Genomic DNA, 57671 nt, shown 5'->3' with positions numbered 1-57671 from the left:
ACGAAGAAGGGAACTGGCATGCTTCGCTGACGGACAAATGGGTCGGCCAGCGCTTCGGCGACGCCGGAGAGAAGCAGCCGCTATCACCGTTCAATCAGCTTGACATGGCGATCACCTACAAAGTCAAGAACTCGCTACCCAACTTGGCGGCAGTGACGGCAAAATTTGGGATCGACAACCTCCTCAACAGTCGCGGAATCGTAGATTTCGCCGGGTATTCCGGCGCGGCAGGGACGCCGCTGTGGTACACGCAAGTCGGCCGAAACATTTATAGCAGTCTGTCCGTCCAGTTCTGATCGCAGACCATCAACGAAGGAATGAACATGACCCTGGATCGTCTCACCGAACTTGCGGCGCAGTCCGACGGCATCCTCTATGTTATGGCCGTACTGCTGTTAATTGGGTTGACCGTCATCATCGATCGCTTCTGGTTTCTTGGCCGGACCATCAGTCGCGGAAAACGCGTCACAGCGACCGTCGCGCAATTCGCGCACCTCGACCGGAAGACGCTTGCAGATCTCGTCGAGAAATCGCCGCGGCTGCCGCATCGCGCTTTGCTGGAGGTGCCGCTGCAGCATCCCGAGCTTAAGGATCCGCATCGATTGTCCGAGCTGTTGGAGGAATCAATCCTGTGGCAAGTCCCCAAGCTGGATAGCCGGTTGTGGCTACTCGACACCATCGTGACGCTGGCGCCGTTGCTCGGCCTTCTCGGCACCATCGCTGGCATGGTCAAGGCGTTCGCGGTCCTTGGCGATGCCGGCAACGCGGCGACACAAATCACCGGCGGCGTCGGCGAGGCTCTGATCGCGACCGCATGCGGTCTGCTCATCGCCATTGTCGGTCTCGTTTGCTTCAACAGTCTGCACAACTGGACGCGGCTTATCGTGCATCAACTCGAGACTTTGAAGATTTCCATGGTCAACCGTCTCGACGCGCCTCGCGCGGTGTCGGGAGAAGCTCGCGTTGCTCCAGGAGATAAACGTCATTATGGGCCTGCAATCCACTCCGTTGCGAATACGGGGACCTGACCCATGCGTTATCTCGAGGTGCGGAAGGGCCGCATAGAAATCATCCCGATGATCGACATCATGCTCTTCTTGCTGGTGTTCTTCATCATGATCACGCTGCGGATGATCCCGGCGACGGGAATCGCGTCGCAACTTCCGCAAAGCAGCACCGCGCAGGATCTGCCTCACCCAAAGGTCGTCGTTACGCTGTTTGCCGATGGCGCCATCGAAACGGATGGTCAAAAGCTATCTATCGATGAGCTGACGGCAAAATTGGCAGGCGAGCCAGACCGCGAGCATGCTGCCGTTACCATTGCCGGAGCCGGCACTACTACGCTGCAGAATCTGCTCGCTGTGATGGATGCATGTCGCAAAGCCGGCATCGTGCAAGTGGGGCTCGCCGCGAAGGACGCCAAGTAGGAGTGCACTCGTTGTGACCATCGCGACCGCCGATCATTTCAGTCCACCACAGGAACGCTCTGCGCTGCCGGCTTCGTTTGCCGCCGCGCTTTTGCTGGAGGGCCTCTGTTTTCTTGCCGTCGTCGGCTGGCTCACACAACGCCCAGCCAGGGTCGACTCGTCGGCGCCGACCATGCAGATATCACTAGTAGCCGCTGCACCCGCGATGCCCGATGCTCCAGCGGATCCCCCGCCAATGGTCGCGCAAACTCCGCCGGTGCCAGAAGAGACTCCCCCGGTACCTGAAGAGGTTACTCCACCGCCCCCGGAGGTCCCTCCGCCGCCGGCAGAGGTTGCTCCACCGGAGCCTGCTCCGCCACCTCCGAAGGCGGAGGCGCCGGTCATACGCCCTAAGCCAGCAAAGCCGCAGCCGCAGGTCCAGCGAAAACCCGCCGCGCGCCCCGCGCAGCAACAAGCGACGGCAAGCGCTGCACCGAGCGCTAGCGCGATGTCGAGCTTTCAAGGCCAAATGCGGCGAGCTGTGGAAAGTGCGCTGGTCTATCCGGCATCGGCGCGTGCCTCCGGCCAGCACGGTCGTGCGCGCGTAACGTTTGCTTTTCTCGATGGACACGTATCGGGAGTCAGCTTGGCGCAATCAAGTGGGTCCTCGCTTCTCGATCAGGCGGCACTCGCCACTGTCCGGAGCGCGCATTATCCGCTTCCGCCCGCCGAACTAAGCCATCAAACGCTTCATCTCAGCGTCTACGTGGAATTCAAAGCAGGGCAATGATTGTCGCACACGATGTTTGAGCGAGGGACGCAATGAGATTGAACATAGACCTCGATCGGGAGGGCAGGCAGACAGGAAGCATCAGCCTTGCTTCGTCGACCAACGATTCTGCTTACCAGCAAATTCAAATACCCATCGTCGCGTTCCGCAATGGAGACGGGCCACGTATCCTGCTCATGGCAGGCAACCATGGCGATGAATTCGAAGGCCAGATTATATTGACAAAGCTGGCGCGGGAACTGGAGCTGCATCACGTCCGCGGACGCCTCATACTTCTTCCAGCGATCAATTTGCCGGCGGCATTGGCGGGCACGAGAACATCGCCGCTCGACAACGGCAATTTGAATCGCAGCTTTCCAGGGAATCCCCGGGGCACGCCGACCGAACGGATCGCAGACTTGATCGAGAAAAAGCTGATTCCAAATTCGGATTTTCTCATCGACCTTCATTCCGGCGGAAGTTCGCTCCACTATTTGCCTGCTCCCAGCGTCACCGACACCGAAGACGAAACCGTCCGCACGAGACTGCTCGGTATACTCCGCGCCTTTGGATCGCCTCTCGGTTACGTATTCTCCGAGCCACCGACTACGGACGTGGGGACGATCGGATCGTGCCGCCGCGCTGGAATCGAGCGCCTTGGGACCGAGCTTGGAGGCGGGGGCGGCGTATCGCCGGAAGCGGTCGCACTTGGAGAAGCGGGTGTGCTTCGCGTGCTCACTCATCTCGGAGCTCTCGATCCCGCCGCCATTGCAAATTTGCCGCCGCCAAGTCCGATGAAGATCCTCAGGCGACCTGGACCGCACACCAGTTACTACGTCTACGCCGAGAGCGCAGGTGTGTTCGAGCCGTTCATCGAGCTGGGCGCACGGGTTTCGCCAGGTCAACCGGTCGGGCAAATCCTTACGCCGGAAATACCTTGGCGCGAACCATTCACCGTCCACTCGAGCGTCGCAGGCACTCTCATCTGTCGGCGTGCGCAGGGGCTTGCGCGCAGAGGCGACGGGCTGATGGTCTTTGCTGAAGACCATGTTGAACCGACAACAAATTGACCTAACGCGCCGGCCCGCTCGGTATACGAAGCAACTCAATGAACACAGGTCCAATACAGGACGGCCTCCTGCCGTCGGAGTTTCTGGTAGAAGCCTCCGGCGTTCCTGCGATCGCATATGTCCGGGCGGGCTTGCCGGGATCGCCTACGATCGTTGCGCTTCCTGGCGGCGGTCATATGGCAAGAGTGTTCTACGGTCACCCGGACAGCCGAGCGGAGGACTTTCTTGACTATTGGCTCGAGAAAAGTGGCCTGGGTTTTATTGCCCTTTCGTATCCGTCGGACCATCGTGCTTTTCGCCGTCATCTGCCAGACCTGACGGTGACGGATTGGGGAAACGCCGCCGCGTTAATGACAGCCGAAATTATGAAAGGACGAGGTCTGTACGGTTCGATCACGCCGATCGGATGGAGCATGGCCGGCCGAGCCTGTCGGGCGTTCAACGTCGCAGCGCGTCGCTTGGGTCTCAAGATGCCGGGGTTCATCGCACTCGCGGCGACCCCTCCAATGCCCGGTATGGTTCGCGCTGAACCGGAAGGAGAGCCGTTTACGGCGGAAGGATTCTGGAGGACGGGGAGTGATGACACAGGCCTTACCGCCCGTAACGAATCCTTTCTCCGTGACATCAATTGGAGGGAGACGGAGATCATCAGCGCTGCCGCATACAAGGCGCACTACATTGTGAACACTCCGATCCGGTTGCGAGGTGAACCCAATCAACGAGCTGATCTTGAACGCAATTCCCTGCTCGATACAATCGCCGACCTGGGAACTTTTGCCTACCCGGAATATCCCTTCACGGGCGTGATCGCGCCTACGCGCACAAGCGACGCGCGGCACGCCCTTACGGATCAGGCGACGTGGGGTTTCCTGAACAGCCAGAAGCTATTCTGCGAGTATTCTGCTGCGAACTCGATTTCCTCGCAGGCTGGCGCCTGGAATGAGTTGCGAGAGTTAGCCTTGCAACTTCCGAGCCGACTCTGTCGGTATGTGGAGGGCGGTCATTTCTTCTTTATCGGGCGCGAGGGCGCGGAGAAAAGCGCATTGCACGTTGCGGAGTTGTGCAAGCAGCTTGAATACTTGGAAGTGATGATGGTGCAGCTCCTGAACCAGCAGTGTAATCCCGGCCGATAGAGTAGGAAGCTTTGAATGAAGACAGAAAGATAGAACAATGAGCATGGCGTTGCCGAGTATCGCCTCCGCCAGCAACTTCTTCTTCGATCGGGTGGCGTCAGACACCCAGCTCCCTGTACCAAGGTGCGCTGCTGATGCCGCGTTTGCGGCACACGTCTGCCGGCTTCGAGCCGGCTGTTGCTCTCCGCTCGACCGCCTGATCTGCTTTTCGTGAATCCCCTTGGCTTCACGTTCATGCCGGTCCGATAGGGATAGATTCTACCAGTTTTGGCAGGAGATTGCGGAAGCTCTGGTCAGTTAGAAGCTCCTCAAGGCTGAATTTCCATTGGAATGGGCCTCGTTTAGAGGCGGCTAGGAAGGGGCTCATGGCAAGAGACGACCACTTTCCCAACGGAACGTCAGTCCTGCTGGATCGGACTTTGTCGGCTCTTTCGGCCGTAACCACAGCGATCCTTTTCGCTTGGGTACTGTACTACAGCACTTACGGTCTCATGCTCGCCGACGAAGGTCACTACCTCAACTTCATCGCGAACCCATTCCTCTATGCAGTCAACATTCCACCAACCCTTTTCGGCTTCGTCTATCACTGGCCATATCAGTGGGCGGGTGGCGACATCGCAGTGCTTCGCATGGCGAGCTTCACGCTTACTATGGCGCAGGGCTGGATTCTCAGTTTCCTGGTGATCCGACGGTTTTGGACAGTGGATTGGCTGTGTGCGGCGGTGCTATCGGCAGGAATAGGCAGCCTGACACTATGCGACTATCGTGGCTGGGGCGTCACGCCTAGCTACTACACGCTGACATTTCAATCGCTCTTGATGGTGATGATCGGCTTGCTGATGGCCGACCGACCAGGGCGCATCGGCCAGGTCTTGGGGTCGATCCTTGTCGGCGTTGGCGGCTGGTGTTGCTTCATGGCCAAGCCGACTACCGCTGCGGCCATTGCGCTCGTCGTTATGCTCTATGTCGTCGTTTTGCGCCGAAAGTCGCTGCTGCCCATGCTTGGTGCGGCGTTGATCGCTTTCGTTTTATTGATGGTTACCGCCTACTTGATCGACGGCAGCATGACCGGGCTGGTAACCCGCATGGTCAAGAGCGCTGAGGGGATGACGCTGCTGGGTTCCGGGCACAATGTGTCTCGCATTCTTCGGATTGATTCACTCGCCACCAGTCGCTCGCAACTCGCTATTGCTGTGTTAATGGCGATAGCCATTTTGCTCAGCATTTTCATGGGGGCTACGAACCGGTTGCTGCTATCGCTGGCTCTCGCTGCGGTGTTGATCGTAACACTAGCAATTGCACTGCTGGGGACCGATCCGATCGGCATCGAGCCCTCGACCCTGTTCCTGGTGCCAGCCTTCACATGCCTTGGCGCGATGTTCTATCGTAAGGGATCGGTTCTGCGCACCCAGGCTTCCGCTAGCATCGTTCTGGCGCTAACCTTTTTGGTCCTGCCGCACGTTTCCGCACTGGGCACCGCAGCCAATTACTGGCGCATCGGTGCGAAAGACACCTTGTTCTGGATGCTTGCGGCCGTTGCCTTCCTGAGCCCTCTTGTGCAACACGAACGCAGCGTCGTCGCTCTATTACCCCTGACGGTGGTGGCACAGTTGCTCGCTGCATCAGTGGTCAATACCAGTCTGCTCAAACCGTACGGTCAGGTAAAAGATCTGCGCCGCTATACCGCTGTCACGCACATGCCGGGCGGTGGGAAATTGGTGCTCTCGCAACCCTTTCACGACTATCTGGCCACAGCCAGGGCTCAGGCCGCTGCAGCCGGCCTTGAAATCGGTACCCCGGTCATTGATCTCGCTGGCGTTACGCCAGCCCTGCTGTATGTGCTCGAGGCGCGCGCGCTTGGGCTGCCATGGCTGATCGGAGGATATCGCGGCAGTAATGCAGTAGCGGTAAAAACGCTCGGACCTGAGAACTGCGCCGATTTGGCCAAAGCGTGGGTGCTAATCGAACCGGAAGGCCCGTATCATCTTGACCAAGACGGTGTCATGGCCTCCTTTGGAGCCAGGCAGGCGGACTACGTCGCCGCCGCTAGATTCGCCCCTCCCGTCTTTGACGGGGATTATCCGAATGCTACCAGGCAGTTTCTGCTCAAGCCCATACGCCCCTCCGCCATGGCGGAACAATCCTGCCGTGAAGCCAGGCGACAACAGCAGGATGGCCGGAAATGGAGTCAGCTGGGAAAGCTGTGATCCCCGGGGGCCGGGGGCAACCGTGGCGCCTTGCCGGCGCGCCTGCCACGGATCGACGTCGTCGTCGACGTCGAAGACAAGACCTGTCCCTGCTGCCAGGGCGAGTTACATCGGATCGGCGAGGATAGAAGCGAGCGGCTGGACCTGGTCTCGGCGCAGTTCCGGATCCTCGTTACCCGGCGTCCCAAATACACCTGCCGTGCTTGCGAGGATGGTGTCATGCAGGCGCCGGCCCCGACCCGGTTGATCGAGGTCGGACTGCCGACCGAAGCAACCGTCGCCCAGGTTCTGGTGTCCAAATTTGCCGATCACCTGCCGCTCTATGCTGGATTTGGGCTGCGGAGTCGGTGGTGATGCACCATGTCCTTCCGCCGCAGTGGGAAAGCTTCGTTGCCGAGGCGTATCGCGTTATGGTGCCCGGTGGACTCATGCTCGTCTTTGAAGTCAATCCCTACAATCCGCTGATGCAGTACGTCGCCAAGACATACGAAATCGATAAGGATGCCGTCTTGTTGCCGCCGGCGAAGTTGCGACGCATGTTCACTGCCGCCGGCTTCACTGAAGTCTTCACGCAGGCCATCATTTCGGTCCCGCCCACTGGCAGATTCCTGACCAGAATGGATTCGCTTTTAGGTAATCTGCCTTTCGGGGCCCAGTAGCATAGGTTGCTAGGCGAATGGTGATATTGCAAGAACAGTGTAGATTCCGCTCGATGTCGCCGACCATTTCGTGATGATCTCGCTCACGATTGACCGGGTTGGGGAGTCTGGCGAGGCCACGCCGTTGGCGTTCGTCAGGTCCGGCTCCTTCAGAACGTAGCGTGCGGGTTTTTCGCACTATGCTATTCGCCAGTTGATTGATAGACAGCACTGCAAGAGCCTGCAATTCCGGTGATGGAGCTTTGGCTTCAGTAACGTGTCTGATTATCCGACCGTTGTCGCCTTGCTTCACGGCAGGATTGTTCCGCCGTCGCGGCGGGGCGTATGGGCTTGAGCAGAAACTGCCTGGTAGCATTCGGATAATAGTCGTCAAAGACGGGAGGGTCGAATCTAGCGGCGGCGACGTAGTCCGCCTGCCTGGCTCCAAATGAGGCCATGACACTGGCTTGGTCGAGATGACGGGGGCCTTCCGGTTCGATCAGCACCCACGCTTTGGCCAGATTGGCGCAGTTCTCAAGTCCGAGCGCTTTCACGGCGACCGAGCTACTGCCGGGGTATCTCCCGATCAGCCATGGCAGCCCGAGTGCTCGTGCCTCGAGCACATACAGCAGGCCTGGGGAGCCGCCAGCGAGATTGACGACCGGGGTACCGATTTCAAGGCCGGCTGCAGCGGCCTGAGCCCTGGCTGTGGCCAGATAGTCGTGAAAGGGTTGCGAGAGCACCAATTTCCCACCGCCCGGCATGAGCGTGACAGCGGTATAGCGGCGCAGATCTTCCACCTGACGGTGCGGCTTGAGGAGACCGGCATTGACCACCGATGCAGTGAGCAACTGTGCCACCACCGTCAGGGGTAATAGAGCGGCAACGCTGCGTTCGTGTTGCGCAAGAGGGCTCAGGAAGACAACGGCCGCAAGCATCCAGAACAAGGCGTCCATCGCACCGAAGCGCCAGTAATTGGCAGCTGAGCCGAGTGCGGAAAGGTGCGGCAGGACCAAAAAGGTTAGCGCCAGAGCGGTACTGGCAGGAGTTTGGGTGCGTAGAACCGATCCCTTACGATAGAACATCGCGCCAAGGCATGTGAAGGTCGGCACCAGGAACAGGGTCGAGGGCTCGATGCCGATCGGATCGGTCCCCAGCAGCGCAATTGCTAGTGTTACGATCAATACCGCAGCTAGAACCAGCGATGGGAGCAACTTGCGCGTAGCTCCCATGAAAATACTGAGCAGAAGGGCTGTCGCCACCAACGCAGCGATAGCGAGTTGGGAGCGACTGGTGGCGAGCCAATCGATCCGAAACATGCGAGACACCTCGTGCCCGGCACCCAGCAGGATTTCCATCTCGGCGCTGTTGACCATACGGGTCACCAGCCCGGCGACGCCGCCATCGATCAAGTAGGCGGTAACCACCAATAGAGCGAAAGCGATCAACGCCGCACCAAGCATGGGCAGCAGCGACTTTCGGCGCAAAACGACGACATAGAGCATAACGACGAGCGCAATGGCCGCAGCGGTAGTCGGCTTGGCCATGAAGCAACACCAGCCGCCAACGCCGACAAGGATCGACCCCAAGACCTGGCCGATGCGCCCTGGTCGGTCGGCCATCAGCAAGCCGATCATCACCATCAAGAGCGATTGAAATGTCAGCGTGTAGTAGCTAGGCGTGATCAGCCAGAGGTGAAAGGCGACTAATGCCAAGCTGCCGATCCCTGCCGATAGCACCGCCGCACACAGCCAGTCCACTGTCCAAAACCGCCGGATCACCAGGAAGCTAAGAATCCAGCCGAGCGCCATTGTAAGCGTGACGTTCGCCATACGAAGCGCTGTGATATCGCCACCCGCCCACTGATATGGCCAGTAACAGATGAAGCCGAACAGCGTGACTGTAAGATTGACCGCGTAAGGGAATGGGTTCGCGATGAAGTTGAGATAGAAACCTTCGTCGGACAGATCAAGACCGTAACTGCTGTAATATAGCAGCCAAGCGAAAAGGATCGCCGTGGTTACCGCGGACAAAGCTAGCAAAGTCCGATCGAGCAAGACTGACAGCGCCCTTCCGTAGTTGCCGCTTGCCATAAGCCCCTTCCAACCTCCTAGACGAGCCCCGACTGGAGATCAGCCTCGAGGAGCTTCTAACTTACCTAGGCTCCCGCAATCTCCTGTCAAAACTGGTAGAGCGCGTTACCTCGGAGCGGAATGGGCATAAGCCGAGCCGGTTCACGGAATAACGCATTGGGATCTGGAGGGAATGGAAACCGAGGCGAAGATGGCCGGCAGGCTGGAATCGCACGAACCGGCAATGTACAGAACGTCCAGCACTAACCGACCTCGCGCGAATTGGGTTTGACATTTCGAAGCACGCATTCGCTGCTTGCTCACAAGTTGGCCCGGATCATCTGGGGGATAATGACGACCGTCACCCAAGATGCGGCCCGGCTCACTTTGTCCACAATACGGTATGCGGCAAGTGAGAGCGTGATGGAAACTGCAGCGCTAGCCGAGTTAACGGCTCCAGAGGTCATGAAACTGTCATGCAATCCGACTACTTCATTATATAAGTCTAGAAGCTATTGCGTTTCGAAGACAGGCGCAACTGATGCGGCAACGCCTCGAAATCGGGAATCTGGTTGAATGCCTCTTTGGAAATTTGACCAACGAACCAGAGGAGCGCCCCCGCTTGCACATCTCCACGCAGAGCTATTGAGCGGCACTCCGACGAGGCGCATGCATCGGATCGCCTGTCTGGCCACCTCGACTCGCGTGGCGGTGATTGCGCTTGGCGTGATCGCAGCCCTGGCGCTTGCGGGTTGTTATGGCCCGACCGAGGAAGATGGTAAGGCGACGGCGCATGCTGCGGCACCGGTGGATTTGCGAGGCGCCCCGCAACGAATGCGTCTAATCACGCGGGACCAGTACGTCAATTCGCTTCGCTATATTTTCGGCCCCGATCTGAGTGTGGAGGCGCGCATTGCGCCAATGCGGCGCACCGAGGGTCTGCTCGCGAACGCTGCGGCGAGCGTGGGCGTGACGGACACCCAAATCGAGCAATTCCAGCGCGTTGCAGTTCAGGTTTCGGCTGAGGTCGTCGATGCCAAACACCGCAATTTCTTCATCCCCTGCAAACCGAAAGATGAGATGGCTGCTGATCCCGAATGCGCGGCCACATTCCTCTCGAGAATTGGTCGCTTGCTCTATCGCAGACCCCTGTCGGCGGCCAAGCTTGCGCAGGTCGTCGAGGACGCCAATGTTGGTGCGGCAAAACTCCAAGGATTTTATCCCGGACTCGCTGTCGCACTCGAGGGTGTGCTGCTCAGCCCGGAACTCCTCTTTGTTACCGACACTTACGAGCCCGATCCGCAGAACCAGGGTCAACTGCGCCTAGATGCCTATTCGCTCGCGCAACGCATGAGCTTCTTTCTGTGGAATGCTGCGCCTGACGAAGCATTGCTGAAAGCGGCCGATAGCGGGGAGATCCAGAGCGCCAAGGGCCGAGCGCGCGTCGTCGACATGATGCTGGCCAGCCCACGCCTCGAGGTGGGCATGCGCGCCTTCTTCGGTGACATGATGGAGTTTAATCGCCTCGACGGGTTGGCCAAGGATCCGAAGATCTTTCCTGCCGTCACCGCCGCCTCGATAGCCGATGCGCGCGAACAGACGCTACGCACGATCATCAATCACCTGATCACCGAGAACCGGGATTATCGCGATCTCTACACGACGCGCGAAACCTTCATCTCGCCCTCGCTTGCCGCCCTTTACGGAACAGAGGCGGCGCAAGGCTGGGGCCGCTACGAATTTCCCGGAGCCTCCGGCCGCGTCGGCATCGTGACGCATATAAGTTTCCTGGCCGTGCACGCTCATCCCGTCCGCAGTTCGCCAACTTTGCGTGGCAAGGCGGTGCGCGAGATATTGTTGTGTCAGAAGGTCCCGCCGCCACCACCCAATGTCGATTTCTCCGCGATCGAGAATCCGGACCCCAGTCTGAAGACCGCGCGTGACCGCTTGGAGGCCCACCGCAAGAATCCGGTTTGCGCCGGCTGCCACAAGATCACCGATCCGATTGGCCTTGCGCTCGAGAATTTCGACGGCGCCGGCGAATACCGCGAGGCCGAGAAGGGCGCGAAGATCGATGTCTCGGGTACGCTTGACGGCAAACCCTTCAACGACGCGGTTGGCTTCGCCTATGCTCTGCACGATAACCCCGCTTTGACGAGCTGCTTAGTACGAAGGCTCTACAGCTACGGTACTGGCGGGCCGGCGACAGCCGAGGATGCGCCAAATTTGGCTTACTTCAATCAACGCTTTGGCGAGCAGGGGTATCGCCTCCGCGATCTGCTGCGTACGATCGCTCTTAGCCGAGCGTTCTCCCAAGTGCTGCCGCCAGTGCCGGTCGGCCCTATCGAGAACAGCGCAAAGCTTCCCGCTCAAAACGTCGTCGATAAGGCGCGCTAGCAAGGAGAGTTGTTATGGCATGGACTAGGCGTCGTGTGCTGCGCGGGCTCTTGAACGGCGGCGTTGTGACCGTCAGCCTCCCGCTGTTGAACTGCTTCCTCAACGGAAACGGGACGGCCTTGGCCAGCGGCCGACCGATGCCAGTGCGTTTCGGCACCTGGTTCTGGGGCTTAGGGATGCAGAAAGAGTTCTTCGTACCGAAGAAGACGGGCGCGAATTTCGATCTTCCGTACGAGATTGAGTATCTGAAGGGGATTCAGCAGCACATCAACTTGCTCTCGAACTTCAATGTCTTCCTGGACGACAATCCGGCGCTCGGCCATTACGCCGGCTGGGTTGCTACGCGCAGTGGCCGCGCGCCGAAGTCGGAAGCGGATTTCCCGGGAGAAACCCTAGACATCACGATCGCGAACCAGATCGGCTGCACGACGCGATTCAAAGCGCTGACCGCAAACGCCACCGGCGAGCCAAAAGCGACCTACAGCCATGAGGGCGCCAACTCTCCTTCCGTGCCGGAATATTCACCATTGAGCTTCTATCAACGCCTCTTTGGGCCCGACTTCCAGGACCCCAACGCGCCCATCTTTAAGCCAAGTCCTGCAGTCATGGTGCGCAAAAGTGTGCTCTCGGGCGTCATGGACGACATCAAGGACGTGAACAGACGGGTTGGGGCGGAAGACCGCGTACGGCTCGATCAGTATCTCACCAGCGTCCGACACCTCGAACAGCAATTCGACCAGCAACTGACGAAGCCCGAACCGATCGCCGCCTGTATCGTGCCCCAACTGATTAAAGAAGATCCTCCCCCCGGCAACGAATCGGCTGTGGTCGCTATGCGACACAAGATGATGACGGATCTCATGGTCATGGCCGTGGCGTGCGATCAGACCAGGGTCTTCAACATGGCCTACCAGTCCGGCGAGGAAACCACCCAGGCCGGCTATGAAAAGACCCACCATATCGCGACCCATGAGGAGCGCATCGACGAAGCGACCCATCTTCAAGCCCATACCTCGTGGTTCACGCGCCACGCGATGGCCGCCTGGGCGGAATATGTCGATGCTTTCACCCAGATCAGGGAAGGCGATGGCACGCTTCTCGACAATTGCCTGATCATGGCCGATTCCGATCACGGCCTCGCCCGCATTCATTCCTACGACAACATGGTCATGTTTACCGCCGGCAAGGCCGGCGGCAGGCTCAAGACCGGATTGCATGTTGATGTCGGCGCAACTGCGACAACGCGCCTGAGCTACACCATCTTGCGGACCATGGGGGTCGATATCTCGTCTTTCGGCGCCCAGAGCAATTCGACCTCGAAGGAAATCGGGGAGATACTTGTCTAAAATGCGAAAGCACGCACATGAGCAGTCCGAACTACCGCGGAAAAGTAGTGCATTTGCCTGCCTCGCCAGCGCCGCGCTCGCCGGCCTATCATTAGTAACCCCTGCCTTCGGCGAAGGTTATCGTCCGCCGGTTGTCGAGCTCGAGGATTACGAGCGCGTGCCGTTGCCAACTGGCTTTGGTGTTCAGCAAACCGATGCCGATGGACCTGTCTTCACCGACGCCCGTGGAATGACGCTCTACAGTTGGCCCCTGGAGCTTCAGCGGAACGGCAATGCCGGTGAAGCGCCGGGCAGACCGGGGTGCGACAACACCAGATATACGGTGAATGAAAAGTTGGAGGGGGGGCCGGCAGGTTTTATACTGCCTGAAGTCGACACCCGGCCCAGCTGCATTGACCTATGGCCACCGGTCTACGCGGACGAAAATGCTAAGCCTGTCGGCTCGTTCACCGTCCTTGCGCGTAATGACGGTCGCAAGCAATGGGCCTACAATGGTTACGCATTATATACGTCGATACTCGATAAAAAGCCCGGCCAAGTGAACGGGGGGGCATCGCGCACATATTACCTTACGGCGCACCATTCGGTTCCGCGCAAGCCAGTTGGTCCACCGCCGAATGTGCCGCCCGCCTTCCTGGTGAGGACAGTGGCGACGGGCCGTATCATCCTTACCCGCGACGGTAGTTCGGTTTACACATTCGACCGCGACGGCCCCGGAAAATCCAATTGCGCCGATGCGTGCCTCGCCGAATGGACCCCAATTTCGGCCGGCAGTCTCACCCTGCCGCAAGGAGAGTGGGGCGTCATCGAGCGCTCACCCGGCGTGAGGCAATGGACTTTTCGCGGCGAGCCGCTTTACACCCATAACCTCGATCGCCGTCCTGGCGGACTCGAGGGTAGCGATGTTCCAGGCTGGCACAATGCTTACACCCAGAAGAATCCCGATCCGCCCGAAGAGTTCACGGTTCAGGATACCAGCATCGGCCAGGTTCTCGCCGATCGAAACGGCAAGACGCTCTATGTCTATAATTGCGGAGAGAGCACGCCGGATCAGCTCGCCTGCGATCATCCGACAACGACGCAGGTTTATCGGCTCACGATCTGCGGCAATTTCGATGCCACGCGCTGCAATCGGACATGGCGTTACGTCCCGGCGCCTGCGAATGCGGCGAGCAGGAGCCTGATCTGGCGTGCCGCATGGATCGATGCCGAGACCGGCCGTTTCGTGGACGAGCATGCATCGAACGCGTTGCATATCTGGACCTTTCGCGATCGGCCGATCTACACCTTCGCCTTAGATGCTCGGCCCGGCGAAACGCGCGGCGACGCGTGGGGGGAGGACCATGGCGCGCGCAACGGCTTCGTGGCCTTTTGGTTGCGCGACGATTTCTGGGGCGGCGCCAAATGAAGCGGATTTGCTGAGGAGCATCTCATGATCATGATGAAAACGATCCTTTCATGCGGCATCGTTCTGATGGCTTTTGGGGCTAGCCATGCCCAGACAACCCGGCAAGCGTCCTCAACCGCGGCGGAGCTTCCCGCGTTCGTCAAGGACGGCAGGATCGGCTATGTGATGACGGATCGGCATTGGGCCGTCTATCAGACCGAAGACAGCAAGGCCGAATGCCCGTTGGGGTTCAACGATAGCCCCGATGATCGGTTCAAGCAGCTCTATTCGGATGAGGGCAAGAAATACACGGTCGTAGACACGCTCCTCAAACGAGAGGGCGAGAATTGGTTCCCGACCAATGGTCCCGACTCCTTCGCCTTCAAAGAAGCCGCCGGCAAGATCGCTATTGGCATGAATCTCGATGGCAAGGCGAAAGACAACGATTTCACCAGCCCGGACGGCGAACAAGGGATCGACAACCAACTTTATCGCGCGATCGGATGCATACAGGCTTATCGCGTCGACGGTCTCGACAGAGTTACTATAAACCGATCGCTCTTGCGAGAACCGCAGGACCGCATTCTGATCGAAATATCCGGAGTTGACAGTTTATCGAATGACGACGACGTCGCGGTCAGAAGCTATCGTGGTCTCGATCCTTTGCGACAGAACGCGACCGGAGCCCTTCCTGGCGGGACGCAGCACATCGACGAGCGATGGGGCAAGTTCACGCAAACGACTTGGAAGGGCCGGATCGTCAACGGCGTATTGCTCACCGAGCCGGCGGATTGGACCATTCCCGATACCCGGAACAATGATGCTACTTCCTCCCTAACGCTCAAGGCTTATCGCTTTCGCCTGCGGCTCGCGCCCGAGCGAGCCGAAGGTCTAATGGCAGGTTATGTCGATATCGATGAGTTCGTCCGCCACCTAAACCAAGTCCGCTCCACCTTCACCCAGGGCGTTGAACATTACGCTCCATCCGCGTCGTTCTATCGCGCGATGCGTCGTCTGGCGGACGGATACCTGGACAAGACTGGGGAAATGACGGCGGTATCCTCCGCGTTCGAAGTAAAGTTCACTCAAGTCTACATTGTTCACCCGCCGGCGCAGGCGGCTGCGCGCCATTAGACCTCTACTGGCGTAGAGAGTCTTTATTGGCGATGAAATAAGTGCACACGATCGATACGGCGCAAAGCGCAATATCGATAGCGTTGGCCGGCAATTGCAACTGGCACCCGCTGGCACGTGTAGTCATTCGCGATGGAGCTTCATATGCCTGCAATTCACGTTTTTAAATCAGGCAAGCGTGCACGCTGGTGGCTTTCACCGCAACTCTGGCGAGACCGATTGTGATGCGTTGCAAGCGGATGGCGCAGACGGCTGTGAGACGACAATGAAAAATCGTCTGTCCGCTTTCGCGCGGATATGGCTTCTTCGAGAATCCGAAGGGTAAATGCATGGTGCGATCATTCTTGCGGCGGGACCTCCTGAAACAGTTCGTTCCGTCGATCATCTTCGCTCCGACACTTGCCGGATTTGCTGGGCGCCCGGCATCAGCCGCCCAAGTTTGCGTTGACATTAAGAAAATTGACAGTGGCGCGGCCAGCCTACGAACTTCTCTGAATTACACAGAGACGTCGCCAGAACCTAACGCGACCTGCTCTCGCTGCGCCTTCTTCACCGTGGGGGCTCAGGGGTGCGGGACTTGTCAGATCTTCAACGGGCCTGCCAGCAATGAAGGTCATTGCGACGCCTGGGGCCAGAAGAGCTGATGCCCGCCAGTTTTTGGAGTCACCTGCTACCCCAAACATCTCAGTTGGAGGCACCCAAATGACGAGGCCGCGCCCGCGCCTTTCCGGACTTGTTTTGGCGCTTGTTCTGATGTCGCCCGTATCCTCGCGCGCCGATGACCAGGACGTGATCGATTACCGCCAACACATCATGAAAACGATGAACGAGGAAGCCGCAGCGATCGCACAGATCCTTCAGCAAAAGATCCCGGCTGCAGATTTCGCAACACATGCCGAGATCCTGGCCATCACCGCGGCGACCGCGAAGAAGGCCTTTGAGCCCAAAGTGCCGGGCGGCGAGGCCAAGCCCGTGCTGTGGGCCAATTGGAAAGACTTTTCCAAACGTCTTGACGACCTGACGGCGGCAACGGCCGATCTCGCCAGGAAGGCGAAAGAGGGTGGAATGGCTGCCGCAGCGCCGCGAGTCCAGTCCGCCCTGACCTGCGATAGCTGTCACGACATTTATCGTGAAAAGAAAGACTGAGACTTGGACGGCTTGGACTGGAGGTTCTTCTATGAGTCCTGTGACTCGCATGTATGGTGTCGTTGCGATGGTCACGGCTTTGATCGCATCAAATGCGATCGCTGCCGACGACAAGGAGATCATCGATTACCGCGAACACATTATGAAAACGCTCAACGAGCAATCTGCGGCGCTCGGCATGATGCTTTCGATGGCCGTTCCCGATGACAACGCGATTGCTCATATGGAGGCGATCGCGCTGGCGGCCAAGATGGCGCCTAAGGCTTTCGAACCCAAAGTCCAGGGCGGCCAATCCAAACCCGAGGTCTGGACGAACTGGGATGATTTTTCGAAGCGAATGGACGATTTCGCTAAGAAGACCGACGAGATGGTCCGCGTCGCCAAGACAAAAGGCGCAGCCACCGCAATGGGAAACATCATCGAATATCTGCCCTGTAAGTCCTGTCACGACGTCTATCGAGACGAAAGCAAGAAATGAGTTCGGATCACCGGCAATCGGAGCGATTTGATCATTGAAATCGCAGCTTTCGTACCGGAGCTGCTCCGGTTGGATGCGCGCTTGCGCGTTGAGATTTCTTGCCCTCATTCTGCTCGCTCTCGCGGCCTTTCCAGCCGGCGCGAGCGAGATTTCAGGCGCATCGATCGAACGCGGCCAATATCTCGTGACGGCCGCAAATTGCGCCGCTTGCCACACGCGGCCCGGAGGGGCCCCCTTCGCTGGGGGCGTTCCCTTTGTCACGCCGCTCGGTACACTCTATTCTACCAATATTACCCCTGATCCTGAAACTGGAATCGGCCGTTGGACGGGCGAGGATCTTCGTCGCGCGATGCAAGAGGGGATAGCGCCAGGAGGCCGCCACCTATTTCCAGCCTTTCCCTATCCTTCCTTCACGCGAGTCAGCGATGAGGATGTCAACGCGATTTACGCCTATCTGCGCAGCGTGGAGCCGCAATATTATACGCCTCCGGCGAATGGCATTCTGTTCCGCCTACGCTGGCCAATGGCGATCTGGAATTGGCTGTTCTTTAAGTCCGATCGATTCAAAGTCGACCCATCGCAACCCGAAGAATGGAATCGCGGCGCCTATCTCGTGGAGGGCTTGGGACATTGCGGCGCCTGCCACACGCCCCGCAATACCTTTTTGGCTGAGCGCTGTCCGTTGCGCCAACATGCGCGCGCTCCGTCGATCCAAAGTGTCCCTTGTGGTTGCCGCTGCGGTGTGTGGTCTACAAGCTTCCAGAAAGACGGCGCTCACATTTTAAGACAGATCGTCGGTCGCGTTGGCGGAGCTCTAGGAGCGAAATGAGCCCGCAGCTCCTCGTCGGCGACTGGTGGTTCATTGAAATGAGCTGAGAGATCGGGCTGAGCGACTGCGGCAATGTACAGATCAGCTGCATAGGAGCTGTCGAGCCATTCGATATGCAAGAGTCCAGGATGGAGACGTGTGCTTTCCCGAAAATGGAGGTTGGGCGTGATGGTAAGGCTGCCGATTGCATGACTCTGGTCCTTCGAGAATAAGTATGTTGCAGTGTGAACGAGAAGCCATTGCAGTCGGTCAGCATATGGCGCGCTTCCGCACGGGTAAGTGCGTCGTACCTCACAGTTCGAAAAACGTTGAGCGGGCTTGGAGAGGACAAATTGTGATTGGTCTTGCCTGCCAATTCCTTGTTCGTTTGAGTGGCCGACGTTCATCAGCGATATGTGACATGCTTCCGTCATCTAGATCAATTGCCAGCGTTGGTAGTTGACCGGAGCACAAGATTTGGCAGCCCACGATATTTGGCAGCCCACCATAGAAGTGAGGACGGACTTCTCGGCTGCGTCCTAATAGTCGGAAGACCTTCAGCGAACTGATTGCCGCCTTAAGAATGGTATCGGTCTTCGCATCGCTGGTGCACTGTAGCAGTTTCTCCAACGTGACCGCGGCTATGATATTTGGCTTGGAAGATTCTGCAGGAGCACCAGTGAGGCAGTAGGCCCGCCGCTTCAGGCCGTTGAAATAGGGTTCCTACGTTGAGAACGGAATGTTTCCTACGTTGAGAACTGAATATTAGGTGTCGCGCGGGTCTGCAGTCAGAACTATTCGCCGCCCGGGTAAGTTTCCTATCCTCACAACCCATCAACTGATATGGTAATGATCCTTCAAGGATCCAAATTTGAGCTTTCATCAGTCTCGTTTCAAAGGCGTATGTCTAACACCACGTGTTTGCGGGGCTTCCGGATCGATTACTAAGGTTGGTAGTTGACCAGGACGTCTCGATAATAGAACAGCGGCATGGACTAATTCACTATGGCCCCGACAAGAAAGCAACAGCGCGATGTCGGCAATGTACCGTATACAATGGCGGCGCGATGGCCTACCTGGCCATAGCGCCAATGCGGGCCCCGGCGACAGTGCAGGCTACCATGTCCGTCCGATCGATCTCGAATCGTGTTCTCATCGTACTGGTCGACGGGCTTAGGCCCGATCTCATCAGTCCATCGCTGACACCGAATCTGGTCAGGCTCCAGCGCCGAGGCGCTATGCTAGCGCGGCAGCGCACGATCTATCCCAGCGAAACCCGTACCGCCCTGACAAGCCTCGTCACAGGCACGACGCCGGATCGCCATGGCGTCGTTGGAAACAAGTATCTTGATCGCCCGTCCGCGCCGCCGTGCTTCATCGATACGAGCGACGACGGCCTGATCGAGGACCTCGATATCGAGAGCGGCGGCCATTTCGTCGGTGTGCCGTCGCTCGGAGAAATCCTCGCGGCAAACGGTAGGACGTGCTCGGTTCTTGCTTCCAATTCGGCCGGCGCAACCAGCATGCTGAACCACAAGGCTCGGACGCTGGGCCAGGTGACGCTCTCCGGTCACTTCCCTCGTATCGCGACCTCGGCTGCGATACTCGAACGCGTCGAGGCCCTGCTCGGGCCGACGCCCGCGCCGACTCCCCAAGGCACGCCTGATCTCGTAGCTCAAGCCTTTCTGACCTCGGCGTTCCTCGACGTCGTCTGGCCTCAAATTCAGCCCGACGTCGCCATCCTATCTTTCGGCGAGCCCGACATCTCCTGCCACTATTCCGGAATTGGCGCACCGGGGACCCTGGAAGCGATAGGCTTTATCGACAACCAGTTCGGCCGCGTGCTTGATTGGTGGGAGGCCGAGGGCATCTCCCAAGGCGTGCATCTGGTCGCCGCATCCGATCATGGCCACGTCACGGTGCATGCGCGGGCCGATCTCTTCGAGACGCTCGAGGCCGCCGGGCTTCGCTGCGGCCCCGCGCCCGCGCCTGGGATCGATGCCATCATCATACCTGGGCAGGTCGGCGCCATTTACCTGTCCGAGCCATCGGACGCCGCTATCCGACGCGCAGTGGCGGCGATGATCGAACGGCCCTGGTGCGGTCCGGTATTCACCGCCGGCCGGGACGGGGTCGAGGGCGTTGCGCCGGGGAGCTTTGCCCGCCACCTCGTCTTCGTTGACCATGCTCGTTCGGCGGACATACTGTTCTCGTTCCGGGCGGATGACGCTGTCGATCCCTTCGGCCTCGTCGGCCGCCCCTGGAGCGCGGATTGGCCCGTCGGCTTCGGCGTGCACGGCGGGTTGCATGCTAAGGAGATGTCATCGGTCGGCATCCTGGCGGGCCCGCTAATCAAAAGCGGCCTCGTCTCGCAAGTCCCCTCGGGTGTCTGCGACTTTGCTCCGACCGTTCTCGGTCTGCTTAGTATCTCACGGCCGTCAACGATGACCGGCCGCGTTCTTGCCGAGGTCTTTACAGACGGTGTAGAGGAGGAGCTTCGGGCGGTCGAGACGGTTCACGAGACGAGCGACCGAGGATATCTGCAGCACATCCGTCGTGTTGAGGTTGGCGCGACAGCCTATCTCGATTCCGCCGAAGCCTTATGATGCAGCGCCGCCCCCGACCGGTACGAACGCTGTTGACCGAATTTGCGCAGTCTTTCGCGGATGATGGACGAAGAGCCGCAAACGCACCTGATCGCACGCGGGCCGGAACACGACCGTGATTACAACCACATGTATGAACGAGAACCTCTTGTCTCAAGTTCTGCGAATTGGGCCTGATGGCTTCTTTGCACGCCAATCTTCGGCGTCGTACTTTTCCACCGGCAACTGCAATCTTTTGGCCCGTTCGTCGCGATCTTTCTTCCGAAACTCGCGCTCGCGCCGCTCGAATTTGGCTAGCTCGTCATCCACGGCTCGCATGAAATCAGCGAGCGAGGTACCGGCGCTTTGAGTGCGGGCGGGCATACTCGTCTCCCGACAATTTGGTCAAAAACGTATCCGACTGGCGAGGGGCCTTCAAGCTTACATCGCCTTGAGGAGGCGGCAGCGGAACCGCAACGAACTGGATGAAATCGGCGTGAACAAACGTGGTGCAAACGCTTAGCGAAGCAAGACAAATCAGAAACTTAGCGGCCGTTTCGCCGTAACCCAGACGGGCCATGGGGACCGAACAGCACCCGCTCGTTTCCGAGGTTGCGTGACGAATGGAGCCGTTAGATCTTGCGGATCTGCCGGAGGATCGGCTGGTTTCCATCGATTGGGGCACCTATCATCTATTTCCCGGAGAGGCGTCCGAAATTTGCACCACGCCGCAAGCCGCGGTCGAGGGCCACGGAACTAGACGTCTACGCTTTGCCGTAACGACCATCACCATCGCCGAGATATTGAGCGAGCCCTTGCACGCAGATGATGCCGCGCTCGCGAGGCGCTACCGTGAATTCCTGCATTCTTGCAACCGGAAAGCACCGCGAGACTACGTACGTCGTCACGCCTAAAGCTGGCAGACGCCGTTCATGCGGCGAGCGCATTCGCGATTAACGCCGCCACCCTCGTGAAGCACGATTGCGACTTCTCACTGGTGCACTCGACCTGACGATCGGCGGGGAGGTCTCCCCTAGATCGGCGTGCTATGGGGCGGCATAGGAAAGTCGAGCGCGACACGACCTGCCGACCCAATGGCTCAACGCGGCAATCTGGCGATGATCAGGGGACGGTGCGGACAAATAGGTCATGGGTGTTGCTCGTGACCACGAAGCTTCGAACGCAACTCTTCGGCCACCTGATGCGCATCGCCGCCGTCTCGAATGATCTGGGGGCGAATGAAGATGATCAGCTCTGTTCGTGTTCCCTTTTTGCCCTGGTGTGAAAACGCGTCGCCAAGACCGGGAATGTCGTCAAGCAGCGGGATGCCGATGCGATTGCTGTCCTGTTGTTCGCTGATCAATCCGGCCAGGACCACGGTTTGGCCGTTTGCCACGGAGAGCGAACTCTTCACCTTACGCTGCGATACCGTCGGCGTGATGCTTCCTGAGGTCTGGGGCGATACGTTGCTGATCTCCTGCTCGATCTCGAGACGGACATTTCCATTAGCAGTGATCCGCGGTACGACGTGAAGAATAATTCCGGTCGTGCGGTAGTCGATGGTATTAACCACCGTGTTGTTGGAGGACAATACATTGGCACTGCCGGTCGAGACCGGGACGATGTCGCCGACCTGAAGGGTTGCGGACTGGTTGTTGATGACAACGAGAGACGGATTGGACAGCACTTTGACGCTGGTAACCAGGTGCAGCGCGTCAAGGATGATGGCCGGCTGAGTCTCCGAGCCGATCAGGAAGTTGAAGCCCAGGAACGCGCGGTTGATCAAGGCGTTCGTTACCGTGGCGCCAGTGGTCGACTCGGTACTTGTCGGCGTCGATGGCGTCAGGCCGGAATGCCTGTTGAGGATCGAGCCCTGGTTGGCCTTCAGCCCTAACTGTTTGCTCGTCAGATAGGTCTGCACACCGTAAGACAACTCATTGGTCAACGCTACCTCAGCGATCGTCGCCTCGATCCCAACCTGCAGCACGGGCTGATCGAGCTGCATCAAGGTGGAGACGATGATCGAATAGGCATCGCGATCGGCGTAGATCAGAAGCGAATTATTCACGGCATCGGGTGTGATCCGTACGTTTGGCATTACTGGCGGTCCGCCGCCACTTCTTGTGTCGAGTCCACCGCTAATTGCTGTTCCGCTCGAAGAATTCGAGCCGATCGGGCCGCCTGTGGCACCTTGGAGTCGGTTGGTGGGGCTGGCTGATGAGTTGAACGAATTGGGGTTGAAAGACGATCGTTCGGCAACGGATGTCGTCGTGCCGCCTGATCCGGAAGCTAGCTGGCTTTCGGCGTTGTCGAGCGACGTCGAGGCGCTGCCGACGAACATCTCGGTCAGCACCTTGGCGAGTTGGCGGGCTTCGCCATAACGGATGCGATAGACGTGAACGCTGGTTCGAGCCGAGTCGGCTCGGTCGAGCCGCCGGATCCAGGTCGCTGCGGTCTGCAGCAGGGCGGGCTTGCGCGTTACAACCATGATGGCGTTCAACCGATTGACAACCTGCAAGTTGACCAGGTTTTGACTGAGACCGTCCTCGCCGGAGTCCATGATCCTCTCGAGTTCGGCGATCAGGGGCTCAGGCGCTGAATTGTTGACCGGGAAGATACCGACGGACTGGCTTCGCATCCAGTCGACATCAAAGCTCAGGGCAGTTTCGACAGCGGTGCGCCGCTCTGCTCCAGTCCCCTGTATCAGAAGCAGGTTTCGCGTGGGGTCCGCGCGGACGCTTCCAGCGCGCGTTGCAAAGCTGTCCGTCAGCTTGAGGATGGTTTTAGCTCCAACATATTGCAAGGGTACCACCGTAACTCCGTATCCGGCTTCGGGACGACCAGCCTGCGTATCGACATGACCGGCTCCAACGGCATCGCCGAGTGGTGTCAACTTGTATCCGCCCGCTTCGCGCACCAGTGCGACGCCCGAAAGTCGCAACGCGCTCTCAAGCACGAAAAGGATGTCGGATTTGGGCACCGGTCGCGCGGAGAACAGGCTGACGGTGCCCTGCTCGCGCGGATCGATTGTATAGCTGAGACCAAGAATGTCGCCGAGCATCACCCTTGCAACAACGGTGACGGGCGCGTTCTCGAAGTTGAGGTCGTAGCCCGGACCATTTGAGGTCGGCTGCTGCCGAATCTCTGGGACGTCGGAGATCACCGAACCCTGATAGGTGCGGCTTGACACACGTTCGGCGTTGGGCCGTCCCTGGGCCGTCGCGGCCGGCCGTTCGCCCCGCGGCAGGATGTCGAGTGATAGGACCTTGTCGACCACGTCGACATCGGCAGGTGCCGTGGTCGGTCCGTTGATTGTGGCCATATTGCATGACGCGAAGAGAAGCATTGTCGCGACCTGCAACATGTTTCGGGCAACCGTACCGAACGGGCTTCGATTGCCAACAGACCTAGTGGCGCCACGCTTTAAATAGGAGCTGCCAATTTCTCTGCCTCCCAAAGCCATCAGGAAATCGATCATGTCCTCGATTGCATGCCGCGTCTCGGTCGACCGACCTGAGTGCCCGTCGGTCGCAAAAAACGGATCGCCTCTACCAGGCCAGGAAATGTACGACCGTCGAGCCAGGTCATGTAGCTACGCTGAGGCGGCCTTAAGACGGCGACATAAGCGTTGCTAAGGCCTCACGTTGCAAGGAGTTCGCTTATGGGGCACATCCGTGCCTCCATCATCGCTTCCAAGAAAGAGACAGCGATGGGAACGATCGAAGCTCAGTCGTTCCAGATCACGCTAGTATTGCGGCGGTTGGCTTTCTTGAGAGTCTCGATGGCGGTCAGCGGGTCGTCGCTGAGAACGTAGCCGTAGCTCGAACCTGCGACGTCAATCATCCAGTTCAAGTCTTCCCGATGATCAGCGGTATCCTCCCCGTAACCGAATTTGGACTTCCAGTACCAATCCGTCGGCGTGACGCAACACTGGCCACGGTGAGAGAAATACTGGTAGTTTTTTGTTTCTGGAACCGGTTGATAATTGCCCATCACCTTGGGATAACCGGTTGTCCGTAAGGCAGAATAGGCGTTTATGATGTTGTTTAGTGGGAAGCTGAGCCGATCGTCGTATTGCTTTACTATCAATTCGGTTCCCCACACGTAAGGCCTCTCGTAATAGGCGCGCCAGTTCTGGAGCGCTTGATCGGTCCCTCTACTAGTATCGATAAAGCTCGCGAGAACCCCTGGAATGAAGCGGAAAGATCCCGCCTCCGACTTTGGGTCAAAGATACCAAGCTTCTCAAAGTCCGCCGGCGTGGCGGCGCCGATCTTGGAGACATTCATCTTGAAGTACACCCACTTGCTAGCCGGGGTGCCCCAAGCGTTCTTGTGTCTCTTCACGATCTCCCACGCCGAACGGGCGGTGTCGACATCCCGAATGTCCAGAAACAGAATGATAGCGATCCTGTTGTTGTCGATATATTCCAAGATGTCGCCCAAGCTTGGCAGGTTTTCTTTGGAGACCGAATTCACGTTGGCGCTAGGTGTCCGAAGTTTTAACTCTTCCGGCGAAAAATAGTATTCCGACAGCAACGGATTGTAGCCCGTATCGCTGTATGGGTCGTAGTTTTGCATGCCGTTGACTGCGCCAACGTTCGTGGTGCGGCCCAGCTTGGTGTCGTGGAGCACGATCACGTCGCCCCAATTGGTCGAGCGCAGATCAATTTCAAGGCATTCGATGTTCTTGTCCGCGGCGGCCTTGATCGCGGCACGAGAGTTTTCGGGAATGTCCCGTATCTCGGGAATGTGGATGTTGGTACCAACCAGCGTGCCATGCAGGCCTCGATGGGCGCACACCAGGGTTAGGTCGCGGCGCGAGTGCAGCAGAACCTCGCCAATCTTGTCGGTGTTGTATTGGCCCGCGAGCGCCGCGCCTGTCACGAAAGTCAGCGCTAGGGCGGCCGTGCCCAGCGCCTTAGTTGTGATAGAAGTGCATTTCGTCATGGCACGTGCCTTTCGTCGCATAGAAATGGCGTTTGTCTGGAGCAAACGCTACAGACACGGCAGGGAATTCTCCGGTTCGGCAAGGAGGGAAGCAAGCAATGGGCCAATCGCCTGAAACATGCGCGCGCGCGATTCCACCTAACAGCTCGTCAGAACGAGCGTGCAGCGCGCGCTTGCTATCCGATAGAAACTCGCTCCTGTTAGATGTTCGCCATGTCGCACGCGACACCGCACACGAAGTTGCAACGAGGTGCGGCATCGCAAAGAGCGAAATCCTACACGTCTGATGTCCACGTGAAGAGTGGTCTGCGATGCGAGATCTGAAAGCTGAATGGGAACGTGAACGAACTCGCCGACGCTAAGGATATTTCTGGCGCGTTGGATGCAGTCTCAGGATTGCCCTCGAGTCGGCCCGCTGACGTAAATCTGCAACAAATCACTGCATTGAGAGCCCGGCAAAGAATAGTCGTTCATCGCCCAGTGCGGATGGTTGACGGACGAGCAGTAGGAGCGCATCCGCAAACACCTTTCCGGAAGAGCAGGTTGCCGTCCGCCGGCCAGGGCGGAAGCCGATAGCGACGCGGCGAGTTCTGGAAGCCGCGCTTTTGATATTGAGCAGGGCGCACGCTGGGCTTGCTGCCGCGGTGTCATCCGAACTTCCAGGCCGTGCATCGTCGCTTTCTGAGCGGCAGCTGGCGGTGCTTCTACCGGCGATCGGGCTACTCCTGAACCGTTGATCCAGCGCCGTCATAAATATGTAATCTTGGAGATTGGAGGCGGTAAGTCTTGACGATTCGTGATGATCCCGCCGTCTCTCGTTCACTACTGCTTGGGACTATGCAGCACGGCGGATCACGAGGTTCTTTCGATCCCATGCTTGCAACTCGGCGAAAGGGTACAAATCCGCGCGTCCAAGCCTCAAGAAGGTCGCCCTCGATCATCATCATTCTGCCAATTGCGCAACGTGCCCAAGCCAATCGCTCCTCGACAAGTCTCGTAGACCTGCTCAGGTGTGAGAAATAGAGGTGGGGTAGGGCGAGTGCACCGGAGGGCGACTTCGAGGATCAGCGAAATTGTACAGTGCTCGACCAGTCGCCCCCTTGCTCCAACAGTACCATGCGCGCTCCTGGTGTTCGATGGGCGGCAGAGTCCCCCGCAAATCGGGTTTATGGTAAGCTTTTCCGTGTGAGTTCGTTCGAGTCGGCGGGTGGATAGATAATAGTGCGGACCCGCTATTTGTATTGAGGCCGATGGGGAGCCACGGCCCGAAGGATCTGGATCGGTGCATGGAGGATTTTTTCGTAAACTATACCTCTGCCGCCAAGGTCTGGGCTGTATGGGTCGGTTTCGTCCTTGAGGAGGAAGGCTTCACGGTTGCCATTCAAGCCCGGGATTTTCGGCCCGGAAGCAACTTTTTCCTCGAAACGCAAAGGGCGGCGACCGAAGCCGACCGCACGATTATGGTCTTGTCGCCTGACTACCTTAAGTCCCAATTTGCCTTCCCTGAATGGGCTGCTGCATTCGCCCAGGACCCCCAAGGACTGAAACGCAAATTGGTCCCAGCGATGGTCCGACAATGTCAGCCTCCAGGGCTGTTGAGCTCAGTCGTCCATATTTCCTTGGCAGGCGTGGACGAGAGCGCTGGGCAGATACAGCTCCTGAATGGGCTCGACGCAAAGCGCGCGAAGCCTGCTCAACGCCCGTCGTTTCCGGGGCTCGAGCCGGTCGAACGCATATAGCATTTCCCCGGGCCGCTCAGTCGAGGTGACGCGGGTCTCATCGCGTCCGCTCGCATCGCGTTTCAGCCCGGAACCGTGATGGTGATCAAAATCAAGCAACAGCTGCGAGAGGCTCGTCGCATGGTTGCGCTTTTGGCGCGCGCGTAGCGACCTGTTGGCCAGCAGGCCAGCGAATCTTCTGCGGCAGCTAAGGTTGGGACTGGCGTGAGTAATGCGCGAACTCGAGGCGATGCGCGACGATCGTCCACTTATTTTCGGGGCGGCGGAGCCTACGGACTTCTTGAAACACGGACCCTACATCTTAGGATACACCGACATCGTCCGCGTTGGCGTTTCAAGAGAGGAATGAGCCTGAAGGCCTCGTGTGTCACGGGATGGTCGTTGAGATGGGAAGATCGGATCTAGATATTGCGCCAATCGATAAATCGGTCGGGTAAGAGCTGTCGAGGTAATCGATCGCAAACGCGATGGAGGGAAAACCCGTTTCGACGGCAAGTTCAGTTGAGTGTGTTGAAAGGCAGCCAGTTGCATGGCGATGATCCTCCGAGAATGAGTGGGCACAGGGTGAATGAGACATACTGTCCTTAGTCAGGAGAGGCGAAGATAGCGTGCTTCGGCACGGGCGAGTTCGTCGTACCTCAAGAGTTCGAAGACCTCGTCGAGCGTCGCAATATTCGGCTCAATGCTTGCGGTAGTCTCCTCAGTGAAGATCCGATGGCAGACCCGCCGCATGGCCGCAATTGCAGCTCGCATGGCATGGTTGGCCCAGATCACCGTAGAGACCTGGGATTTACGATACGCCGAAGCCGGTGTTTGATAGTATTTCGTTGGAACGATCACAACGGGCAACCTGTTCTGCCATGCGTGCACGAACGAAAAGATCTCGTCCGCGGTACTCTTTCGTGAGTGAATGAGGATCGCATCGGCACCGGCATCCGCGTAAGAATGAGCACGCGAAATTGCGTCGTCCATCCCGTGGCCGGCGATCAGCGACTCGATCCGGGCTACGAGGACCAGATCTTGCCCGACTGTATCCTTCACTGCACGCAGACAGCCAGAGAATTCGTCGATATCGACGAGGGGATGCCGCTCACCAATAAGAGAGTTCGTTTTCGGAAAACAGCTGTCTTCCAGGGCAATTCCAGCAGCGCCGCGTTGACGAAGTTTACATGCCAGAAGACGAGCGTTGTTGAAATTGCCGAAGCCGCCATCGCCGTCAACCAGAACAGGCAGCGTGGTCGAGTCCACGATCCGCTCAACGACGTCAACGAGTTGGCTCCATGACGCCTCGTTGGCATCGCGGTAGCCGAGAGAGCTGGCAATCGACAGCCCTGACGCCCGGAGACCTTTGAAACCTGCGCTCTCGGCGATCGCAGCGGAGAGTCCATCATGAGCCTCCATGAGGAAGGAGAGTTCGCTACTGGAGCAGATTTCAGCGCGCAGCATTTCTGTTCGTGAGGAATCAGCGTGCGAATCAGAGACACTGACGGGAACAGACTGCTGTGATTGGTTTTGCATACCGATGCCTTGCCGGCTGCGGTTTGTCGGCCGACGCTCATCAGTGGATGGTGACATGTTTCTGTTATCGACATCAATTGCGATGGTTGGTAGTTGACCTTGCCGAAGATTGTTGCGCAAAATTTGATCCGGCGCTCCAACGCCGACTGTCGAACTTGATTGCCCGGAGACTAGCCGCCTTCAAATCAAGAAATCGCGGAAGGATGGGATTTGAATGTCGCTATCGAAGTCTGAGAGCGCCAGCAATCCTTGCCCTCGGGCCATCTTGAGCGACCGAAGCCTGGCCGGGTCCAGCGCAGCTTCGAGCCATTTGGACCTGCCGGCGCAGTTGCGCCCCACAGGTCAACGTGGCTGCGGAGGACTTCCCAAATGCGGAAGACTTCGCACATATCGTCGAATTGGGATGGAAGCATGGCCGCCACGCGGCCTCCGATGCCCTGATCGGCGCCCTGAATAGAAAGGGCTTGCTGCCGACGACATCGATCCCAGCGGCGCAAGGGCAGTGGCCTAATGGCAAGCCGCTAACGAGCGGCCCTTTAAGACTCCAAGATCATGAGCTGCTTTGCAACAGTGAGGTCAGATCCCCCGTAGGAGTCGCGCTCGATCCTACACCACCGAACTGGGCCAAGGAGCAAGAGCTCCGACCCCAAACCAACCGACGCCCGGACGAGAAATCTATTCGCGCGCAGCGAGTTCAACGATCACCGCCGTGTCGAGAACCCTGCCGGCAAGGTCCTTGATCAGGACCTCGTTTCCAGATTCGGCGAGCTCATTGGCCTTGGCGAGAGCTTGCTTTGCGGAGGAGGCGACAACCACGATGGCACCGTTGCCGTTTTTCGAATACACCTGATATCCTACGCCGCTCATTCGCCCCTCGCTCAGGATGATCTCTAGCGACCTTCCAGATCGGCGCCTAGTGCAAACGAGCCACAGCTCGCACGTCCGGATTATATCGGGGGTCACGCGCTTGCCTGCAAAGGATCTCCTGGCCGGCCGTGGTGCGATAGAATAGGCGCGTCGAAAAAATACAGCAGTCCGTCCAGAGGATGCCTCCTCAGTAACGGCTTCACGCTTAATCTCTCATTTTGATCGGATCGTTGTTCGCCGGCCTCGTGGATTTGCAGTGAACGGTGCTGTAGCTGTTCGGAACTGAAGGTCACTGTTCTTGCAGCCCGCGAGGTGCGGGAAACGATCTTAGTTAAACAGCTCAAACGATGGAAGCGATGCCGGAAAAGGAAGGAGGCGAGAAAGCAAAACCCCGGCATTGCTGCCGGGGTTTTCCGAATTTTGCGGTTCGCGTGAAGGCGGCAGAATCAGAAGTCCATGCCACCCATACCACCCATGCCGCCGCCAGGAGGCATCGCGGGGGCGGCAGCCGCCTTCTTCGGCAGCTCGGCGACCATGGCCTCGGTAGTGATCAGCAGCGCCGCCACGGAGGAGGCGTTCTGGATCGCGGTGCGTACGACCTTGGTCGGGTCGATGATGCCCTTGGTGACGAGGTTGCCGTACTCGCCGGTCTGCGAGTCGAAGCCGTAGGCATACTGATCCTTCTCGAGGATCTTGCCGACGATCACCGAGCCGTCTTCACCGGCGTTGATTGCGATCTGGCGAGCCGGCGCGGACAGCGCCTTGCGCACGATCTCGACGCCGGTCTTCTGGTCGTCGTTCTTGGTGCGCAGACCCTTGAGCGCTTCGGTGGCACGGAGCAAGGCGACGCCGCCGCCCGGCAGAATGCCTTCCTCGACGGCTGCGCGGGTCGCATGCATCGCGTCATCAACGCGGTCCTTGCGCTCCTTCACTTCGACCTCGGTCGCGCCGCCGACGCGGATCACCGCGACGCCGCCGGCGAGCTTGGCAAGACGCTCCTGGAGCTTCTCACGGTCGTAGTCCGAGGTGGTCTCCTCGATCTGCGCCTTGATCTGGGCCACGCGCGCCTCGATGTCGGCCTTCTTGCCGGCGCCGTTGACGATCGTGGTGTTCTCCTTGTCGATCATCACCTTCTTGGCGCGGCCGAGCATCGAGAGATTGACGTTCTCGAGCTTGATGCCGAGGTCTTCCGAGATCGCCTGGCCGCCGGTCAGGATCGCGATGTCCTGCAGCATGGCCTTGCGGCGATCGCCGAAGCCCGGAGCCTTGACGGCTGCGACCTTCAGGCCGCCGCGGAGGCGGTTCACGACGAGGGTGGCGAGCGCCTCGCCTTCGACGTCCTCGGCAACGATGACCAGCGGCTTGCCGGACTGCACCACGGCCTCGAGCAGCGGCAGCAGCTCGTTCAACGAGGAGAGCTTCTTCTCGTTGATGAGGATGTAGGCGTCCTCCATTTCAGCGCGCATCTTGTCGGCGTTGGTGACGAAGTAGGGCGAAATGTAGCCGCGGTCGAACTGCATGCCCTCGACGATATCGAGCTCGGTCTCGAGCGACTTGGCTTCCTCGACGGTGATCACGCCCTCGTTGCCGACCTTCTTCATGGCATCGGCGAGGAACTTGCCGACTTCGGCATCGCCATTGGCGGAGATGGTGCCGACCTGGGCGATCTCCTCATTCGAGGTGACCTTCCTAGAGTTCTTCTCGAGGTCCGCGACGACGGCGTCGACCGCGAGATCGATACCGCGCTTGAGGTCCATCGGGTTCATGCCGGCGGCAACCGATTTGGCGCCTTCACGGACGATCGCGGCCGCGAGCACGGTCGCGGTGGTGGTGCCGTCGCCGGCGGCATCCGCCGCCTTCGACGCCACTTCGCGCACCATCTGGGCGCCCATGTTCTCGAACTTGTCCTCGAGTTCGATCTCCTTGGCAACGGCAACGCCGTCCTTGGTGATGCGGGGCGCGCCGAACGACTTGTCGAGGACGACGTTGCGGCCCTTCGGACCGAGCGTGACCTTCACGGCGCTGGCGAGGGTCTCGACGCCGCGCAGCATGCGGTCGCGGGCATCGACGCCTAATTTGACTTCTTTGGCTGACATATTGGTTTCCCTGAGTTGTCTTGGTCTCATCTCACCCTTGGCGAGGCGCCCGGCAGGCGCTCCTCAGGGGTGAGCGAAGCGGGCGGTGGAATTAGGCGGCCTTCTTGCTCGAAGACACGTCGGTGAGAACGCCCATGATGTCGCTCTCCTTCATGATCAACAGCTCCTGGCCGTCGACCTTGACCTCGGTGCCCGACCATTTGCCGAACAGCACGCGGTCGCCGATCCTGAGGTCGATCGGGATCAACTTGCCAGCCTCGTCACGGCCGCCCGGGCCGACGGCGATGACTTCACCCTGCGAGGGCTTTTCCTTGGCTGTGTCTGGAATGATAATGCCGCCCGCGGTCTTCTCTTCGGCGTCGATGCGCTTGACCACGACGCGGTCGTGAAGTGGACGGAAATTCATGCAGTCCTCCTAAGTATTTGCACGAGTTGACGGTCCTGAATTGCTAGCAATCGAGGCCCGCGAGTGCCAACGCAGCTGAAATAGGACAGTGGTTTTTCGGGAGCAAGGGTTGGTAGCAAAAAAAATTGGCGCCCAGTCCCGCATAGTGGATGCCGCTGAACGCAGCGCTCATGACGTTGGTGGCAAATTATGAGACAGCCCACGTGTCGGCGGAGACTGTGCACGGAAAGTGGGACTTCCGTCAAAGAGCTGTTCGAAGATAGCCGTGCGCGCGCCAAATTTAAATAGCCGTTCCCTGGACGGAAGGAAATCACCTCGACGGTCGCATTTCGGGTCGCTCATCCCCTGGTGGATAATGCCGGGGACATTTTGGTGGTGCATCGGCTTCGGTTGGATTGCGACAGGCCGCTGCTGCTATCCCATCCGATAAACGAGGCGGCAAAGGACCGGGCCGCCGCTCGGTTTTGTTGAGGTAAGCAACTCCCCGATGGTGCTTGACCCTACACGGTCCGACAAGTGGACGAACAATAGCGCGGGTGAATGGCAGCGAGCAGACAAGCCTCCGCTTTATCTTGCGAAGGCTGAGGAGAGCGATGGCAGGTATGCCGAAAGCTCGCCACGTGCAGCAAATAGGACGCCGATTGGGAGGACGACTACGACTTCATGTAGGCCAGGCAAATCGGCAGCGAGAGAGGGGCGTTGAGGCCTGCTCTCTGCTGCAGGCTTGCGACAAAATTGTTCGTAAGACCGTATGGTGCGCCCCGACGGGGCCTATTACCAGTGGAGGAAGGATCCACCCAGAGAGTTGTCGAAAGATCTGGTAGCTAACGAGCGGTTGGACGAGCAATCGGACGGATCGAAGCCTCGTGACAAAGATCGCTTTTGGCGGCCGAGCAATCCAGCGGGCCATAACGTGAGTGAGGCCTGAGCACGTCTCGAAAGTTACAAAGTGAAGCCGTTCAGATCAAATTTTGACCTCTACCACGAGCTTCCCAATCCTCGATCCGAGCTTACACAGGACATCGTTTGGACCAAAGGCGCGCAGGTAACCGCACAAATTTCGTATTTCACGGGAGCGATCCTCGCCGACGGATGGAGGCCTAGTGGATCATCACAGTGATTTTGACGTTTTGATACCGAGCCATTCGAGGATCGGCAAGTTTTCGGGTGGCAGGAGAATCTCGATGCTCCGGGGAACACCGGGCTGACGGCGAATGAAGCCGTTTCGTTCGAGGGTAACGACCATCTGGTGGACCGAAGGCGGGCTGGAAATGGCGCTGAATGTCGGCCTCGGCGGGCGGCTGTCCGAACATGTACGAATAGGTATGGATGAAAGCAGTACCCCTGCTTCTCGGTGAAGCGCGCGTCTGATTTTTGACTCATCGTTGGATTCGTCCCGGCCTCCGACAAGGAGGCAAGGCATGAATGTACGCTATCGGGTTGAATTGAGCCAAGCCGAGCGCGATGAACTGACGGCGATGCTCGGCGGCGGCAAGCACGCCGTCCGCAAGCTCAAGCGGGCGCAGATTTTGCTGGCGGCCGACAGGGGCCGCCGCGACGAGGAGATTGCCCGGACCGTGAGCGTCAGCCTTTCCACCGTCAGCCGGACCAAGCGCCGCTTCGTGGAAGGCAATCTGGAGCGGGCCTTGACCGAGGAGCCGCGTCCGGGAGCAGAGCGCAAGCTGACCGGCAAAGAGGAGGCCCTGCTGGTGGCGACCGCATGCGCCAAGCCGCCCGCCGGCCGCAAACGCTGGACGCTGACGCTGCTGGCCGACACGATGGTCAAGCTCACCGATCACGACGGCCTGTCGGGCGAGACCGTGCGCCGCCGACTGGCCGAGAACGACCTCAAGCCGTGGCGCAGGGACATGTGGTGCATTCCCCATGTCGATGGCGAATACGTCGCCCGCATGGAGGACGTGCTCGACCTCTACGCCGAGACGTCGGATCCCGCCCGGCCGCTGGTCTGCTCACATGGGGATTGAGTGTGTCAAGGTGGTTGGTAAGCTCTTTGTTCGATTTGCAGGCCAGCTCTTCGTCCCGACCTTGGAGCTTTTGGAGATGGCGCGCGCAGATCAAGTCAAGGCCGGCCCGTAGGGCCGCCGCGCAGCGGCTTGACCTTGACTTGATCGAGCACGCCATCAGGCTGATGTGGTCGGGCGTAGGCTGGCCAGATAACTCCTTTTTCGATGGCGATCCAAGGTCGAGCCGGTTTTTGGCCATCTGGTTTACTTGCCAGATCAAACTCACATTCGGTCGTCGCGCGAGGCAACTGCACCAACATTCCGCTTGCGGCGGGCAGGCTCGAGAGGACGAGACCATTCTTCGATGCGGCTTTTTGAGGCCATGCAGACCATCGGTTCGTCCACCCGGATCGGCCGAGGCTGATCGAACCTCGGCAGATTGGTTTTGAGTTTGCGGGGGAGAGTGCTTGTGTTAGGCGACGGACTTCATCACGGCTCCCTCGATCACGACGCCAGCGGTTACGTACTTCCACAGAGCTACGAGCAGCTTGCGGGCCAGCGCCACGATCGCACGCTTGCGGCCGCGCTGGCTGTGCGCCTTGAACCACTGCGTCAGAGCCGATTGTTCCTGGTGGCGCACCCACAGCCAGGCGAGCTGGACCATGGTTGTGCGCAGCCGCGGATTGCCGGCCTTCGACACGCCCTGCTCGCGTTCGATACCGCCACTCCGCCATGGCGTGGCCGCAAGACCAGCATAGGCAGCAACCTGACGACGGTTGGCAAAGTGGCGGTAGAAGGCCTCCGACCAGAGAACCCCGGCGAAGTTGGCGCCCATTCCCTTCAAGGCGAGCAGCATTGTGACCGGGGCCGGTGCGCCCTTCTTCTCGTCGGCTGGCTTTCCCGCCTCGACCAGGAGAGCATCCTGCGCGGCCTCCACGGCCTTGATCTGGTCGAGCAACAGTTCGAGCCGATCGAGTTCGCGACTGACCTGCGCTTTGAGATGCGGCAGCAGTGCGCGCCCGTCCCCCGTACGCAGGGCCTCAAGGCGCGCCCGCCGGTCGCGCCGCAATGGCGCGTAATCAGATATCCCTTGCGCGAACAGAAGGCCTTTGATCCGGTTCACATGCTCGATCTGCTCGGCGATCAATGTCCGCCGCTCGCGGCAAATCCGGCGGTGGTCCTCTTCTTCCGGAGAGGGAGCAACGACCATCGCGCAGACCCGCGGCTCGCCGCGCTTGTAGGCCAAAAGCGCCCGCAGCAGCGTCTCGCCATCCAGCCTGTCCGTCTTGGCCCGCCTGCGCCGGCGCGGAGTCGCGATCGAGGCCGGATCCACCACGTGGCTCTCGATGCCCTCCTGCTGCAGACTGCGGTGAAGCCAGAACCCATCCAGCCCCGCCTCCTGGATCGTAATGATCGGATAGCTCTCACCCGTTCGCGCCTGCGCCTTGTGCTTTAGCTCCGCGAACAGTTTCAACAGTTCCGCAATATCGCCGGCCTTCACGCTGTGTTTGGACATCTTCTCGCTCTTGCCGGGCGACAGAGAGGTAACCAGCCAAGTCGAACGGCTCAGTTCCAACGACACAAAAATTGCCCCAAACTGCGTGCGGATAGCGGCCGGTCCGTCTGAATGATGATCGAGCAACATCGTCGTCTCCAGGTTGAATGGATTCAGCAACCTCAGTCTGGCCTCAGATCTGGTCGCTATCCACTCCCCATGGAATCTTCGACGAGACCCCCGTCCAGTTGATCGGCGAGGTACGCCAGCCGGTCCCGGCCCAACCGGGACAGCGCGAGCGCTACGATTACGAGTATCGCCGTAACGGCACCGTCAATCTCTTCGTTGCCTTCGACCCGCATCGGGGCTGGCGCAACGTCAAGGTCACCGACCGCCGCGCCGCCGTGGACTACGCCCACTGCATGCGTGAACTCGTCGACGTCCATTATCCCGACGCCGCCTGCATCCGTGTCGTGCAGGACAATCTGTCGATCCATAAGCCTGGAGCGCTGTATGAGGCCTTCGCGCCCGCCGAGGCCAGACGCATCCTGCGCCGCCTCGAATTCCACTACACCTCCAAGCACGCCAGTTGGCTCAACATGGTCGAATGCGAGATCAGCGTGCTTCAGCGCCAGTGTCTCGGCCGCCGCATCGACAACCCCAAGAAGCTCCGAAACGAGATCGCAGCATGGCAACGGCCGCGAAACAAAACCAGAGCCCGCATCAAATGGATGTTCACAACCGACAAAGCCCGCGCCAAACTCAGCCGCGCCTATCCAGCAACCTCCAAAGAGTCAAAATCACTGTGATGAACCACAGTGATGACCCGACGAGCGAAATGAAAATCAGGATCGGATTGCAACTGTGCGCGAGCGAAATCGATCAGCGTGTCCTTGCCCGCAACGCTGGGGCCAACAACGAGAACCAGGTGGCCGCGCGCAGAGGTCATCGGCTCATGCCGCCTCCTTGAGGCGGGGCGGCTCCCCAAGGTAAACTGGGACCGCACGACAAATCCGCGCTAGAACTGAACAACGAGGGAAGGAGCATCGATGGTGTAGTCTTCGAAGGGCAACGGGCCGAAGACCGCATCCAACTCTCTCTGCAAGTCGGGCCAGCTTTCGGGCGGAAACGCGATCGGTCAGGGTCATGTGCAAGCGGAAGCGATCGAAGACGCAAGGATAACCCCATCGCACGAGATGGGTCGTCTCAGTCTCGTCGATTGGGCTGCGCAAATGCCGCTGAAACTCGCCCTGGCTCAGGGGGTCCCGGAAGCGCTCGAACTCCTCGACGATGTGCGAGGCAAATCCGAGCAAAGTAGGAATCGGATTTGTAGGGACCAGTGCGAAGAAGCCGCCCGGCAGGTCCACATGGATCTGGGTCCTCGGGGTAGATTTGTGAGAGGGATCGTCGCATTCTCTCAGCTAGATCTGAGCCAACCGACCTGCCAGTCGAGATAGAGACGTTCGCAAGCTACGGGGCTTAGCTGTCGATAGGCTGACGAGTTTCATACAAAAAGCGCACCGCTTGCCAACAGCTGCAGCTTAGAGGATCGGCCGCAATCGGGACAAAAAGAACCTCGCCAAGCTTCGGCACGGGCTATGCTGGTCTATCAGGATGTTCCTGATCTCGGCCCACACGAATGCTCGTCCTTCATTGATCCGGCCCTGAAACGAGCCGTCGTCCGCGATACGTTCCTTTAACGGACGGCTAGCTTAATCCACTCGGCACGCACGAGTGAAGCAGCTTCCACCGTGTTTAGCGCGACGTTCTCATTGCGTACTCCGGGAATCTCGGAGGTCGTTTCCGCGAGGCGCTTGAGATCGTCCGCCCGAGGAAATCAAGCTGCAGCAATTTCACTGCAGCAGCCACCTGATCACCAAGCGCGAGACGATCCCCGCGTCCTCGACCGGTACACACAAGCGCAACCGGCCTCGCCACGACCGCCGCAAGAAAGGACTTGATGTCTACGTAGCGTCAGATTGTACGGTCTGAAGCATACAGCCAGCCACTCACTCACTCAGAGGCTTCATGATCGCGAGCAAAGGTTTCCATGTCTCGAGTTCTAGGGTGCGCGAGAATCTGTTGCTGCGGAACTCGAAGCCGCTCGTAGCGAATGTGGGGCTGTGGAATGAAGAATTGAAGCTGGACCAGGATGTGCAGTTCAAGATCAAATCCGGGCGTCCCGGTAGCCAATGGGACGAGCCCAACGTTGTTGCCTTCCGACGGGGCAAATTTCTGTCTTTCCCTGTATTCGGTATATTTTGAGTGCAAAGTTGCTAAGCGGTCGCATGATTGCGCTTTTGGCGCGCGCGTGGCCACCTGTTGGCTAGGTGTGAGTAATGCGCGAACTCGGAGTGGCGCGCGACGACCGTGCTCTTGTTCCGGTTGCCGATCTTGCCAATCGGCTTTCTGAAGCTGGAATGTTTGTGGTCAGTGCACTGGAGTCTAGCTCTGAGGCAGCTATGAAGATTCATTTCATCTAGGGAGCGTGGTGTGGAGCCCAGCCATAACGATCCGAACTATTGGATGCGGTGGTACGCTGAGCAGCAAGAGCTGCAGCGTGCGCGGCAAGAGTCGGACAACGAGCCTGCGGGTCAAATCGGCTTTGAGCAGCAGTTGGACAGGCTGCAACTCGGCTCCCGGGAGGAGATATCCGCTGACCCTAGTTCGCCCGACACTCGAGCCGCAGAGGCGCATGGAAGTATCCGGCATACTGACGTTGGTGGTTCGATGCGGATGCCGCGCCGATCCAACCTGCAGGACAATTCGTTCAGTAGCACGCGGTTCAGTGTCGATATTCCGCGCGCTCCCCTTGGCCCGGCTGCAAAGGATTCACAGTCTGACTTGCGGGACAGGCCATTCAGTAGCATGCGCTACACAGCGCCATCGGAAGCGCAACCTGCGACGCGGACCAAGGACGGCAAGCCCCGTGGACTGTTCTCTCGTGTCAAATCAGGGCTCGGCAAAGCTTTCAGGAAGAGTCGTCGCGAAAAGTGGTCAGACGGCTCGGCGCCGGATATGTATCCAGAGGTTCGCATGGATTTCGTCAAGCGCGACCGTGCCAAGGCGGGCGTCGGCCTTGAGGATTTCAGGGAAACTGCGCGCCGCACGTCCTCGGCGGTGCCGGAGGCCGCCACGCCTGAGCCCGTTCGTCACGGCAGCACCGCCTCCCGCATGTTGCCGGTTACGCAAGGCGCCTGGGCAGACGCCGCGCCAACCGCGGAACAGCTTACGGAGTGCGAGCGAGGTCTGCGCCATGATGAGATCGAGCAACTCCGTCAGCTGCGTCGGTATCAGCGCGAGCAACTGCGCCTTGCTGTGCAACCCGACCTTCCACGGGAACATCACGTGCGGCATCCTCGAGCGTGCATAGAAATGGCCCGCGACAACGTGTTGGCAGACCGCAATGGCTACGGCTGGGCGCTGCCATTTCTCGATCGCGGTGCGACGCCAGAGAAGAACGCAGGATGGCTTAACAGGTACTTCCAGATGTTGGGGCGCTCCGCCACTTCTCCACAAAGCGATCAGTATCGACCGGATCTGGAACGCTGCACGGACTTGGCCGCGCACTACTTGGTCAAGACCGACTGGTTCGTAGACGCCCCGCTGCACCAACTCGTGCACCTGGGTAGCCAGCTTGGCAAGCACCCGGGCAGAGCCACGTGCATGCAGGCCGTAGCTTGGCTCGCCGGTGAGGTGCTGGAACACGACAGCCTGCCGGAGCTGAGTGGCAAGAACCTGGCATTGCTTGCGAACGCTCTGTCGAAGAACACCCGCAGCTATCGCTGCGAACAAGCCGTCGCTCGGCTGGGACGCGTGCTGCTGCGTGAGCGGCTGGACCGGGACCTAACGGCTCAAGGGGCCAGCCTAGTGCTCAACGCAATGAGCAAGTGGTCTGGCAATCCAGACTGCCACAGCGCTGGCGAACGTCTCGCCGGGCGAATCGCGCACGATGCCGCCTTGATCTGGGAGATGGTGGCTCAAGCGGTCGCCATCTCGCTCAACGCAGTGAGCAAGTGGCCCGACAGTCCTGCCTGTCAGAACGCCAGCGAACGTCTGGCTGAACGAATCGCAAACGATGCAGGCTTGGTGCGGGACATGGACGCACAAAATGTTGCTAACTCGCTCAACGCGCTGAGCAAGTGGCCCGGCAGCCCCGCTTGCCGAAGTGCCGGCGAGTGCTTGGGCGAACGGGTCGCGAGCGACGAGGCGTTGCTGCAGGAGATGAACGCCGAAGCGGTTGCCAGCGCGTTCAACGCCGTGAGCAAGTGGCTGGATAGCCCCGTCTTCCAGATGACTGTCAGACGCATGGCCGAGCGAATCGCCAATGACGCGCTCCTGGTCGAGGACATGGATGAACGACATCTCGCCAACTTGCTCAACGCACTGAGCAAGTCGCCCGAGAATCGTTCGTGCAGGAAGGCGGGCAGGCGCTTAGCCGAACGGATCACGCGCGACGACACGTTGCTGCACGAGATGAACGCGCGAAGTGTCGCCCACTCACTCAACGCGCTGAGCAAGTGGTCCGACAGCCGGATCTGCCGGGACGCGGCCCAGTGCCTGGCCAAGCGAATCGCAGTCGATGCGACCTTGGTCGACGATATGGACGCACAAAATGTCGCCAACACGCTCAACGCGCTGAGCAAGTGGCCCGACAACGAAGTGTGCCGGGACGCAACTGAACGTCTGGCCGAACGGGTCGTGAGCGAGGACACGTTGCTGCCGGAAATGAAGGCGCAAGAAGTCGCCATGTCGCTCAACGCACTGTGCGGGTCGCCCCATGCGCCAGACTGGCGCTGGGCATCGATCGCGCTGGCTGATCGGGCGGGTGGGCCCGACCTTCCCTGGCGCGATTTCGACATGGCCACGCTTGCGCGGGTCGGCAACGCCTTGTCGCACCTATCCCACTCAGCAGTGGATGCGGAGGACGAGGCGGAGATTCAAGCGCTCGCGCGCGCGAAGCTTCAGGGGCTGGCCGCGCACCTCGACCTGCATCGAGATCACTTCGGGACGGCGCAGGCCCAGGACATCGCCATGATCTTCAAGGCGATGGTCATTGAACAACTGCAACGCGACATGCGGCCGCTGGCCAGGCCGGCCTTGAACAGGGTGGCAAACCTGTGCCGCGAAACGCACTTGCGCGAGACGGATCTTGAATCGGTGGGCAACCTATGCCTGGGCTTGCTGCCCTTGGCCCGCAGCCAAGACCTCTCGCGTCATCACCGCCTGGCACTGTCCGTCTTCGATCAGATGCAGCCGATCGTCGCGCGCAAGATCGATCGCTTTCTGCAGGGACAGCAAGCCGATGACGCGGCCACTGTTGCGAGCGCTGCGCCCGCCGACGAGCAGCACACCACGCGCTGCCCGGCACTGACGTTCTATCAGGTGCTCAAGGCCTACGCAGTGGTGAGCAGGCAGTGGAAGCCGCGCAATGTCGAGGGGCAGCGCTCGGCCGTGCGAGCTCGCCGCGACCAACTGGCCACTTGGGTCACGGAGACGCTCGGGCGCACACGCGAGGTGATCGAGTCGGACCTCGGGCAGATGAGCTGGAACCTCATCGCGCAGATCGAAGCCGGCGATGAAGTGTTGGACGCGCTGGACTTGCACATGCTCGCGCACTTCGAGCAGCTCACGCAAAGCCATGCGCCCTCCGAGTTCAGCGTGCAGGAGGTGCATCAAGGCATGCAAACGCAGCCCGGCCTACTCCAGCCGCTGGCCCCTGGCGCAGGCGACGCCAGGCACGTCGTGGTGGACATGCAGGGAAAGATGCTCAAGAGCAACATGGACAACGAGAGCAAGCCGTACTCCCTGTTTGCGCGCCTGACCGGTCTGCCCTTGGTGGAGGTGCAACTGCCTGGTTCGTTGTCCGCGTTCATGCTGGCGCGCACCTTCAATTTCCTGGGCGAGCCGTGGCGCTTCGATCTGTTCGGCGGCAGCCGCTTGAGCCGAGCGGGCCATCAACGGGCGTCCGGCATCCTGTCCGGCGGCACGGCGGCGGCGTCGCTGCTGCCGGCGGTTCGCTATGCCGACACGGCCCCCGGCAGCGCTTTGATGCAGCTAGCCGCAAAGCTCGCGCCGCAGCGCGAGGACTGGTCGCGCATGCAACGCGCGCTGCTGGAGATGGTGCCGGTCGACCACGTCGTCGAGGGCACGCTGCGCATGGGCTTCATCGACGACGTGCCAGGGCCGCAGCACCCGTTCAAGCTGGCCGGACCAGGCGGCCAGTACATCGCCCTGTGCCCCAATGACGGCTGCGGCTTCCTCAAGTTCGAGGTGGCCATGCGCATTCCCGCGGTCCGCAAGCACTACGAGGCATGGGTGGCAGTGCGCCGAGGTCGTGCCAGCGAAGAGCAAAGCAAGCTCATAGCCGAAGAGAGCGAGCTCAAAAGGCTGGCACCGCAGGCACTACAGCACTTCCCATACGACGTGGAAGCTATCGCGGAAGCGCATCAAGCTATGCAACGCCGCCTGCACAACCTGGCCCGGCAGCAAGCAACTTCTGCTGCCGGACAGCCGCGCCTCGGCGTCGATGCAACGATGCTCTATGACCTGACCGTCAGCGGTGGCTATGCGGGGCAGAAGATACGTGCCGTGCCGTCCGCTGACAACAAGGTGCATCTGCCGCGCCAGCGCAGCGACGCCTTCGACCGTGCAGGCGGCGCGCTGCTGCTCGGCAAGCCGCCCTACGACAAGGAAAACCTGCTGCCGGTGCACGAGGACCGAGTCGCCACCACAGCCCAAGGGGATGCAACAGCTGAATTCCTGTCGAGGTGCTTTGCCATCCAGTACAGCTACACCGGCTTCAACGACGACTCGGGCGAGGATGCCGAGATGCTGCACAGCAAGGGCATGCTCATCATCCCGCCCAGGGGGTGCTGGTCGCCCGCGCACGAGAACATGGACCTGGTGTGCTCGAAGGAGGACCTGAAGACCTTGTCGCGCTGGATCGCCGGGCGAGACCGCGCCGCCGCCCCGAGCAACATGGTGAGCACCGGCAGCCTGCGCGTCAAGGAGATCGTGCAGCCCGGTCGGCTGGGAGCGTTGCCGATCAATGAACTGCGCAAGCGCAACATGGATTGCGACGGCGATGATGCCTTCATGTATGCGGGTTACCCAAAGCTGGCGACGCTGATCGCGCGCGTGATGGACGAGCGCGCCGCGCGGCGCGGCCAGCCCCGTTCCTTCAAGCCGCCGAAGACGGCCACGCCGGCATTCGACGCTGACAGCGGGCACTATCGGCCGGGGCGTGCGCCCGAGATCCTGGCCGAGCAGCGCGGACGCAGGCTCATGGGCACGGCCAGCACCCTGGCAACGCGCTTCCTCTCGCAGCCCGACGACCTGCGCGAGGCGATGGCGCACGCCATGATGTTCGGCACGTACGACGGCGTCGAACGTTCGTTGCGAAACGGCCTGAGCGCCGTTCTCGAGAGTACACAGCCCGACCCGCAGGCCCTGCATTCATTGGCGATGCAGGCGTACCAGGCGATCGGCCGCGCGCACATGCCCGACGCGCGAGAGGCGGCTATGCTGCTGTATGGGGAGGTCTTGCGGCATCACCAGGCCTCGGGGCAGCCGACGGCATCGGGGCCTGCCGAGCTTTCCGCAGCGCTGGCCCAACGATTCCCGGACTTGGCACAGGCCTACGTCCAGGCCGTCGACGTCCCGGCACGCATCCACGCCATCCTGGACAACTACCCGGTCTGCCGGCTGTCGCATGAGCGGTTCCCCGATGGACAGCCCGGGCTGGTCCCCGGTGAGCCGGAGCTGACGATGCGCAACCTGTTCACCATCGCAATCAAGGTCGGCACCGACGCGCTGAAGTCCGATACCGGCACCGCGCTATTCTCCAAGGTGATCGAGGCATGCGAACGCCAGGAAACCAGGTTCCCTGATCGAGTACGCAACGTGCCTCATGGCAAGGAGACGGCCCGCGCGATGCGCCACAACCGCTTCGATCCCGACCAGGCCAAGTCCGTGTTACAGCGCATGCCGACCATGGCTGCCGGCGTCATGCATAACGCCGTGCAGTCGCTGCAGCAGGCAGGCATGCTGGCCCCGCCGCCAGCACCGGCTGCAGCACGGCTTGGCAAAACACCTCGAGCGCAAGTCGCCCAAGCCGCAGGTGCGCTGTTCGAACGCGCGCAGCAGATGGATCGCGAGATCACGCCGATGCTGCAGCAGATCGTGTCCACCTTAGGGGCTGATCTCGCCGGCCTGGAACACCGGCAGAAATCCAAGGGCTCGCTGCGCACAAAACTCGATTCGCTGATGGCAGCAAAGAACAAGACGCTCGAAGAGGCCGTTGCCGCTGTCAACGATGCCCTGCGATACAGCGTGGTGCTTTCGCCGCAGAACTTCACCGAGGGCTGCCGCCGTATCCTCGCGACGTTGGACCAGCAGGGGCATGCCAGGACGGCGCTGACCAACCACTTCAACAAGAGGAACGAAGCGTTCAGCGCGGTGAGCGTCACCTTGCGCAGCCCGGCCGGGACGCCTTGGGAGATCCAATTTCACACGGCCGAAACCTTCGAGCTGAAGGAGCGCTATCACGATGTTTACAAGCGCGCTCAAGACATGCAGCTGCACGGCGCATCCCTCGAGCAACGACGCGAGGTCACGCGCGAGGCTTGGCTGGCCTTCCGCGACATCTCGATACCGCCTGGATGTGACGAGATCGATGATTGGCAGGAGCACAGCTACGCACACGGCGCTGAATCATGGAACGCGCCGAGTTACCAAGCCAGCGACACGCGACCGACTGGCGCGCAGGACTGGGGTGGCGCAAGCCTTCCCAGCGCTGCCGCCGCATTTGACGTGCCGTCCGCAGCACATCACCAGGCGCCGGGCGCATCGCTGCCTGACTTGCCTGTCGGCCCGTCGAGGTACACGCTCCAAACATTTTTGGGACGATTCAACGCCGACGTGGGACAAGCCAGTGGCCAAGGACTGAATTGCCTTTTGGACACGGTTCTTCAATTTGCCCACAACACGATGCGCCTGGACCACGAAACGCCGCAGACTCGGCAACTTGAACAAGAGGTTCGGTCGTTGCGAAACGGGCTGGTTCAAATGGGCGTAATCGATCCGCATGGCGAGATCGACCTTTACGGCGCTGAGGGCGTCGGGGTCTTGCTGGCGAACCATCTTGGCGTGCGCATTCAAGCCATCGAGGCAGATGCGGCAGATGCGAATGCCAGGCTGACCGTGCATCCTGTCCTGGGTGAACAAGGTCGACTGGTGCACATTCTGCACACGCCGGGGCATTTCCAGCCGCTGTGGCCTCGGCACTAAAAAATGAAAGGCCCAAGCGCCGGCGACGCTTCCTCGTAGCAAAGCGCCAGCGACTGGGTGATCTTGGTCTACCTGATGGCAGCATCATAGGAGTCGCATCGGCGTGCTGCCAGAGGATCGCAGAGAAGAATCCTAACGAAGGCGGTGCACACGCTGATCGTCGCATGCCGGGTGCCGCCCTCGGTCTGCAGAAAGATGCTGGTGGTGGTCAGCGAGGCATGGCCGAAGGTGTCGTGAATGTGCCGCAGAGCCGCGTTTCGAGTGCTCTGGAGCCGCCCGCTATCTTAATGCCCTAAAACAACGCAGTGTCCCGCTTGTGTATAGATAAATGACTATCTTGCATTGACCAATGGAAGTTGCGCGTCTTCACATTGATTGTGCGCGCAAGAATCGGCACGGGCTCAATTTTCACGGCCAGCGTTTAGGTCGCCGAGTTCAGCCAGAAAGATTGTTCCGACATCCACGGCCCGCTGCGCGATCTTTCGGATCGACGTCAACACCATGCGCTACTTCATTCATGACGCGGAGAGAATCGAGAAACTGTTGCGTGCTGGCCGGTGCGAGGCCGCGGCGCTGCAGCTCTCGAGGCATGATGCCGAGACTGGTCGGGCGGGATGGAGAAAAGCGGTTCGGTCGCGAAATCGCGCAGCGCGCGCTCGATCTCGATCCGCTGCTTGACAACGGACATGAGTGGAAACTCGCGGGTGAATTCCTCAACGGTTGGCAAATTCTGACATGGTTGCCAGCTTCATCATCGCGGCCTCAGCGGCACGCTCCTGCTCGACCTCGTCAATGTAAACCTGCACCTGGTCGGTACAGGATCTCGCGAAGCCGCGCACGCTCCTCATTCGAGAGCAAGTCGAACGCATTTGTGGCCTGGATGATGTCAATGGCTGTCCGGACCTGCGATGTCTCGGCTCATGCTGGCCTGTCAGGAACATAATCCCCATGGGTGTCGCGTGTCGTGACAGTGAGAGCGACTCGCCACTGCAGGGAATGCAGCATCTCGTCCCTAATTGACTGATGTCGCGGCCCACACGGCTTTTACGGTACGTACGTCAAGCTGAAGCATGGATATAACTTCCATATTGAAGGTTAGGGCTGGTCAGGTGTTTGCTGCACTGGGCCGGCCTGCCCACCACTCGGTGGTGCGCGAATCGTTGTCGGCGCACTCAAGCCTTGTCAACCCACAAGAGCGAGCATCATAATTACACCATTCTGGTGCAATCATGCTGCGCGCGAGAGCGGCATAGACAGAAGGAATTTCGCGAATGAATGACGACGTCGAACGTGAGATCGCGAAGCATCTAGAGTTCGTCCACGACCTCTCGATCAAGATAGTCGACAGCTCTGACACAGGTCAGAAGGCGGTCACGAGGGCTGCTGGGGTGCTCGCTGCCGTGATTCACAGCGTCGTGGTCGGCGACCAGCGCGAGGAGGTCATCAGCGCAGCGACGGACGCGATACGCAACCACTTAGGCTGCTGGCCGAGCTGGCCGGCATCGGCCCGTCCATGAACTGAGGTGGGGGCCCAATTGTGAAATTCGATGCGCCGATTTCGGGTTCCTGAAATAGTCTTGTGCTTTTTTTGGCCGCCGCCATTTTTGCGGTAGGCCTTGTCTTCTATCGGAAATAATCCGATCAACCGCAGCAAACCATAGAACAGAAGGAAGCTAAGGACCACAGTGCCAATGCCAAGAGCGCAGATGCCGATGTCGCGGGTTCTACTTGGCTGACCAAGGACGCGTCCGGCTTTCTTCACGTTTAGCCTCGTTATTGTCGGCGTTCTTCAAGCTCTCTTGTTTGTCGTCCAACTGAGCTTCATGAAGAAAAGTCTCAAGGACGCCGCCGACGTGGCGAAAGTTGCCAGAGATAGCACCGACCTCGTTTTGAGCGCTGCTCGTGGCCGCTGAGATTTTCGAACCCGCGATCGCGACGCCGACAGGGCCTCTCGCAGTTGGCAGCGAATAATGGTTCGGTTGACTGATCACTTACAAGATATTTCCAGCTCGTCCGGGTCGCGAACCGGTTCTTCTTTTTTCAGCAGCCTTCAAACTTCGTGTTCATTCGCGGCGGTACCGCAACATCGACATCGACATATGCGGTCCTCGAGTAGCATCGTGCTTTGGATACGCTTTGCCGTCGCAGCGCTCGTGATGAGTGCAGAAACCAAAACGTCTCGGTTGGTCGCCTTTGCTGCGATGGCGTTAAGCTTCGGCAGATCGGCGTTACTCGTTGACTTCAGACGTAGGCGAGCACGGAAGTCCCCAAGCTACGCAAAATGTTGTGACTTCAAATCTCGAGTATGGCAGGGCGTCGCCAGCCTGTTGGGTAAAGGTGTTGAACCCCGTCATCACCCGGCCGGTCGCATCGGAAAAGCTGGGTAAAGGAGAGGTCGGTCATCGACGGCAGCGATAGAGAGGGCAGGGATGGTGTGGTCGGCATCAAATCCCGGGCCGACTTTGCGATGCTATCGATCCTGCTCGGAGCGGACACGTCCTCACAGCGCGCTGCGGACGGAATGACGATCAACGACAACAATATGAACAGAGATCTCATATCGATTCCCATGGCTAAAACCTCAGCGGCTATGGACCTTATCGCCCGATACCTGAAGTGGTCGACCATCCTTCGTGTATAAACCCATGCTCGGTTGTCGTGGCGATGGTCATCGTCGCAGCCCACTCGTCTTCACGCGGACCGAAAAGACACAGTATCGGGTCATCCGCGGGTGGATACACGTGGAGAAGCTGGCCTTCAGGGTTGCCGGGCAGGCGATCAAACGGGCGCGCGTGAATGACGAAGCGGGGGGAGGGCGCATAGCCAAAGTTCGTTGCCATTGCGGCGAAAATCGCGCGCTGCACGTGGCCGTTGCCGTCGAGGAAAGGATTCCAAAACCAGCAGAAAGTATGGGTCGGCGCGATGAGCTCGCAGTAATCGTCCGCGCTGCCTTCCCCAAGCAGAGCATGGGTGTTCTTTAGCGGTTCGACCATCCCGCTGAGCCGCCTCGCCGGAAAGACAGAACTCATACTCTGTCCCAAGATCGAGCTGGCTTGCTGCCGACATTCTCCGATCTGCGAGTGCAGTGCCGGGCGTACCGATATAGGTGCCGGCATAGTCGGCGTGAGTGGGCGGCGCGAATGGCGCGAAGAGTTCGCGGTGTAGATCTCGCGGATCGGCCAGGATGACTTGTCGTCGACCTGCATCTGCGACGATCTCGGTTAGAAGCTTGCTGCATCGCGCAGTCATTGCGCTATCGTAATCGCTTGCGGTATGCGCTTGCCAACGCGGTATCGTCGTCATTGGGCCCCCAAAGCGATCCTGCGGCCGGAATGTTGATTGACTCGCAGGCAGGCCATCAGAGTCATGCGCGTCGCACTATCCGTTCGACGCGCAAGCGCTGATAGCCGTGCGCGTGCGCCTCTTGACGAAGTTGCTTCAAGTCGCGAGCCCCGAAAGCTACGGCGGCCTTTAGCGGGCTCGCGAAAATCGCGTAGTAACTCCAGCGGGCGTCGGCGAGGAGAATCGCATTCTGCCGCCGGTCGGTGATCACGATGTCATGAGGATCGCTGGTGTTCCGAAGGCGTGGAGGTGAACCAGTCTGGCCGGCGGTTCGGCTGTGCGCCAGTCAGCTTTACGTCAGGTGCAAGGGATATTCTGCAAGAAATGACAATCCGTGCTGATCGGTTGTGGCGAGTCACATCTCGTCGCCGCAGCGTAAGGAGCTTCGCTCTGAGGTGTCAAAAACAAAGTCGTTGAGGCCGCCGCGGCCGTGCCGTGTTTGCCAAACGCCGACATTGCATTCTCGCTTGCACGGGAGACGGATTTTGAGGGGAATTGACCGATCTGGGATTGTGCCGAGCGGACCAGACACACACGGGGCCCGCGCTGAATCAGATCTTGGCGGTGGAAAAGATGGCGCGACATTCAGTTCTGTCGTGCAGGGCTTACGCCCTGAAAATCGAGATTCGGCGGCGCCCTCAGCTCAAAGGCCGTCTTCGACCAGCGATGTCCTGGGCCGCACGTCAGCCGATTCCTCCGTTGATACGCGTGACGCCCGGCCTGGTTTTCGCTATTTGCCGCATCGCGGCGCGTCAAATTGGGAACAAGGCTCTTCGCGCTCCGGTGCCGAGGGCCGCCCTGCCGATCAGTCCAGGAGTTCAGAGCAAAGTGCTTCTTTCTCGCACAGGCAATCTGCATCCGGCCTGGATCGCGGACCAAAGAGGCGGCGCGTTGACGATGTCGCGGCGCAGAACGTCGGTGGCGGTGGCTCGGAGCGACCTCATAAGCGTCAACGTGGCGCACCAACTCGGCAAGGTGATCCGCCGCGAGCCGGCGGCGAATCGTGGCGCGCCGATCGAGCGCCCGATAGCTCGCAAACAGACGCGCTCTCGCACTGGGAATCGGCGTCTGATCGGGGTGCCGCACCAAAAAGGCGGCGCATGGACGCGCTCGCCACGCAAAGCGCGATCTCGGAGCAACAATATAACGCAGCGCTGGACGCGATTTATCTCGCCCGTGACATTGTTGGATTCTCCCGTGCAGTGGTGGAGCATGACAAGCAGCTGCAGCGGGCGGGCGACAGGATCCACGCAGCCTTCATGCAAAAGGCCGCCGCCCGGTTCAGAAGGCAATTTGTCGCACGCTTCGAGGACGATATCCGCCGCGGGAAATCATGGGGCTATGCCACGGCATGTAACGCGGTGAGTCGCGAGGCCGGAGGTCAGGAAGGTGTCGAGGCTTGCAAGGCAATGGCGGATCGGGTCTCGCGGCTTCGTGGTGCGCTAATGCACGAAGTCGACCCCAAAGCTCTTTCGCTCTTCGCGGTATCATTCGGTCGGCAGCCGCAGTCGAGGACATGCCGCAACGGAACGATCCGAATCGCCGAATTTTGCCGCGACGAAGACAATGCGCTTGGGGCGCTGAATAGTCAAAGTCTGTCGTTGCTGGTGAATGGGTTCAGCAAGTGGCCGCAACGGACGGAAACGCGTGAGGGCACGGAAGCCGTCGCCCGTGAGGTCCGTCGTCGCGCCGACCGCCGCCGGCTCCCTGATTTTGATCACCAGAACCTGGCTAATCTGGTGAACGGGTTCAGCAAATGGCCGCAAGCAGCCGATTGTCGCGACGTTATGGTCGCGCTCGCCGGTGAGGTACTTTACCGCACTCACAGTGACTTCGGGCTCTCTGCTTTTAATCACCAGGACTTGGCGAACCTGGTGAACGGTTTCGTCAAGTGCCCGGAAGAGGAGGTCTTTTGCCAAGCCACAGTCACGATCGCGGGCGAAATCCACCGCCGCGGCCGCCGTGCCCGGCTCTCTGAATTCACTCAGCAGGAACTGGCGAACCTGCTGAACGGGTTCAGCAAATGGCCGGAAGAGGCGGCGTCTCGCCAAGGCGCAGGCGCGATCGCCGGTGAGGTCCTCCGCCGTGACCGCCGTGCCCGGCTCTGTGAATTTAGTCAGCAAGACCTGGCGAGCCTGGTGAACGGCCTCAGCAAATGGCCGGAAGCGGAGTGGTCTCGCCAAGCCACCGGAGCGATCGCCGGTGAGGTCGGTCACCGCGCCGCCCGCGGCGAATTCGGGCTCTCTGATTTTAATCACCAGGACCTGGCGAACTTGGTGAACGGTTTTAGCAAATGGCCGGAAGAGGCGGTCTATCGCCAAGCCACAGTCAGGATCGCCACAGAACTCTCTCGCCGCGCTCGCGAGCAAGGGCTCTCTCATTATACTCCGCAGGAGCTGGCGAACCTGGTGAACGGGTTCAGCAAATGCCCGGACGATGCGGACTATCAGCAAGCCACAGTCGCGATCGCCAGTGAGGTCATTCGACGCCGCGCCCAACCCTCTGACTTTACTCACCAGGATCTGACGAACCTGGTGAATGGTTTCAGCAAGTGGCCACAACAGGCGGACTGTCGCGATGCAACACTCGTGATCGCCGCTGAGGTCTTTCGCCGTGACGACCAGTTCTCGCATCTTACTCCGCAGGCGCTAGCGACATTGGTGAACGGTTTCAGCAAGTGGCCGGAAGAGCCGACGTCTCGTCAAGCCGCAGTTGCGATCGCCGCTGAGGTCAGTCGCCGGGCTCGCAGCGACTTCAGGCTCTCTGATTTTAGTCACCAGGACTTGGCGAACCTGGTGAACGGGTTCAGCAAGTGGTCGGGGGAGGCGGCGTCTCAGCAGGTCACAGTCGCGATAGCAAGCGAGGTCCTTCGCCGTGGCGCCCGGCTCTGTGACTTTACTCACCAGGAGCTGGCTAATCTGGTGAACGGTTTCAGCAAATGGCCGGAAGAGGAATGGTCTCGCCAAGCCACCGGAGCGATCGCGGGTGAGGTCCTTCGCGGTGGCGCCCGGCTCTGTGACTTTACTCACCAGCACCTGGCTAATCTGGTGACCGGTTTCAGCAAGTGGCCGGATGATGCGGTCTGTCGCGACGCCGCGGTCGCAATCGCAGCTGAGGTCTTGCGCCGCGACGACAAGCTTTCTCATCTTACTCACCAGGAACTGGCCAATCTGGTGAACGGTTTCAGCAAGTGGCCGGGAGAGGCGGCGTCTCGCCGAGCCACAGTCGCGATCGCCGATGAGGTCCGTCGCCGCGCCGCTCGGCGCCGGCTCTCTGATTTTAATCACCAGGACATGGTGAACCTGGTAAACGGTTTCAGCAAGTGGCCGGAAGCGCCGGCATCTCAGCAAGCTACAGTCGCAATCGCACACGAGGTCCTCCGCCGCGGCGATCAGCTCTCTGACTTTTCTCATCCGCACCTGGCTAATCTGGTGAACGGTTTCAGCAAGTGGGCGGACCGGGCGGATTGTCGCGAGGCGACAGTCGCAATCGCGGGGGAGATCCGTCGGCGCCAGCTTTCCGATTTTGCTCCGCACGAACTGGCCAATCTGGTAAACGGCTTCAGCAAGTGGCCGGAAGCTGAGGCATCTCAGCAAGCCACAATCGCAATCGCGCAAGAGGTCCTCCGCCGCGATGCCCGGCTCTGTGACTTTACTCACCAGCACCTCGCCAATCTGGTGAACGCCTTCAGTAAGTGTCGGGAAGCGGCGGACTGTCGCGACGCCACGGTCGCAATCGCAGGGGAGGTCGTTCGACGCCAGCTCTCTGACTTTGCTCCGCAGGGATTAGCGAATCTGGTGAACGGTTTCAGCAAATGGCCAGAAGCGGCGGCCTCTCGCCAAGCCACAGTCGCGATCGCCAAAGAGGTCCGTTGCCGCGGCGCCCATCTCTCTGATTTTACCCACCAGCACTTGGCTAATCTGGTGAACGGTTTCAGCAAGTGGCCGGATGAGGCGGATTTTCGCGCGGCGACGGTCGTGATCGCGGGGGAAATCCGTCGGCGCGAGCTCTCTGATTTTACTTACCAGGAGCTGGCCAATCTGGTGAATGGTTTCAGCAAATGGCCGGATCAGACGGGGGCTCAGCTAGCCGCAGTCGCGATCGCGCAGGATGTCCTTCGTCGCGATAACAAGCTTTCTCATTTTACTCGCCAGGAACTGGCCAATCTGGTGAACGGTTTCAGCAAGTGGCCACAACAGGCGGACTGTCGCGAGGCGACAGTCGCAATCGCCGATGAGGTCCGTCGCCGCGGCGCCCGCCTCTCTGATTTTACCCACCAGCAACTCGCTAATCTGGTGAACGGTTTCAGCAAATGGCCGGAAGCGGCGGCCCCTCGCGACGCCAGTTTTGCGATCGCTGGTGAGGTCCTTCGCCGCGCTGAACTCTCTGATTTTACTCCGCAGGGACTGGCGAACCTGGTGAACGGTTTCTGCAAGTGGCCGGAAGAGGTGACATCTCAGCAAGCCACAGTCGCAATTGCCAACGAGGTCCGTCGCCGCCAGCTCTCTGATTTCGCTCCGCAGCAAGTGGCGGCCTTGATGAACGGGTTCAGCAGGTTGCCGGAAGAGGCGGCGTGCCGGCAGTCCACGATGGACATCGCGCGTGGATTGGGCGTGCGAGGGCAGCGGTACGGTGCGTTCACCACGCCTGGGCTGAGCATGCTCGCCAATGCCCTGTCGCGAATGATCATGAACGCAGAAGGCATTGGGGAGATTACGGACGCCGCTCTGCCGAAGGATCGGCTGCACAAGCTCGCGCACTACCTGCACTATGACACTGATCGCCTGGAGCAGGCTGACGTTCTGCACATCACGACGATTTTCAAGGCGCTGGGTAAGGCCCGGCTGTTTGATGATTTCGGTTTGCTCGCACGGCCAGGCTTGAATCGGCTCGCGGAATTGCGTCAAGCCCCTGATTTTGCAACCCAGAACGATCTGGAAACCATGGGTAATCTGTGTGTTGCCCTGTTGCCGCTGGCGCGCAGTCCACAGCGGCCGCTGCGCTGGCACCGCAGGCAGGCCCTCAACGTGCTCAACGACATCCAACCCGTGGTCGAGCACAAGATCGAGGCCCATCTGAACGCAAGCGATGCCGAGCGGACCCGTGGGCCGCTTGCGAGCCGCTGCCCCGCTTTATCGATCTATCAAACGCTCAAGGCCCGCGCGGTCCTGGAGCGATTGTTCAGGTCACCGTATGTCGAGGGCAAGAGGCCCGAGTTACGGATCAGGCAACAAGAGCTGCAGCACGGGACCAGGGAGATCCTGACCGGCGCGCGCGACCTGATTCAAGGCGATCTTTCCAGCATGAGCTGGAACCTGATCGCGCAGATCGAGGCGGACAATCCGGTGGATGCGCTGGACTTGTTCATGGAGCAGGATGCGGCGGCGATCCAGGCGCAACATCCTGCGTCGGTCTTCGATGTGCACCAGGTCTTGCGAGCCATGGACCACGCGCCAAGGTCGCCGCAGGGTGACGCGGGACTGCTGCAGTTGCCGGTGGTGGACATGCAGGGGAGGCCGGTGGCTACCGAGCCGGAGAGACGGTATTCGATTTTTCATCGCCTGACCTCGGGGGCCCTACCCGTGGTCGCGGTGCAGCTGCCAGCAGCTCCGAGCGCCTTCATGCTGGCGCGTACGATGAGCGTCAACGGTGTGCCATACCGCATGGACCTGTTCGGCGGCAGCAAGTTAAAGCCGCAGCGATTGAGCGTGTCTCAGGTGGCGGCCCGCGCTCCGGGCGAGCTTGCAAAGCCTTCCGGGGGAAAGCTGCTGGCGATTCCCTATGCCGAAACCGCACCGGGCACCGCCTTCGAGCGGCTGTCGCGCGCCTGGGCCCCCTTCAAAGAGGCCTATTATTACACGCAGCGCAGGGGGTTTGCGGCGCCCCCGGCGATCAAAGGTCTATCGCCTCACGACTACGCACTGGAAGGCGCCTTCAAACTGGCGCTGCTGCCGGACCGCCCTGCCAATGAGGAGCATCCCTTCAAGCTGAGGGGGCCGGGCGGCCCGATTGCATTGCGACCGCATGACGGCTGCGGCTTCATAAGGGCCTCGCTGGCCAAGCTTATGCCAGCGGTTCGCCGCGCCGGCGAGCAGGAAGGGCCTGACCGACTGCTTGCATATGGTGAGGCAAGGAAATCAGCCCTGCCAGTTTCCGCGCTGCAACATTATCCGCGCAGCGAGCAAGTGGCGGATGAGGCTCGCGAGAAGGCCAGGAGCTGGCTTGAGAGCCGAGAACAGCAAAAGCTGACGTCCGAGGAGCTGTTTCGCACCGTGACTGCGGCAAACATCAATGGTTCGGGCGCAGTCGCCATCCCCTCCGCCGATGGCTGCCTCCACGTGCCGACGCTCAAGAGCGAGACGTTGAGCGGTGGTGGCGTGCTGATCGGGCGATCCCCTTACGACAAGCCCAACCTCCGCCCGTTCGCCCCCGACCAGGTCAGGTCGGCCGCTGATGGGGACTCGACTGCGGCGTTCCTCGATCAGTGCGTGACCATGCAATACAGTTTCAATGTCGCCCAGAAGTCGGGGAAGGAGTTGGCAGCCGACGATCCGACTTTCTTTGCCAAAGGGCTTCTGATCGTCGTGCCGGATGAGATGTGGCCGGCCGACTTCGCCGACCGGGGGCTGGTGATGTCTGCCGAGGACGTCAAGTGCCATTCGAGCTGGACCAGGGGCAAGGACCGCGCGAAGTCGGACACGACGGTCGACTGCGTCGGCATCCTGCAGGCGACTGAATTGTTCGCCCCAGGCTCGGTGGTTGCCGTGCCGCCCAGTGAGCAGAAGAAGCTTGACGGCGACTTCGACGGGGATAGCGTGGTCGTCGTCGGCGACCGGCCGCAGCTCTACGAGCATGTTCGGCAGTTCGATCAAGAGGAGCAAGCTCGCGGAATACGCTCGCTCAAGCCGCCAAAGTCGCATACGCCGGCGATTGAGGACGGTCGCTACAAGTTCGGTCGTGCCAGCCAGATCCTCGCCGCCACGCGGAATGTTCTGGAAATCTATACCGGCCTGCAGCGAGGCTTTCTGGCTCAATCCCATCAAGCGCGGCAGTGGTTTGCCGAGCGTGCCATCTTCGGTACATACGAAGGCATTCACCACGAGCTCAAGCGAGACATCCGCGTCCTGTTGGAGCAGGAGCAGGTCAGTGCTCAGAACGTCCAGGACAAGCTCGAGAAGGCGCGGCGAGAGGTCGAGCTGGCAGACCATCCGGTCGCACGCGAGATCGCCGGGTTGCTCCTCGCCGAGCTCGAGGCGTGGGCCGCGAGGCAGGACGCGCAAGTCCTGCCCGAACAGGTTCCGCTCGAAATAGTCGCCAGCGTGAGCGAGCCACAGCTCGCAATGAGCCAACTGCTCCGCGAGCTGTTCCCCGAACTGGCTGAGACCTATCCGGCAACGGCTCAGCCACGCGACCGCGTCCAGCTTCTTCTCGACCGTTACCCTGCGCGCCTCGACCCGCGGCCGGATGGTTACAATCCGCACGACCTCGTGCAAAGTGCAAGCAATCTCCTGAGCCTCGGCATCAAGGTCGGAACTGACGCCTATAAATCCGACACTGGCGCCCAGATCTTTATGATCAAAAGCGGGTACCTTCAGCGCCTGCTGCAACAGACACCGGGGTTGAAATCGGTGCCGTACACCAAGAGCATAGCCGCTACCCTCCACCAGGGTCGGTTCGAAGTCGATGCGACATTGGAGGATCTCAAGGACAATCCAACGCTGGCGGCCTCAGTCATGCAAGCCTCGGTCAAACTCGCTGCCGAGCGGGGCATTCTGCCTGAACCCTCGGGGCGAGGGCTTGCTGGCGATGATTCCGCCACGACAATCACATTGACTCACGAGCAGGCCGCACAGCGCGCCCAAATGGAGGTTTCCCGCGCTCAAGCCGAAGAGAAGGACGTCACCCAGACGGCAGCCTCGGTTGCCGACGCCCTCAGGAGAGCCGACATCGATGTGAAGATGCCCCACCTCGCTCAGCGTTTGAGATCGGAAAGCTCGCTGACAGACCAACTGATCGGCATGCAGGTCCCGTTTGAGGCCGGCGCCCAGCTGATCAGCAACGCTGTACGCCACGTCTTTGAACTCCCCGACCGGGATTTTACGCGTGCCTTCAGGAAAGCCATTCTCGTCTTCGAAGAGAGCGGCTATGCCGAGGTCAGAACGACCAACTCGTTCAGGACGCGATCGCCGACCTTCGTCGGCATCAAGACCGTGCTCGCTACACCGGGCGGCTACCGCTTCGAGGTGGAGTTCCATACGGCGGACAGCTACAAGGCCAAGATCGACAATCACGACACGTACAAGAAGCTGCAGAAGCTGCAGGAGCTGCAGCAAGGGAGCCGAGAGCCCTTGGATCGGTCCATAGAAGAAGAGCAACTCCTGGAGCGCGTGCGACAGGCCTGCAACAAGGTGGTCATCCCCGACGGAGCCTTAGAGATAACTCACTGGGAAGCCGACGCGGACAATACAGTTGGTGCCAGCCTGGCTCGTCGGGTGCAAGTGACCCCGCCGAGTCGCACGGCGCGCGACCCGATCGCAACAGAGATTTTTGACGCCCTTGACGCGCGACCGATCGTGCTCGTCGGCATGGCGGGCGCCGGGAAATCCAGTATTGGCCGTGCACTCGCTCAACGACTGAGGTTGAAGTTCGTCGATACCGATAAAGAGATCGAAGCGAAGACCGGCAAGTCCATAACCAGGATTTTCGCTGAGGATGGCGAGGCGCATTTCAGGAATCTTGAGGAGAACGAGATCAGGCAGTCGCTCGAACAGGGGCCGGCGGTGATCGCAACCGGTGAGGAAGCGTTCGTGCGTGAGGAAACGCGGCGCTGCATCGGCGAGAAGGCGGTCTCGATCTGGCTCAATACCAACGAGGACGTGATCAAGCGGAACATGAGGCACGACACCAAGCGTCCGATGATGCAAACCGCCGACCAAGATCAAACCATCACAGACCTGATGCACGTGCGCAATCCTATCTATCAGCTTGCCGATCTCACGATTGCCCCGCAGCACCGGCGAGATCTCAAGAGCGCGGATGCTGGCCTGACCGCGCTGCACGCCTACCTTTGCGGTGAGGGCAGGGAGGCCCAAGCTCGCGTCGACCTCGTGGGCGCGGCACCATGATCGCACCGCTCAAGCATGCGAATTCCATCACGATCCATTCCGCGCTCGGCAATCACGCCTGGCCCACATTTTCTCGCACTGCTAATTGACTGGAGGGGGCGCGAGGTTGCGGTGTTGGGCGTTTGCGACGAGCGATAACGCTCGTGGCGCCGCGCGCTGTCGGCGACGCCTCGCAGCCAATCTTCGTCTTCGCCGAGGTCCCCAGCGAGTCGTCCGTGAACAAGCCTCTAAGCGATTGAGCGGGAGTCTGTTTTTCGGATGCGGAGGCATTTGAGATTGCAGGGATTGGGAGCTTGAGAAGCCCA

General features: G+C 59.9%; 37 protein-coding genes and 3 pseudogenes (1 of these 40 running past the window's edge). 27 read left to right on the top strand and 13 right to left on the bottom strand.

Annotated features, from left to right (window positions below):
* The 9 genes and pseudogenes from QQL28_RS38665 to QQL28_RS38630 all read left to right on the top strand — a co-directional run.
* Positions 1-296: the 3' portion of a TonB-dependent receptor gene (locus tag QQL28_RS38665; protein ID WP_284274100.1), read on the top strand. Its footprint begins 1843 nt before the window's first position; the window shows 296 of its 2139 coding nt (coding positions 1844-2139); its start codon lies beyond the left edge, outside the window; it ends in the stop codon at positions 294-296.
* A 27-nt stretch (positions 297-323) separates the two neighbouring features.
* Positions 324-1028, top strand: coding sequence for a MotA/TolQ/ExbB proton channel family protein (locus QQL28_RS38660; protein WP_284274098.1), 705 nt, complete (start codon positions 324-326; stop codon positions 1026-1028).
* 3 nt (positions 1029-1031) lie between these two features.
* Positions 1032-1427 (top strand): ExbD/TolR family protein, encoded by a 396-nt coding sequence (locus QQL28_RS38655; protein ID WP_284274096.1) that lies wholly within the window; start codon positions 1032-1034, stop codon positions 1425-1427.
* A complete protein-coding gene (locus tag QQL28_RS46365; RefSeq protein ID WP_431309713.1) occupies positions 1369-2196 on the top strand; it encodes an energy transducer TonB in 828 nt (275 codons plus the stop codon). The genes QQL28_RS38655 and QQL28_RS46365 overlap by 59 nt, the downstream gene beginning before the upstream one ends.
* Positions 2197-2228: 32 nt before the next feature.
* Positions 2229-3245, top strand: a complete 1017-nt coding sequence (locus QQL28_RS38650) for a succinylglutamate desuccinylase/aspartoacylase family protein (RefSeq protein WP_284274095.1) — start codon at positions 2229-2231, stop codon at positions 3243-3245.
* A 38-nt stretch (positions 3246-3283) separates the two neighbouring features.
* Positions 3284-4378, top strand: coding sequence for a hypothetical protein (locus QQL28_RS38645; RefSeq protein ID WP_284274093.1), 1095 nt, complete (start codon positions 3284-3286; stop codon positions 4376-4378).
* Between the two features lie 365 nt (positions 4379-4743).
* Positions 4744-6585, top strand: a complete 1842-nt coding sequence (locus QQL28_RS38640) for a hypothetical protein (protein WP_284274091.1) — start codon at positions 4744-4746, stop codon at positions 6583-6585.
* A gap of 18 nt (positions 6586-6603) precedes the next feature.
* A pseudogene (locus tag QQL28_RS38635) lies at positions 6604-6909 on the top strand (IS66 family transposase zinc-finger binding domain-containing protein); the annotation flags it as partial.
* A gap of 26 nt (positions 6910-6935) precedes the next feature.
* The gene (locus QQL28_RS38630; RefSeq protein ID WP_284274088.1) at positions 6936-7244 is read left to right on the top strand and encodes a methyltransferase domain-containing protein; all 309 of its coding nucleotides are present in this window, start codon (positions 6936-6938) and stop codon (positions 7242-7244) included.
* A gap of 248 nt (positions 7245-7492) precedes the next feature.
* Here QQL28_RS38630 and QQL28_RS38625 read toward each other — a convergent pair whose 3' ends face one another.
* Positions 7493-9316: a hypothetical protein gene (locus QQL28_RS38625; protein WP_284274086.1), complete on the bottom strand. Its 1824-nt coding sequence runs from the start codon at positions 9314-9316 to the stop codon at positions 7493-7495.
* Positions 9317-9964: 648 nt separating this feature from the next.
* Between QQL28_RS38625 and QQL28_RS38620 the strand changes: the two genes are divergently transcribed.
* The 4 genes from QQL28_RS38620 to QQL28_RS38605 are packed head-to-tail and all read left to right on the top strand — an operon-like array spanning position 9965 to position 15559.
* A complete protein-coding gene (locus QQL28_RS38620) occupies positions 9965-11692 on the top strand; it encodes a DUF1588 domain-containing protein (RefSeq protein WP_284274084.1) in 1728 nt (575 codons plus the stop codon).
* A gap of 14 nt (positions 11693-11706) precedes the next feature.
* On the top strand, positions 11707-13038 hold the full coding sequence (locus QQL28_RS38615) for a DUF1552 domain-containing protein (RefSeq protein ID WP_284274082.1): 1332 nt from the start codon (positions 11707-11709) through the stop codon (positions 13036-13038).
* A gap of 1 nt (position 13039) precedes the next feature.
* The gene (locus QQL28_RS38610) at positions 13040-14446 is read left to right on the top strand and encodes a hypothetical protein (protein WP_284274080.1); all 1407 of its coding nucleotides are present in this window, start codon (positions 13040-13042) and stop codon (positions 14444-14446) included.
* A 24-nt stretch (positions 14447-14470) separates the two neighbouring features.
* A complete protein-coding gene (locus QQL28_RS38605) occupies positions 14471-15559 on the top strand; it encodes a hypothetical protein (protein ID WP_284274079.1) in 1089 nt (362 codons plus the stop codon).
* A 163-nt stretch (positions 15560-15722) separates the two neighbouring features.
* On the opposite strand, the gene QQL28_RS38600 is transcribed toward QQL28_RS38605, so the two are convergent.
* A complete protein-coding gene (locus tag QQL28_RS38600; protein WP_284274078.1) occupies positions 15723-15944 on the bottom strand; it encodes a hypothetical protein in 222 nt (73 codons plus the stop codon).
* On the opposite strand from QQL28_RS38600, the gene QQL28_RS46360 reads away from it, so the two are divergent.
* The 5 genes from QQL28_RS46360 (at position 15889) to QQL28_RS38580 (ending at position 20597) form a co-directional block, all read left to right on the top strand.
* Entirely contained in the window at positions 15889-16203 is a 315-nt protein-coding gene (locus QQL28_RS46360; RefSeq protein WP_431309712.1) for a high-potential iron-sulfur protein, read from the top strand. The two genes, QQL28_RS38600 and QQL28_RS46360, sit on opposite strands and share 56 nt — an antisense overlap.
* 58 nt (positions 16204-16261) lie before the next feature.
* Complete coding sequence (locus QQL28_RS38595) at positions 16262-16705, top strand: c-type cytochrome (protein WP_284274077.1); 444 nt, start codon at positions 16262-16264, stop codon at positions 16703-16705.
* A gap of 31 nt (positions 16706-16736) precedes the next feature.
* The gene (locus QQL28_RS38590) at positions 16737-17183 is read left to right on the top strand and encodes a c-type cytochrome (protein WP_284274076.1); all 447 of its coding nucleotides are present in this window, start codon (positions 16737-16739) and stop codon (positions 17181-17183) included.
* 34 nt (positions 17184-17217) lie between these two features.
* Positions 17218-18012, top strand: a complete 795-nt coding sequence (locus QQL28_RS38585) for a c-type cytochrome (protein WP_284274075.1) — start codon at positions 17218-17220, stop codon at positions 18010-18012.
* A 1046-nt stretch (positions 18013-19058) separates the two neighbouring features.
* On the top strand, positions 19059-20597 hold the full coding sequence (locus QQL28_RS38580; protein WP_284274074.1) for an alkaline phosphatase family protein: 1539 nt from the start codon (positions 19059-19061) through the stop codon (positions 20595-20597).
* A 153-nt stretch (positions 20598-20750) separates the two neighbouring features.
* Here QQL28_RS38580 and QQL28_RS38575 read toward each other — a convergent pair whose 3' ends face one another.
* From QQL28_RS38575 to QQL28_RS38565, 3 genes are all read right to left on the bottom strand, one after another.
* Complete coding sequence (locus QQL28_RS38575) at positions 20751-20960, bottom strand: hypothetical protein (RefSeq protein ID WP_284274073.1); 210 nt, start codon at positions 20958-20960, stop codon at positions 20751-20753.
* 763 nt (positions 20961-21723) lie between these two features.
* Positions 21724-23940 (bottom strand): type II secretion system secretin GspD, encoded by a 2217-nt coding sequence (gene gspD / locus QQL28_RS38570; protein WP_431309717.1) that lies wholly within the window; start codon positions 23938-23940, stop codon positions 21724-21726.
* A 362-nt stretch (positions 23941-24302) separates the two neighbouring features.
* The gene (locus QQL28_RS38565; protein ID WP_284274072.1) at positions 24303-25523 is read right to left on the bottom strand and encodes a glycerophosphodiester phosphodiesterase family protein; all 1221 of its coding nucleotides are present in this window, start codon (positions 25521-25523) and stop codon (positions 24303-24305) included.
* Between the two features lie 1286 nt (positions 25524-26809).
* On the opposite strand from QQL28_RS38565, the gene QQL28_RS38560 reads away from it, so the two are divergent.
* Positions 26810-27262 carry a toll/interleukin-1 receptor domain-containing protein gene (locus tag QQL28_RS38560; protein ID WP_284274071.1) on the top strand — a complete coding sequence of 151 codons (453 nt, stop codon included), beginning with the start codon at positions 26810-26812 and terminating at the stop codon, positions 27260-27262.
* 588 nt (positions 27263-27850) lie between these two features.
* On the opposite strand, the gene aepX is transcribed toward QQL28_RS38560, so the two are convergent.
* From aepX to QQL28_RS38540, 4 genes are all read right to left on the bottom strand, one after another.
* Complete coding sequence (gene aepX / locus QQL28_RS38555) at positions 27851-28708, bottom strand: phosphoenolpyruvate mutase (protein ID WP_284274124.1); 858 nt, start codon at positions 28706-28708, stop codon at positions 27851-27853.
* Between the two features lie 747 nt (positions 28709-29455).
* Entirely contained in the window at positions 29456-29647 is a 192-nt protein-coding gene (locus tag QQL28_RS38550) for a hypothetical protein (RefSeq protein ID WP_284274070.1), read from the bottom strand.
* 446 nt (positions 29648-30093) lie between these two features.
* The gene (gene groL / locus QQL28_RS38545; RefSeq protein WP_284274068.1) at positions 30094-31743 is read right to left on the bottom strand and encodes a chaperonin GroEL; all 1650 of its coding nucleotides are present in this window, start codon (positions 31741-31743) and stop codon (positions 30094-30096) included.
* 91 nt (positions 31744-31834) lie between these two features.
* Complete coding sequence (locus QQL28_RS38540; RefSeq protein ID WP_284274067.1) at positions 31835-32149, bottom strand: co-chaperone GroES; 315 nt, start codon at positions 32147-32149, stop codon at positions 31835-31837.
* Between the two features lie 348 nt (positions 32150-32497).
* On the opposite strand from QQL28_RS38540, the gene QQL28_RS46475 reads away from it, so the two are divergent.
* The 3 genes and pseudogenes from QQL28_RS46475 to QQL28_RS38530 all read left to right on the top strand — a co-directional run.
* Positions 32498-32620, top strand: a complete 123-nt coding sequence (locus QQL28_RS46475) for a hypothetical protein (protein WP_488798572.1) — start codon at positions 32498-32500, stop codon at positions 32618-32620.
* Between the two features lie 16 nt (positions 32621-32636).
* Positions 32637-32852, top strand: a complete 216-nt coding sequence (locus tag QQL28_RS46470) for a hypothetical protein (RefSeq protein WP_488798571.1) — start codon at positions 32637-32639, stop codon at positions 32850-32852.
* 718 nt (positions 32853-33570) lie between these two features.
* Positions 33571-34119 (top strand): annotated as a pseudogene (locus QQL28_RS38530) (IS630 family transposase); the annotation flags it as partial.
* 466 nt (positions 34120-34585) lie between these two features.
* Here the strand turns inward: QQL28_RS38530 and QQL28_RS38525 are convergent.
* On the bottom strand, positions 34586-35758 hold the full coding sequence (locus QQL28_RS38525; protein ID WP_284274066.1) for an IS110 family RNA-guided transposase: 1173 nt from the start codon (positions 35756-35758) through the stop codon (positions 34586-34588).
* A gap of 71 nt (positions 35759-35829) precedes the next feature.
* Here QQL28_RS38525 and QQL28_RS38520 point away from each other — a divergent pair.
* A pseudogene (locus QQL28_RS38520) lies at positions 35830-36417 on the top strand (IS630 family transposase); the annotation flags it as partial.
* Positions 36418-36561: 144 nt separating this feature from the next.
* Here QQL28_RS38520 and QQL28_RS46355 read toward each other — a convergent pair.
* A complete protein-coding gene (locus QQL28_RS46355) occupies positions 36562-37029 on the bottom strand; it encodes a DUF1045 domain-containing protein (RefSeq protein WP_431309716.1) in 468 nt (155 codons plus the stop codon).
* A 607-nt stretch (positions 37030-37636) separates the two neighbouring features.
* Between QQL28_RS46355 and QQL28_RS38510 the strand changes: the two genes are divergently transcribed.
* The 3 genes from QQL28_RS38510 (at position 37637) to xopAD (ending at position 44899) form a co-directional block, all read left to right on the top strand.
* On the top strand, positions 37637-37873 hold the full coding sequence (locus tag QQL28_RS38510; protein ID WP_284274065.1) for a hypothetical protein: 237 nt from the start codon (positions 37637-37639) through the stop codon (positions 37871-37873).
* A gap of 74 nt (positions 37874-37947) precedes the next feature.
* Positions 37948-38091 carry a hypothetical protein gene (locus QQL28_RS38505; protein ID WP_284274064.1) on the top strand — a complete coding sequence of 48 codons (144 nt, stop codon included), beginning with the start codon at positions 37948-37950 and terminating at the stop codon, positions 38089-38091.
* Positions 38092-38644: 553 nt separating this feature from the next.
* Positions 38645-44899 carry a XopAD/skwp family type III secretion system effector gene (gene xopAD, locus QQL28_RS38500; RefSeq protein WP_284274063.1) on the top strand — a complete coding sequence of 2085 codons (6255 nt, stop codon included), beginning with the start codon at positions 38645-38647 and terminating at the stop codon, positions 44897-44899.
* Positions 44900-46304: 1405 nt separating this feature from the next.
* On the opposite strand, the gene QQL28_RS38495 is transcribed toward xopAD, so the two are convergent.
* Both QQL28_RS38495 and QQL28_RS38490 read right to left on the bottom strand, forming a co-directional pair.
* The gene (locus QQL28_RS38495; protein WP_284274062.1) at positions 46305-46661 is read right to left on the bottom strand and encodes a hypothetical protein; all 357 of its coding nucleotides are present in this window, start codon (positions 46659-46661) and stop codon (positions 46305-46307) included.
* An 835-nt stretch (positions 46662-47496) separates the two neighbouring features.
* Positions 47497-48105 carry a hypothetical protein gene (locus QQL28_RS38490; protein ID WP_284274061.1) on the bottom strand — a complete coding sequence of 203 codons (609 nt, stop codon included), beginning with the start codon at positions 48103-48105 and terminating at the stop codon, positions 47497-47499.
* Positions 48106-49341: 1236 nt separating this feature from the next.
* On the opposite strand from QQL28_RS38490, the gene QQL28_RS38485 reads away from it, so the two are divergent.
* Positions 49342-57366: a shikimate kinase gene (locus QQL28_RS38485; RefSeq protein WP_284274060.1), complete on the top strand. Its 8025-nt coding sequence runs from the start codon at positions 49342-49344 to the stop codon at positions 57364-57366.
* The last annotated feature ends 305 nt before the right edge of the window (positions 57367-57671 follow it).

Source organism: Bradyrhizobium iriomotense (assembly GCF_030160715.1).
Taxonomy (GTDB): Bacteria; Pseudomonadota; Alphaproteobacteria; order Rhizobiales; family Xanthobacteraceae; genus Bradyrhizobium; species Bradyrhizobium iriomotense.
The sequence above is the reverse complement of the archived record's forward strand: the minus strand, read 5'-3'. Positions and strand labels throughout refer to the sequence as shown.

Excerpts from the sequence above, each read along its gene's own strand:
- QQL28_RS38510 (WP_284274065.1), top strand. The coding sequence starts at position 37,637 with ATGATCGCGAGCAAAGGTTTCCATGTCTCGAGTTCTAGGGTGCGCGAG.
- QQL28_RS38620 (WP_284274084.1), top strand. The coding sequence starts at position 9,965 with ATGCATCGGATCGCCTGTCTGGCCACCTCGACTCGCGTGGCGGTGATT.
- QQL28_RS38565 (WP_284274072.1), bottom strand. The coding sequence starts at position 25,523 with ATGACGAAATGCACTTCTATCACAACTAAGGCGCTGGGCACGGCCGCC.
- QQL28_RS38550 (WP_284274070.1), bottom strand. The coding sequence starts at position 29,647 with ATGAGCGGCGTAGGATATCAGGTGTATTCGAAAAACGGCAACGGTGCC.
- QQL28_RS46365 (WP_431309713.1), top strand. The coding sequence starts at position 1,369 with ATGCATGTCGCAAAGCCGGCATCGTGCAAGTGGGGCTCGCCGCGAAGG.
- QQL28_RS38600 (WP_284274078.1), bottom strand. The coding sequence starts at position 15,944 with ATGATCGACGGAACGAACTGTTTCAGGAGGTCCCGCCGCAAGAATGAT.
- QQL28_RS38505 (WP_284274064.1), top strand. The coding sequence starts at position 37,948 with ATGCGCGAACTCGGAGTGGCGCGCGACGACCGTGCTCTTGTTCCGGTT.
- QQL28_RS38580 (WP_284274074.1), top strand. The coding sequence starts at position 19,059 with ATGGCCTACCTGGCCATAGCGCCAATGCGGGCCCCGGCGACAGTGCAG.
- groL (WP_284274068.1), bottom strand. The coding sequence starts at position 31,743 with ATGTCAGCCAAAGAAGTCAAATTAGGCGTCGATGCCCGCGACCGCATG.
- QQL28_RS38625 (WP_284274086.1), bottom strand. The coding sequence starts at position 9,316 with ATGGCAAGCGGCAACTACGGAAGGGCGCTGTCAGTCTTGCTCGATCGG.
- QQL28_RS38540 (WP_284274067.1), bottom strand. The coding sequence starts at position 32,149 with ATGAATTTCCGTCCACTTCACGACCGCGTCGTGGTCAAGCGCATCGAC.
- QQL28_RS46360 (WP_431309712.1), top strand. The coding sequence starts at position 15,889 with ATGGTGCGATCATTCTTGCGGCGGGACCTCCTGAAACAGTTCGTTCCG.
- QQL28_RS38490 (WP_284274061.1), bottom strand. The coding sequence starts at position 48,105 with ATGCAGGTCGACGACAAGTCATCCTGGCCGATCCGCGAGATCTACACC.
- QQL28_RS38610 (WP_284274080.1), top strand. The coding sequence starts at position 13,040 with ATGCGAAAGCACGCACATGAGCAGTCCGAACTACCGCGGAAAAGTAGT.
- aepX (WP_284274124.1), bottom strand. The coding sequence starts at position 28,708 with ATGCTGCGCGCTGAAATCTGCTCCAGTAGCGAACTCTCCTTCCTCATG.
- QQL28_RS38575 (WP_284274073.1), bottom strand. The coding sequence starts at position 20,960 with ATGCCCGCCCGCACTCAAAGCGCCGGTACCTCGCTCGCTGATTTCATG.
- QQL28_RS38485 (WP_284274060.1), top strand. The coding sequence starts at position 49,342 with ATGGACGCGCTCGCCACGCAAAGCGCGATCTCGGAGCAACAATATAAC.
- QQL28_RS38525 (WP_284274066.1), bottom strand. The coding sequence starts at position 35,758 with ATGTTGCTCGATCATCATTCAGACGGACCGGCCGCTATCCGCACGCAG.
- QQL28_RS38605 (WP_284274079.1), top strand. The coding sequence starts at position 14,471 with ATGATCATGATGAAAACGATCCTTTCATGCGGCATCGTTCTGATGGCT.
- QQL28_RS38655 (WP_284274096.1), top strand. The coding sequence starts at position 1,032 with ATGCGTTATCTCGAGGTGCGGAAGGGCCGCATAGAAATCATCCCGATG.
- gspD (WP_431309717.1), bottom strand. The coding sequence starts at position 23,940 with ATGTTGCAGGTCGCGACAATGCTTCTCTTCGCGTCATGCAATATGGCC.
- QQL28_RS38560 (WP_284274071.1), top strand. The coding sequence starts at position 26,810 with ATGGAGGATTTTTTCGTAAACTATACCTCTGCCGCCAAGGTCTGGGCT.
- xopAD (WP_284274063.1), top strand. The coding sequence starts at position 38,645 with ATGGATTTCGTCAAGCGCGACCGTGCCAAGGCGGGCGTCGGCCTTGAG.
- QQL28_RS46470 (WP_488798571.1), top strand. The coding sequence starts at position 32,637 with ATGGTGCTTGACCCTACACGGTCCGACAAGTGGACGAACAATAGCGCG.
- QQL28_RS38645 (WP_284274093.1), top strand. The coding sequence starts at position 3,284 with ATGAACACAGGTCCAATACAGGACGGCCTCCTGCCGTCGGAGTTTCTG.
- QQL28_RS38615 (WP_284274082.1), top strand. The coding sequence starts at position 11,707 with ATGGCATGGACTAGGCGTCGTGTGCTGCGCGGGCTCTTGAACGGCGGC.
- QQL28_RS38595 (WP_284274077.1), top strand. The coding sequence starts at position 16,262 with ATGACGAGGCCGCGCCCGCGCCTTTCCGGACTTGTTTTGGCGCTTGTT.
- QQL28_RS38650 (WP_284274095.1), top strand. The coding sequence starts at position 2,229 with ATGAGATTGAACATAGACCTCGATCGGGAGGGCAGGCAGACAGGAAGC.
- QQL28_RS38640 (WP_284274091.1), top strand. The coding sequence starts at position 4,744 with ATGGCAAGAGACGACCACTTTCCCAACGGAACGTCAGTCCTGCTGGAT.
- QQL28_RS38660 (WP_284274098.1), top strand. The coding sequence starts at position 324 with ATGACCCTGGATCGTCTCACCGAACTTGCGGCGCAGTCCGACGGCATC.
- QQL28_RS38590 (WP_284274076.1), top strand. The coding sequence starts at position 16,737 with ATGAGTCCTGTGACTCGCATGTATGGTGTCGTTGCGATGGTCACGGCT.